Below are 57,118 nucleotides of genomic sequence, written 5' to 3' on the forward strand. Positions count from 1 at the left end.
GTCATCGGACTGGAACTGCGCAGCCGCAACATGGAGACCCAGACAACCGAAGCCCGCATCGCTGTCAAAGCCCTCAACCGCATGACCCGTCTAGGTCGTGCGACCTATGAACGTGTCGCATAACGAACCGGGGAAAGGGGCAAATGCGGCCCAAGCGCTATTCGTGCAACGCGGTCGGCCGGATGCGTCTTTTGATGAAACGATGGTCCTGTTCCACGATGTTGTTCAAGTATTTCCGTCTCACCATCTCAATCGGGATCGGGCAGCCAAAGCCTTTCAGCATTTTGTTGATCGCCTTGATACCAGCTGTGTTGGCGCCACTTTTGTCGATGACAATCTTGCGTGGAAGGCCGTTGATCTCCAGCATTCGAGCAAAGAATTTAGTGGCGGCAGGCCTGTTCCGACGGTGTGAAAGCATGAAATCGAGAGTTTTGCCGTGTTTGTCGACCGCTCGGTAGAGGTAAGCCCATGATCCCTTTACTTTAATATACGTTTCGTCCATTCGCCAGGAGCGGTCGCATGGGCCTTTGCGGCGGCGTGCTGTTTCAGCGATTGCGCAAGAGTACCGTGTCACCCAGCGGTTCAGCGTGGTGTGATCGACCGAAACACCGCGCTCTGCCATGATCTCTTCCAGATCGCGGTAGGAAACGCCGTATCGAACGTAGAAGAATACTGCGAATAAGATCACATCTTTCGGATACTGTGCACCTTTGAAGGAAATCATGAGCTGGCTTTCGACTTGATACGACCGACGAGTCATTCACTCGTTAATTCCGAAAGCGTCAATGGCCGAAAGTTTGCAACGGAACCGCTTCGAGCCGTCCCACCATGGGTTTTATCTCGGACAACAACGGCAGGCAGCCCTAAAAACAAACAAGGGATCTATCACGACCGGCCGCCAGAGCGGCGACCTTGACTGACGCCTTCCGGCACGGCCGCGCGCCAAGCAGAGGTGGCCTTGCAGCGGGAACAGATGCGTTCGCCAAAACCTTTGCTCCAGAAAGAGGATTTGCAGCGCAAGCAGAACCGTTCCTTGGGCGCATCTGCAAGCGCACGCTTTGGCGGGTCCGAGACGATGAATTCCTTCTTCTTTTGCATCAGTTCCTCGCGTTTCGTTGATTCAGGCATTCGCTACTTCAACTTCATTCGGGTATAGGCGAAGTGGACTGTTGGCATGGCATCCCTTCATTTTCGGCGTTCTGAACTTCAGAGCTGTCCTGCGAAAAAACTTGCGGGGTATCGTCTTTGGGACTTTGGTCAACGAGATCGATATTCTCCCGCGTTGTCCGCGATCCCGAGTAAAGATGCCGCAATTGGGCCTCGGATACCCCGTCGGCCTGCATCACAAGCTGCACCATTGGGTCTGCCAGCATTTCTTCCAGAAAAACATCAGACAGCTCTCTTCCTGAAAGCTTGTCCTTCGCGCGGGCATTGTCGAGATCAATCAATGAAACGGTTAGGCTCCGGGCTAATCCCGGATGGGAAATGCGTGGATGCAGGTGGACAACAACCGAGGCCTTCCAAGCTTCAGGGTCTTGGTGATCCGGAGGCGAGGCGAGTTCGGTCTCGATTTCATACTCGCCGGCGGGGAGCGTTTCTGCAAAACCGGGCACTGTGAATGGCCAGTCGAAAACTGCGATGGTCTTGCTGAATTGGTCATCCATTGCGGTGGTCCTTTCGATTAAGGGCCAGGTAGGGCTCGCCAGCCCGCTCCGGCGCGACTCCCGGGGTTTTTCGAGATTGGCTGAACCGGCCTTTGCCGCCATGATTGTCGGTTTCCTTATTCGACGGTTCAGCAGGACGGCAGACCTAATAGCCAGGTCATTGAAAGACTTGATCCCAATCGATTTCGGATTTTCCACTGAGACCTCGGTGCGTCGGTCAGACCCGAAAATTCGCACGTAGCCTATCAGTATATGGGGTTTGAAGGGCCGATTTACTACGGCGCGTTGCCAAGCAAATCAGCACATGACGCTCGGTATCGGACCGCGGAGCGCTAGTTGAGAAGTTACAACAACTTCAAATTTAGGCAGGCTTCGCTATCCCCGTTAGTTTTGGCAAGTTTTCCTTGCATAGTCGAGTTCTCGCGACATCCGGCGCGTTTATTGCCCCCATAAGAGCGTTGTAGTTCATGCCTATTTTCATTTCTCGTCTGACGGGCCCGGTGAGTTTGGCTGAGCCGGTGTGATCGCTTGTTGCGCCGCGGTAGATTGTACCTGAGGGAAATTTCAGACTGCTTCCATCGGTATCCCGCTTTCTAACATCAAGGGTCGAACAGGTTCCATGGTCGCTTTCCAGTTGAAATCTAAACATCCCACTGACCGTAGCAAACCAGTGTGAATTGACGAGGGCGGCCTTGACGCAATCATATTAAGATGCATCAAGGTTCAGCTCTTCTATGCACGCTTTGGCGAGATCGCGGTTCGGAGAATCGGAACCAGGCATGGTTGCCCAACCCGCATCCATCACGCGTCGCGTCGCTTGTACGACGTGGCTGCCTGGATCGTCGCGAGCTTTGCTAAACGCTGATTATCCGTGCGGGACATGTCGTGGCAAATTGGCACGAGCGCCGCGATCACCTGGTCCCGCGCCATTTCGCTTGCCAACTTGTTCGCGCTTCCGCCAGTCATCCAGCCGCCCCAAGAAAATCCAACGACGCCGACAAACACCGCGCCGAGCAGCGCGCCATACATACCAGGTTTCAGCCATTCAGGATTGGTCATATCAAGTCCTCCAGCGGAGAAAGCGCCGCTTCGCTATGTTGAATTGTTTCACAACGGGCCTAGTCGCAGGCAATGGCGTGCTCCAGATCCTTTTGTGTTGTCATGTGCATCGTTGTTTGACCGGCATGACTCCCTCGACCCCTGACCATCAGGTAGGTCGCGGTGCGTCGGTAAGCCTCAAAGCTGACGCCTTGCAGCAACTCCTCCTCGAAGAGAATTTCATACGCACCAGCCGGAAACACGATGTCGCTGTTTCCCAACCTGAAGGCATTGGTGAACGTCACCTTTGACCTGATCGAACGCGTGAGCATCCCATACCTCCGTTGAATTGATCGCTGGATTTCCGGTACCGACCATGGTCGGCCGCATCAGTCCAGATGCCCCGTCAAGTCACAGCACTTAGGGCTATATTATTCCCAACTCACGGGCTTTATGCTGATCGAAGTTAGTACCCATCAGGTTCTTTACTGTCAGGATGTGTGCAACAGCCTCACTCCCGACAATCGGGGCTAGAAGGTGGCGCATCCAGGCAGATGCAAGTCTTTGCGCCTTGCAGCAATCAAGCAATATTGAATGCGGTATCCAACGCGTTGGTCGGTATCTTTGTCCCAACGATTTTTGTCGAGCGCCGCTCCCCCAGCCCGAAAGGAAAAATCATGTCTGTATCAGATGTTCTTCGCCCGGATGGCTCCGACTACGACCCTTTCCTGCTTGCAGAAGTGGGTGAAGACAATACCGGTGCAACAGTCACGGTTTTGTCAGCCCTTGCGCGTCTCGGGCTCGAGCCTTGGACCGAGGCTCGTGAGCTTACACTTCTGGGCCGAGATGCAGCGCATGCCCGGCTGAAAGCGCATCTTTCAACAGTCAGAGATGTACCCACGCTTGATCATGCGAGCGGCAGTGTGGCGACAAAGTTGGTGGCCTTGTTACCTAAGCGCGTGTCGCATCGCGTTTCGAAATTGCCTGAGACAATAAAGTATACCGGCCCCCGGATCCCGATCTATTGGATGCTGATTTCACTCATGGGCGCTCTGATACTTGCGCGGATCTTTTATCTGGCTCAAGCGGGCTAACCTGCGTCAGTACGAAGGCGCTCTCAAACCTGTTAGGTGACATGTGTCAGCTGTGTATTTGGTTGGCATTTTTTTGAGTACCTGAGGAGCGCGGGGAACATGGAACTCCCCAAAAGAGCTGTATGAGTCTCGTGCTTCTTATTCTCGGACCGTCCAGGAAAGGACATTCCAATGAATGATGAAGACCAAAGTCAGGAAAACCACACCGTCAAGCACATGGCCTCCGTCAAGGCCGCTTGGGACAAAGCACCTGATGGGCCCAAAAAGGCGACGGCAATGAAACACTATCAGGCCGCTGAAAGTGCCCACGAAGCAGAAAATGACGAAGAGGCTCACAAGGAACTCAAGGAAGCCAGTCGGGCGCTGATGTAACGTCACGCGTTGGAGATGTAAGCAGGATCGTCCAAAACCAGATTGTAAGACCCAATCAGGCCAGAAGCGGCCGCTTCTGATCCAGATACGCTGGATCGAAATCCGCCAGTTTAACCAGACCCTCATAGTTATTGAACGTCACAAACCCATCCCGAAATGTAACCAACTCGTCCTCCCTGAGTTTGCGCAGGACGCGGTTGACGTGAATGGCACTCAATCCCAGTGCATCGGCAAGATGGTACTGTGTGAGCGGGCAGTCATAGCCTTTCTTGCTGCCCATCCCCACAAGCGACAGCCTGACTCCAAGTTCCAGTAGGAAATGTGCCATGCGCGCATCCGCATCACGCCGCCCAAGCCCGACAAGATGTTCGACAACCATCGCTTCGTCGCGTGACACGGCCCATAAAATTGCAGTGGCAAGCCGAGGTGTCTCTGCGAAGGCTTGCAAAAGATCGCTCACCAGAACCTCGGCGGCTTCGATATTAACAATCGGCTCAATGCCATGGTCTGAAGTGTGCAACAAAACGCTGCGCAGCCCAAGGAAATCCCCTGGAATCTGGAAATCGACGATTTGGCGTGATCCGTCAGGCTGAATCTTATATGAAACAACCCAGCCTGCGGCGAGGATATAGGCAGCCTGTTCCGATTGTCCCTGATGAACAAGATCTCGGCCAGCCTCAAAGGTTCTCCTCCGCTGGTGCAATTGTTCCAGAACGGCCAGTTCCGCCTCGGCCAAGGCAACAAATGCCGAGAGTTTCTGTGTTAGCGGGCTGGTGTTGGTGTTCATCGTTGGATTTCCCCGAGCCTGCAAAGACTCTACGAAGAATTTGGTATTGAGGCTACTTTCGATCAGTCCAAAATACCAAAACTCATGTGACAATAGAAAAACCATCACCACCTCGCCTGGTCACGACTCCAATGACTTTTAAAGGAATGACCCCAATGTCAGACCACCAAGATCCCGCAGGCATGGCTGCACTCTCGATCTGCGAGGCTCTTCTACTTGCCTTAAACGATCTCAATCTTCTTCACGAACGTGAGATCGTCGGGGTTTTGCGCGATGCTGCCGTGACTCACGAGTGTGCCAATGGTTCGGAATTAGAGCTAGAAACCCATTCGGCAGTCGCCAAATTGATCAACGAGATTATTATCAGCGGTAACTTCTCGCTCCAATCTTAGATCACGCGGCCGAAAGTTTGCAACGGAACCTTCAGCAGTTATGCAAGCACTGGTCCTACAAGGGGCAAGTAGAATTTGATGTAACTGTAGGGAAAGTTTCATTTGAAAACGGGTGCGCGGTCGCGATGAAAGCGACGGACGAGGGGCTGGACATAGTTGCTTCAGTCGGCCCACGTGGTGACTTGAACTCGTGGAAAGTTGTCATAGAAGACCACCTGAAACGCTTTGCATTTCGCGAAGAGTTCACGGTTGATTGGAATGCATAACGCTGGAATGCAGGGGCAACCGAGCGACCTCCTGACATTCGGACACCGCCGCAGGCTACGATTTGTAGTCTGCGGATATTCGACAAGACCCTGCACCGGATTCTGACTCGGGTAAGACAAGCCGCAACTGAGGATTTTCCAAACCTAAAGCGGCATCATCCTCGACAAACGTCCTGACAGCGGAAACAGACAGGCTTGCAACGAGTGGTAGATGTCCGGCTTGCCGTCAAAAATAGATGTCACTACAGCCCCTGCCCCATCCACTGCTGGAAACCAGCCGCCATGTCGATGATCCACAAATGTTTCACTCGCATAGGTCCAGAGCTTTCTGTACCACTCCTCGTCTTCTGGCCTTCTGTCTAGCGCGATCAGAGCGGCAACCGCCCCAATGGCTTCGGTGATGGGCCACCAGAACCGCGAAGCATTGGCAACGCGACCATCAAAATCAAGAGTATAGGCCAACCCGCCGCCAGGCAGCCACGCATCTTTCAAAGCCTGCGCAATCAAGCGGCGCGCCGTGTTCGGGGCATTAGGGCTCGTTCGGCCTGACAAATCCCAATGCTGAAGCTGAAGCCGACCCAATTCGAACGAATGCCCCGGCGTTGTTCCGTAAGGTCTGAACATCGGTTCACCCGCATAATCCCGGTTGATCTGCCAATCAGACGAATAGTGTTCGGGAAGCCGCCAGTTTTCACCGGGTGCAATTTTGCCAATGAAAAAGTCCAGAATGCGACCGGCGCGGGACAGGTAGATTTCGTCTCCTGTAGCTTCAAAGGCGGCCAGCATCGCCTCAACGCCGTGCATATTCGCATTCATTCCGCGATATGTGGAAAACGGCGTCCAATCCCTGTTCCATTCATCGCGAAAAAGGCCTGCTTCTTCGTCCCAGAAGTGTTTTTCCAGAACACTTTGGACATCTGTCATTAGCTTGTCTGCATCCGGGTGACCCGCCAGTTTCGCACTTGCCGAGGCAAGAAGGACAAAGACGTGCCCATAGGCAAGCTTGCGGTCATCCTTGATCTGATCCCCATCCAACGCCCAGAGATATCCGCCGTGGTCGCGATCTCGGTGATGGCTATCGAGATATGTCATGCCGTGATCAATGATCCGTTCAGCACCTTGAAAACCGGACAGAAGTCCTAATGCATAAGAATGAACCAACCGGGTCGTCGTGTGCAGCTCCTGCGGCTTGCCGGGCAACGGGCGGCCATCGTGACCAAGTGTATAGAACCCGGGCTCATCCCGGCAGCTCGCGCTGAAGAACGTAAGTTGCCGCATGGCCTGATTCATCAACCAATCGCGATGTTTTGACGTTTCAACCCAAAACCCTGCTTCGGACTGCGACCCCGGCAGCAATAACTGGTTATCGTTCATCTAAAGATCCCGCGCATGGAGTTCTGTCGTGTGCGACGAAGCCCGTTCTTCCAAATTATCCACCATCTCAGCAAGCCCGTCTCAACGCTGTACCATCCGAAGCAAACAGATGTGCATTCTGTGCTTGAATGCGCAAACCGAAGCGATCCCCGGATTTCACCGGGATATTGCCATGCTTGCGCACCATCATGGGGCCGATCCCCTCGGCATTGACGTAGATGTTCGTGTCCGACCCCAGATGTTCCACAACATCCGCCACGGCCGACAGGTCACCGGTGCCGTTGTCCACAACATCGATATGTTCCGGCCTTACACCCAGTTCTTTCGCCTGAGCGGTAAGGGGTTGATCGAGTATCCTGATTTCAACCCCATTCCCGACATTCACACCTGTTTCGGTTCCCAATACAGGCACAACATTCATGGTGGGTGAGCCGATAAACTGGGCAACAAATTTGTTGGCCGGCCTTTCATAAAGCTCGAGCGGGCTGCCGACTTGCTGGATATCCCCTGCGTTGAGAACAACGATCCGATCTGCCAGCGTCAACGCTTCGACCTGATCATGGGTCACATAGATCATGGTCGCACCTAGTTTTTGATGAAGCCGCGCTATCTCCAGCCGCATCTCGACACGCAGAGCCGCGTCAAGGTTTGACAATGGCTCGTCAAACAGAAATGCGCGTGGGTCTCGGATGATGGCCCGCCCCATGGCAACCCGCTGACGTTGACCTCCTGAAAGGGCCTTGGGCAAGCGATCCGTCAATTTGGTCAACCCCAGCGTCTCTGCCGCCTGGGCGACCTTTGATATGCGTTCAGCCACCGGAGCTTTGCGGATTTCCATTGAGAAGCCCATGTTCCGAGCGACATCCATATGCGGATAGAGAGCGTAGGACTGGAACACCATCGCGATGTCCCGATCCCTTGGCCTCACATCATTCATGCGCTCGCCATCGATCAGAAAGTCGCCGCTTGATATCGGTTCAAGACCAGCAACCATACGCAGCAAAGTGGACTTGCCGCAGCCTGATGGGCCGACCAGAACGATGAACTCACCATCCTGAATCTCAAGGTTGATGTTGCGCAGAACCTCGACGGATCCATAGCGTTTTGCAACGTCACGAAGTTCGATACGTGCCATGATTTGGCCTCCTATCCTTTGACCGCGCCGGACGTGAGGCCCTGCACGAGATAGCGTTGAATGAAGATGAAGAAGAGGCAACTTGGGATCAGTGCCAGCACGCCGGCTGCCATCATTTGCCCCCAATCGACCGAGAATTTGGAAACAAATGTCAACAAGCCAACCGGGAATGTCATCGCGTCGTTCTTTGAAATCAGCATCAACGCAAACAACAGCTCGGACCATGCGGCAGTAAAGACAAATCCAAGCGTCGCCCCGAGACCGGGCAATGTCAGCGGGAACACCACTTTGCGCAGCGCCTGAAACCGTGTACAGCCATCCATCATCGCCGCGTCTTCAAGATCTTTGGGAATGCCGTCAAAGAATGACTGCATCAGGAATGTTGCAAAGGGGATGTTGAACGCGGTGTAGACAACAATCAGGCTTGTCAGCGAATTCAGCAGCCCCAGGTCCGCGATGATCTTGTAGATGGGTGCGATGATCATCAGCAGCGGGAACATCTGGGTGACCAGCATCAAGGCAATGATGATCCGTTTGCTCGCGAAAACAAAGCGAGAAAAGGCATAACCCGCCCCAGCCGCGAACAATGTCGTAAAGAACGCCGCCCCCAGCGACACCACAAGAGAGTTCCGGAAATAGGCCACAAAATCGGTCTGAAAAATGACTGTTTTGAAGTTTGAAAAGGTCACTTCGCTTGGAAACAGGCGCGTTCCCTCTGAAAAGATCAGCGCGTCCGGGGTCAACCCGATCTTGAGCAACCAATAAAGCGGGAACAACGCAAAGATCAGATAGAACGCAAGTGCTGCGTATTTACCCAAAACCAGCAGCGGGTTGGGTTTCCTGACAGCTGACATGGTCATCTCCTCAAATCTTGACCAGCTTCTTGCGAAGCCAGAGCAGGATAACGGCGTAAATCAGAAGGATCACCAGCAGCGCCACAGCAATGGTTGACGCGTAGCCGAAGTCCAATTTTCGAAAAGCTGTGGTGAAGATGTAAGTCGACAGGATTTGGGTCGAATTGGCAGGCCCGCCGCCGGTCATCACGTAAATCAGGTCGGCGAAATTGGCGATCCAGATCGTCCGCAGCATCACGGTGATCGCGATCATCGGAGCAAGGAACGGCAAGGTGATCTTGGTGAAGGTCTGCCATGGGGTCGCGCCATCGACTTCTGCAGCCTCATAAAGCTCACCGGGTATCGATTGCAAAGCCGCCAACAGCGTGATCGCAAAGAAAGGAACGCCGAACCAGATATTTGCAGTGATCGGGCCCCATATGGCAAGCTCGGGATCGCCAAGGATATTGTAGGGCTCTGACAGAATGCCAAGGGCGGCCAGCCAATGCGGTAGCGGGCCGATGACAGGGTTAAAAAGCCACGCCCATGTCAGCGCAGAAAGGAAGGTCGGGACAGCCCAGGGTAGGAAAACAAGCGCCTGAAAAAGTTTCTTTCCATAGAACTGCGTATTCAAAAGCATGGCAAGACCAAGGCCAAGCAGAAACTGGAATGTTATCGACCAAAAGGTCCAAAACAGCGTGTTCTCCATCGCGATCCAGAACTTGCGGTCTCCCCACAGATCAACGTAGTTTTCAAACCCGATCCAGCCAGAAGCAAAAGGCTTCAACAGCTCAATGGATTGGAACGAATATGAGATTCCGATGATTAGCGGAACCATGATCACCGCACCGATCAGAAGAATAGCGGGTGACAAATAGAAAAACGGCTCGACCATGTATTGTAGGTAGAGCGAGCGTCGTGCCCGGGTTTCCCCGGGCCTGACAGTTTTCTGAGTGCGCGAAATCACTGTCTTGCCTTCCACTTGGCGTGTTCGTCAGTGAGGAACTCAGCCCACTCATCCGCGACGTCCTGCGCGCTGCGCTGCCCCAACAGGGCTTCCTGACTGGTTTCCAGCAGAAGCGTGCTGCCAAAATAGCCCCACTGTTCCAGGTTGGTTGGCATTGTTGTTGGCACATATTGCTCGCCGTTCAGTTCTTCGAACCAGCCTTTGAATTGCTCGGTCTGGAAATGAGGATCCTGATCGGCACCTTTGTGGATCGGAATGACACCAACACGCTTTGCCCACGCGGCATTGGCTTCGGGCGTCGACAAGGCCGCAACCAGATCAAAGGCTTCGTCCTCGTGTTCTGTCGCGCTGAAAATCGACCAACCTGCGAACCCAATGGTCGGGAAAGCTTTGCCCGAAGGTCCGACAGGCATCGGAATGACCGCAAAATCTTCGGCAGGCATCCGCTCGGCAATAGCGATCAGTGCGTCCGGATCCTGATCGAGGAATGCACATGTACCGGAATAGAAACCGGCCACGATCTCGTTAAAGCCCCAACTGACGGCGTCCTTGGGCGCATATCCGTTCTGATACATGTCGATCATGAACTGGATACCTTCGACCGAGCCGGGCTCGTTGATGCGGCTGACACCGTCTTCTGTGAAGAACTCGTTGGTGCCGTTCATGGCTGCGGCGAACATGATCCAGCCATTTGTTCCACCGGGACCACCGCGCAAACAGTACCCATACTTGCCCTCAAGCTCGGACACTGCGGCAGAGGCAGCCTTGAACTCCTCCATCGTTGTCGGGGGAGTGTCGATACCCGCTTCGGCCAGCAGTTTCTTGTTGTAGAACATCGCCCGCAGATAGAATCCGTACGGGATCATATAGAGATCACCCGCCTGGCTGCCCATAGCGACTGTCTTGTCAGTCAGCGAAGCCCCGTGTTCCCATCCGGCGACATGATCCTTGAGACTGACCAGCTGATCGGACCCAGCATAAAGAGCCTGCCAGGTATCGGGCATTTCCACCACATCAGGGATGTCGCCACCTGCCACCATTGTTGCCAGCTTTTCGAACGCGTTACCCCAAGGTAGCGATACAATTTCGACAGTGACGTCGGGATTATTGGCTTCAAATTCATCCACCAGTCCCTGAAGCACCTCTGTACGCTCAGGGCTTGTAATAACCTCGACCAGTTTCAGTGTGGTCTCGGCGTAAGATGCCGATCCCATGAGCACGGCCGCAGCCGTCATTCCAGTTAGTAGTTTCTTCATGTTTTCCTCCTGTTGATTTTATTGAGCGAACGGTTCTAAGCCGTGCTTTCGGCGAGCGCCGAAGAAAAATCGGCCCATAGATCTTCTGCCGACTCGAGCCCCAGACTCAGGCGCACTAGATTGGGTGAGACCCCAAATTTCTGCATTGAGTTTTGTTCACCGGCCTGAGCAAGCCCGACGCGCGCAGGCAGGATCAGACTTTCGAAGCCACCCCAGCTCACACCGAGGCGGAAAAGGTTCAAGGCATCAGAAAGTTTGGCGATGTCGACACTGTCATCAAACTCAACCGACATAAGTCCGGACCGCCCCGTCAGCCCGGGCACGTCGTTGGCGCCTGGTGAGTTGACCTGCCTGACCTGCGGAACAGTGGCTAGGCGATCAACAAACATGTTGGCCGTCGCTTGATGCTGCATCATGCGTGCGTTCAGCGTGCGCAGGCCGCGCGTCAGCAGGAAGGCCTCAAAAGGTGCCAGTTTGGCCCCAAGCAAAGGAAGTGTCAGATCACGGATGCGGGCGATATGGTCCCGGGAGGCAACCACCACGCCCGCAACCGTGTCCGAGTGCCCCGAAATGTACTTCGAGGCCGAGTGGATGACGATGTCGATGCCCAGTGCGAGGGGGCGTTGGAACACCGGGCTTGCCCATGAATTATCGATTATCGTCAACACATTGTGGCGTCTGGCATGCTCTGCGACACGACGTAGATCCATCGCCTCAAAAACAATCGATCCGGGGCTCTCCAGATAGGCCACCGTTACATCGGCAAGCAGATCGGGGTCGTTCTCGAAACGCTCCGGCGCATGGTAGTCGATATGCACCCCGAACGGGCGCAGGATGCGCTCCATAAACCGGAATGAATCCGGATAGACGTGTTCGACGCAGGCAATCCGGTCACCGGGTTTGACAAATGCCAGCAGCGTTGAGGAAATGGCCGCCATCCCGGAAGCAAATGCAACGGCAGCCTGACCTTGTTCGGCTTCAGCCATGAGCGTTTCAAACGCGGCGACGGTCGGGTTTTCCACGCGCGTGTAGATGGCTGTTTCTGATCTTCCGGCCATCCGGTCTTCAAAACTCTGATAATTGTCAAAGGTGAATAGTGACGTTTGAACAATAGGAGGCGTGACCGAACCTGCCTCTTCCGGGAAGATAGTTGCAAGACGCGTTGCAAGGTCTCTGTAATCAGACATTCTGACTTTCCATGATTTCTAGGACTTCTGCTTCGACCATGTCCATGATCTCGCCGATAATACGCGCGGCTTCATCTGCACGGCCTGCGACAACTGCTTCAGCCAGCTGCGCATGTATTGGAATTGAGGCTTGACCCAAGTGTGGTTGGCCGAATGGGGTGTCATATACTTCGTGAAATGCTTTCTGAATTTGCCGTATCAACTGCCCGAAAAGTGGGTTTCCGCACGCTTCATGCAGTGCCGCGTGAAACCGGTAGTCGGCCGGTCGCCAATCCTCACCCGCAGAATGAACAGCTATGAGCTCGGCAACGCGGGCCGAAATCAAAAGCCGCTGCGCGTCTGAGCAATTCAATGCAGCCAACCTTGCAGCCTCGATTTCCAGTGGCCGGCGCACGGCGTGTGTCCGCAAAAGGCTTTCGGCTTCGAGCTTCAGCGTGAGTGGGAGATGGATCGTGTTGGCAGATACCTCGGCTGCCAAACGCGTCCCGGCTTTCTTGTTCCGCACAACGATGCCCATGTTCTGCCAACTTGTCAGGGCCTCGCGAACCTTCGCCCGTCCGATTCCAAGCTGATTTGCAATTTTGATCTCTGGCGGCAGGCGATCGCCTACTTTCAAACCTTCCGCTTCGATCATTCCAGAGAGAGCTTCCAGAACGTCCCGGCCACTGCTGCCAGCTGGTAGCACCTTCAAGGTGTTGCCGACACTCTCAGCTTTTTCCTTTGGGGGCGTTCTTTTGGCCACGTGCGACTTCTCCGATTCGTGTTTCATTCACTTCTACATTTAATGTAGGACAAAATAAACAATAATGTCCGACAATATAACAACACTTGCCATCCCTACAGATAAAGTCGAAAAAATTTGGTCTCGGTCATTTCGCGGCCGGATCGATACAGCCTTCCTCGCCTGCGGCTTGTTGGCGGGTTGTGGTCTTTGCGTGACCGTCTTTCTTGCTGTATTCCGCCCGAATTGCCGTTATCCTGAAGCGCCCGCCTAACGGTGCCCATAATCGCCGTTAGGTTTTTTTGTCAGCTACGGCTGAATAGTGCTTCTTTACGCCAAGGACCCGCGGTTTCTTGCCCAAAAAAAGATGTGCAAACTTGGCAAGGCTGATCTAACTTTTTAAGTGCGGGGTCGCATCTCCGAATAATATGGATTTAAAACATTGAAACCTGAACACCGCGTATCCGCGGCCCCCCGAAATGAACTGCGCAATGTGCGCAATCAGGGGATCGCGTTCCTTGCTTTGGCGTTCTTGTTCAGCATTTTTGTGAACCTGCTTATGCTGACGGGCCCATTGTTTATGTTGCAGGTGTATGACCGGGTATTGGGCTCGCGTGCGGTGGAAACACTGACAGCGTTGTTTTTGTTGGTGGCGTTGCTTTATGCGCTGATGGCGATGCTGGATTTTGCCCGCGGACGCATCGTTGCCCGGTTCGGCGCACGGTTCCAGTCACAGTTGGATGAGCGCGTCTTCGAAGCAACGCTGCGGCGTTCACTTATGCCGCAAATACGATCTGCCCCGGCGACGGCCTTGCGTGATCTGGAATCCATTCGAAACCTGTGTTCGTCCCCTGTTCTGCTGGCGGTGATGGATATTCCATGGACGCCTGTTTTTCTGAGCGCGATTTTCCTGTTTCATCCCCTGCTGGGTTGGCTGGCCGTGACAAGCGGTGTTCTACTTGTCGTGATTGCACTCCTCAATCAGGCGCTGACCAGCAGGAAAGTCGCCGAGGCACAATCTGCAGCAGCGCGGGCAAACGCCTTTGCGGAACATGCGAGACAAGCGGCAGAGGTTGTGCGCTCTCAAGGTATGCAGGCGGACGTGACAAAGCGGTGGTTGGACCAGCGTTCGAATGCCTTACGCCAAACCATTTCTGCCAGCGATTGGACAGGCAGTTTTACATCTCTGACCAAGTCGCTACGACTGTTTCTTCAATCTGCAATGCTTGCCTTGGGCGCGTGGCTGGTTCTGCAAAATGAAATGACACCGGGCGCGATGATTGCGGGCTCAATCCTTTTGGGTCGGGCCCTCGCCCCGGTCGAACAAGCGGTTGGCCAATGGGGCATGATCGAACGTGCGCGAACAGCCTGGACTTCCCTCAGCCGGTTTTTGGATCAGACCCCACCCGAAGAGCAGCGGATCCGCTTGCCCATCCCGAAGGCGCAGCTGGAAGCAAAATCGCTGACTGTCATTCCCCCTGGGGCAACAACGCCAACGTTGCGGAACGTCAATCTGAAACTGCAACCGGGCAAGGCGCTGGGTGTCATCGGCAAAAGCGGGTCGGGAAAGACGACACTGGCCAAGGCGTTGCTGGGGCTTTGGAATCCGGCAGCCGGGGAAATTCGGCTGGGTGGTGCCACTCTGGATCAATATGACTCCAACGATTTGGGCAGCCATATCGGATATTTGCCGCAGCAGGTTACCCTATTTAACGGAACGGTGGCCGAGAACATCGCCCGGATGTCGGAGAACCCGGATTCCGAAGCGGTGGTGGCCGCGGCCAAAAAAGCCAATGCACACGACCTGATCCTGTCTTTGGAGAAAGGTTATGGCACCTTCCTTGAAGGCAATGACAGTCAGTTGTCAGGTGGACAGAAACAGCGCATCGCTCTGGCCCGCGCCCTCTATGGCGACCCTGTTCTGCTTATTCTGGACGAACCAAACTCGGCACTGGACGCGGATGGCACCGAAGCCTTGAACGCGGCCGTGAGGGGGCTCAAGGCGGCAGGCAAAGCCGCCATCATCATGACACACCGTCCGCAGGCCATTTCGGAATGTGACGATCTGGCCGTTGTCGAAAAAGGACAAGTGGTCAGGTTCGGTAGTCGTGACGAGGTTCTCGGCGCAATGGTGCAGAATGCGGGCGCGATTAAGCGCAAGCTTAGCCCCGTAGGTGAATAATGGCAAAAAACACGACCAAGAAGCAGGCGCAGGCCTGGAGTATGAGAATCCCCGCCCTGGTAGGATTCGCCGCACTTGCCATTTTGGTCGGCGGATTGGGTCTTTGGGCAGTGAAGACACGCCTAGCTGGTGCGATCGTATCCTCAGGCGTGATCGAGGTACAAAGCAACCGTCAGGTGGTCGAACACCCTGATGGCGGCGTTGTTGGCGAAATCTTTGTACGCGATGGTGATGTGGTAGCCTCGGGCGAGATGTTGCTGAGACTGGATGATACTTTCCTATCGTCCGAACAGACGATTGTGGAAGCGCAGCTTTTCGAACTTCTGGTCCGGCGTGCCCGGCTTCAGGCCGAACGCGACGGGCTTTCGTCGCAAGAGCTGTCGGCGCAGTTGCACGAGGTACAGGAGGAATACAGCATTGATCCCGACCTGATAGTAGGGCAACAAAACTTGTTCGACGCGCGGGTGGAAACAATGTCCAAGCAGCACGAACAACTGAAAAAGCAGTTGGTTCAGATCGAAAGTGAGATCGAAGGCACACAAGCCCAACTCGTTTCCCTGCGCCGTCAGGTTGAATTGATCGAGGATGAGCTGGAAGACCAACAAAGCCTGTTGAAACGTGGATTGACGCAAACCAGTCGCGTGCTGGCCCTGCAACGGGAAGAAGCCAGCCTGACAGGTGAAATAGGTCGACTGGAAGCCGCTGTCGCCCGCCTCAAAGGGCAGATCGCATCAACCGAGATCCAGATCGTTGAACTGACTGCAACCCGCCGGGAGGAGGCGATTACCACTTTGCGAGACGTACAGGCGCAAATTGCTGAACTATCGGAACGCCGACTGTCCCTGTCCGAGCGGATGGCACGTTTGGACATCCGCGCACCTGTCAACGGAACCGTTTACGGCAGTCAGGTCTTTGCCCTGCAGTCGGTGATTCAGCCGGGCGAACCCATGATGTATGTGGTCCCACAGGATACGCCATTGCTGGTCGCCGCGCGTGTGGACGCAATCCATGTGGATCAGCTGCACGTGGGTCAACCCGTCGCCCTGCGATTTCCAGCCTTCAATCAGCGCGAAACACCTGAATTGGACGGGCAGGTCAAAAACGTATCTGCCGACACTTTCACGGATGAACAGTCCGGCTTCACTTTCTACCGCGCCGAGGTGATTATGAATGATGGTGAAATGGACCGTCTCAACGGTCAGGAGCTTTTGCCGGGTATGCCTGTTGAGACACTGATCAAAACCGATGAGCGCACTCCGTTGTCCTATCTTGTCAAGCCGATGGCCGATTACTTCAATCGTGCATTTAGGGAATAACGGCAGGGCTATCTCTGGATTACCGCGCTTTCCCATTCGGCCAGAAACCGGCGGCGTTTTAATCTGTCCAAAAACGTCATCAACGCTGGATCCAGCCCGATCGTTTCACGTTCTTCGTCCGTGTCATAAGGCGCCAAAGGCGGGAGGGTATGGCTGCCACCTGCCCGGCTGGATTGACTGGATACAAGGTGACGGACAAATGACGCGGCAAATTCAGGTACGGGTGTACCTTCAAGTACCATCGCCGTGCGCATCATGGTCGTCTGAAAATCCGACGGCAGTATAACCTCAAGCGTATCCTTGTGCCCGGCGCGCGCATCCGCGTAGCTGCCAAGTACATTGTAGGCGACGGCGATCTCGCCTTTGACAAGGTCGTCAATCATGTCGCCCGAACAGCAGTACAGACGCACATCCAAACCGCCCATGACTTCCATCAGACGCCAGAACGTTTCTGACGCACGGGCATCCTGCGTCGCAAACAGATACCCTAGACCGGACTGACGGATGTCATAAGTTCCCACCCGGCCTCGAAAACTGTCCGGTCGCATTCGAAGTGCTTCGATCAGTTGCTGTCGGGTCTCCGGGATAGGCGTGCCGGAAAAGGCGGCACGGTTGATCACGATGGTCGCGGGCTCGAACGTGAAGGCGAAAAGACTGCGATGCCACTGCGCCCAGGACGGCAGAGATATGTCATCGATCACGCGTCCATATCCGTCATTGGCCAGTTTCAGTTGCAGGTCCATAGCGCTGGAAATGACAATATCGAAATCTTCCGGTGCGGCACGCACGATCCGATCGATGTCGGCAGTACCCGTCACCATATACTCGACAGAAATGTCAGGGTTTTCCTTGATAAAACCGGAAATCATAGGCTCAAACAAAAACGTATCCGTGCTTGAGATGACCCGAATATGCGCCTCGTCCGCTTCGGCGTTGAATACTTGCCGATCCTCCCAGATTTGCGCCAGTGTGACAGCAGGAAACCAAAGGAAGACTAAAGCGATAATGTAACGCATGCGCCGCCTCCCTGCCTGTTGGACAAGTCAAGCGTTCCACCATGCGCTGTTGCAACGTCCCGCGCGATGGTCAGGCCCAGACCGGACCCGATAGTGCCACTTGCGTTCTTACCCCGTTCGAAACGGCGCGTGAGAGTGTCAATTTCGTTTATGGGGAACCCCGTGCCACGATCTTTTACCCGGATTTGAACCCGTGGTTCCGAAGTGACTTCGATGCGAACAGAACTGTCGGCCGGAGCATATTTCAGTGCATTGTCAATCATGTTGCGTACGGCGTTTTGAATGAGGATGGGGTCACCTGAATATATGACCTGTGGGTCGCCACAAAGCGACAGTGACAGGTCCTTCATCTCGGCAATTGGTGTTAGGCGCTGCACAAGGTCACGGACCAAGGCGTTCAGGTCTATGTCTTCCCGCTCAAGATGATCAGCCCGGAACGTGATCATTGCGTGATCCAACAGCTGACCAGCTGCACGTGAGCTTTCGTCAATGGCGCGCACCATCGAACGCAGCGCCTCGCGGTTTTCTTCTTTTTCAACCCTTTGCAAAGTGGCATCAGCATATGACCTGACAGTGGCAAGCGGGGTGCGAACGCGGTGAGCCGCTTCGGCGATAAAATCTTCTGACTGGCTCAGTGACTGATCAAGCCGACCCATCAATGAGTTCAGTGAAGCAACCAAAGGGGCCATTTCGCGGGGTACCGGCTTTTTGAACGGGCTCAAGTCCTGTGGGCCACGGCGGGTGACAGAGGTTGTCAACCTGTTCAACTGCCCGATGGTCGAGGACGTCGCCCAAAAGGAAAGAGCGGCGGCAAGGGCAAAGAACCCTACGCCCAGAATCGCCGCATTGCGCGAAATCTGGTCCAGAGTCTCCGCCAACGCATCTTGCGTTTGCCCCAGCGCGACCACGAGCTCGATTTGCTTATCCAATCCCACCAAAGTCCGGCTGGCGCTGACCTGACGAATGGTTTCACCGCGAATCTGGCTGAACCTGAAAAGCGACTTGCCGTCATGCGGTCCTATGGTCGGTGGAAGATCCTCGTATCCGGACAGAAACGACCCGTCCTGAAAGATAGAATAGAAGATTCTGTCGTCCGCAGGGGTGCTTAGCATCGCGAAGGCCGCATACGGGATATCGACCTCCAACACGCCTTCCCGCAAAGCGGCCGCATCGAGGATAGAGGCCACTGATGCGCCAAGTATGTTGTCTTGCCCCTGTAGCGCGACCTGCGCAGCATAGTTTCGTACTGCGACAAACAGCAGGAACGCAAGTATGGCCGCGCCACCGATCAGTGTCAGAACCAGCCTGTTCCGCAGTGATCCTGACACATTGGGATCAGGAGGCATGATCCAACCTGTATCCCAGCCCACGCAACGTGGTGATCTTTAGGTCCGAGGGTTCCAGATGCTTGCGCAAGCGGCCCACATAAACTTCGATCGCGTTATCAGAGACATCATCATCATAAGAAAACAGCCGGTCGGTTAGTTTTTGTTTCGAAAAAACCTGACCAGGTGCGCTAATGAACAATTCCAGCAGGCGCAGTTCACGGTTACGCAGCGACACGGTCTCGTCACCCACCGTCAGATGGCCTGCCAGAGGGTCGAATACGATGCCGCCGACTTCTATCGTTGTCTTCGTATTCCCGGATTTGCGACGCAGAACTGCGCGGCAGCGCGCTTCAAGCTCGGCGTGATCAAACGGTTTGGTGACATAGTCGTCAGCACCCAGATCAAGCGAGCCGATTCGATCCGAAACCTGACTGCGGGCCGTCAAAACGATCACCGGCGTGTCCAAATGGCTCGCGCGATGCCGCTTGAGAAAATCGCGACCGTCCCCATCCGGCAGCATGATATCCAGCAGGATCAGATCGTATTCCTGAGTTTCAACAAAGGCAGTTGCATCGCCTAATGTGGACGCGTTATCAACCACATGCCCGTCCAACCTCATGCGGGAACTGATCGCGTTTGCGAGGTCTAGATTGTCTTCGACAAGCAGAAATTTCATCGGGCTTTTATACTATTCTCGCGCGTGACAGGTTGATGTCAGGTTGGTGTGTTTTTGTTCTTCCCAATCTGAGCCGCCATGCGGCCCGTTGTCAAATGGGAGGACATCATGACAACTTTCGCACTGGGCCGTCGCGCCCTGATCGCAGCTGTTGCTGCTGTAGGTCTTGCAGGACCCGTTCTGGCTGAAGACCAGCTGGTGGACAGCATCCACTTTCTGATCCCCGGCGGCGCCGGTGGTGGCTGGGACGGTACCGCTCGCGGCACCGGCGAAGCGCTTACCAACGCCGGTCTTGTGGGCACCGCGTCTTATGAAAACATGTCAGGCGGTGGTGGCGGCAAAGCCATCGGCTATCTGATTGAAAACGCCGACAGCAACCACGGGACGTTGATGGTAAACTCCACGCCTATCGTGATCCGTTCGTTGACTGGCGTGTTCCCTCACAACTTCCGCGACCTGACGTTGGTGTCGGGCACGATTGGAGATTACGCAGCAATTGTTGTCGGCAAAGACAGCCCCATCAACTCTATGAGTGATCTACTTGCTGCATTCGACGCCGACCCGGGCAACACGGCCATTGGCGGTGGCTCGGTTCCCGGTGGCATGGACCACCTGGTCGCAGCAATGGTGATGGAAGCCGCTGGGAAGGATGCGCTTGGCGTGAAATACATCCCATATGATGCAGGTGGCAAAGCCATGGCTGCCCTTCTGTCCGGTGAGATCGCAGCCCTGTCTACGGGTTTTTCGGAGGCCGTCGATTTGGCCAACGCAGGTGAAGTCAAGATCATTGGCGTTACATCGGCAGATCGTGTTGACGCCGCCCCAGACGCGATGACCATGAAAGAACAGGGCATCGACACCACCTTTGTGAACTGGCGTGGCTTCTTCGCGGCCCCGGGCCTGCCCGAGGACAAGCTTGCAGCTTACCAGGCCGCGATTGCAAAGATGTACGACACCCCGGAATGGGAAGAGGTTCGTGCACGCAACGGTTGGGTGAACATCCACAACTCGGGCGATGATTTCCGGTCATTTCTTGAGCAGCAGGAACAACAGATCGGTGATCTGATGAAAAAGCTGGGCTTCCTCTGAATCCAACTTGGGCAGAGCGGTAACCCGCTCTGCCATCTCTGACGACCAAAAAAGGAGGGGGTCCCATGGCGCTGGATCGCTGGATCGCGCTCATTCTTCTGGGTGTTTGTTTAACATATGGCTACGCCGCTTGGTTCACGATGGACAGTAGTCTGCCTCCTTTCATGCAAAGAAATCCCATCTGGCCAAGCACTTTTCCCAAAGTGCTGTCGATTCTGGGCATCATCACGACCACGATCATTCTGCTGGGCTTTGAAAAGGCTGAACCCAGCGAACCTGAAATCGATTATCGGCGGTTGGGCGATTACCATCTTGGTCAGGCGATCATGCTGCTGGTTCTGATGGTCGTCTACGCATTGTGCCTGCGCCCTGTTGGGTTTCTGATCTCAACCTCGGCCTTCCTGATCTTAGGATCATTTATATTGGGCGAACGCAAATGGCATCTCATGTTTCTCGTCGCCCTGATTGCCACCGGTACAGTCTGGTATCTGGTTCAGGAAGTCCTTGGCATTTACATGCGCCCCTTGCCCGGCATTTTCGGAGGCTGACATGCTTGAAGGACTTCTGATTGGCCTGCAAACGGCATTCTCACTGCAAAACCTGCTGATGGTCGTCGCAGGCTGTCTGATCGGCACATTCATCGGAATGCTTCCGGGTCTGGGCCCGATGTCGATCATCGCCATCATGATCCCGGTGGCAATTTCCATGGGTGACCCGTCGGCCGCGCTGATCCTGCTGGCCGGCGTGTATTATGGCGCCATTTTTGGTGGCTCGACCTCTTCTATTCTGCTGAATGCCCCGGGGGTCGCGGGTACCGTCGCGTCCAGCTTTGACGGCTACCCGATGGCCCGTCAGGGCAAAGCGGGCAAAGCCTTGACCATTGCCGCAATCGCGAGCTTTGCAGGTGGCACGTTCGGTGCGTTGCTGTTGATGGTCTTCGCTCCTGCCCTGTCCTCTGTTGCGTTGCTTTTCCACTCGGCCGAGTATTTCGCGCTGATGGTTGTCGGCTTGTCCGCCATTGCCGCTTTCGCGGGAACAGGTCAGGTTGCCAAGGCTATCATAATGACAATCCTTGGATTGATTATGGCAACCGTCGGCGAAGGCGCGCTGTTCAACATGCCCCGCTTCACCATGGGCATCATGGATTTGCAGTCGGGTTTTGGCTTTATCACACTTGCAATGGCCATGTTCGCGTTACCCGAAGCTCTGTTTCTTGTTCTCAAACCCAAGGACCTTAAGGGCGAAGAAGGCGAAATCAAGGACCTGCGCATAAGCAGGGAGGAAGCCAAAGCCATTGCTCCGGTGATTGGCCGCCAGTCTATCCAAGGGTTTTTCATCGGCGTTCTGCCGGGTGCCGGTGCAACGATTGCCAGTTTTCTGGGCTATGCGGTCGAGCGTAACATCGCCCCAAAGGCCGAGCAGGACGAATTCGGCAAAGGGTCAATCAAAGGGCTGGCCGCGCCTGAAACAGCAAACAACGCCGCCTGTACCGGCTCGTTCGTGCCGCTGCTGACCCTGGGCATTCCCGGATCGGGTACGACGGCGATCTTGCTTGGCGCATTGATTGCGCTGAACGTGACGCCGGGCCCACGCCTTATGCTGGACGAGCCGCAGATCTTTTGGGCGGTCATCATGTCCATGTTCATAGGCAATCTGGTGCTTCTGATCCTGAATCTGCCGCTGATCCCCTACATTGCCAAAGTTCTCTCGGTGCCGCGCAACTATCTGATCCCCTTTATTTTGTTCTTTACTCTGATGGGGGCCTATATCGGGCAGAACAATGCAACCGAACTGCTGATACTGGTAGGTTTTGGGGTATGCGCAACGGCGTTGAAATTTGCCGATTACCCACTGGCACCACTGCTGATCGGTTTCATCCTCGGCGGCATGATGGAAGACAACTTCTCACGGTCCATGCAGTTGTACGATGGCATCGCCTTTATCTGGGAACGCCCGATGACGCTGGGTCTGCTGGTTATCGCGGCGCTTCTGGTGCTCCTGCCCAGCTACCGCGCGCGCCGTGCACAGGCCCGGGCGGAAGGGGTTGCCGAAGGTGACTGACCCGCTGGCGGGAATACGGGTTCTCGATCTGACCAATGTCCTCGCGGGTCCGTATTGCTGCTACCAACTGGCATTGATGGGTGCCGACGTGATCAAGGTCGAACGCCCCGATGGTGGCGACCTTGCTCGCGTTCTGGGAGCCGATCCTGCCAGAAACAAGGCGGGGATGGGGATCAGTTTTCTGGCGCAGAATGCCGGGAAAAAATCTGTCACGCTGGACATGAAATCGGAAAAGGGCAAGGCGCTGCTGAAACGCCTTGTCCAGTCAGCCGATGTTCTGGTGGAAAACTTCCGGCCCGGAGTAATGGATCGTCTTGGTCTTGGTTATGAAGTTCTGCGCAACGTCAATCCCAACCTGATCTATTGCGCCATCAGCGGGTTCGGGCAGGATGGCCCCCGGCGCGGCGATCCGGCTTATGACCAGATTGTGCAGGGTATCAGCGGCGTGATGTCAATCACCGGCGCCCCCGACACGGCACCGTATCGCGTCGGCTATCCGTTGGCAGACACGGTCGGGGGGATGACGGCCGCCTTTGCAGTCGCGGCGGCATTGAACGCCAACCCGCGCGGCACCTACCTGGATGTTGCGATGTCCGAAGCCGTTATTTCGACAATGGGTTGGGTCGTTTCAAATTTTCTGGTCGGTGGCGTAACGCCCGGAGCGCATGGGAATGAGAACACGACCTCGGCCCCCTCAGGTACATTTGCCACGCTGGACAGCCCGATCAACATCGCGGCCAATCGGGACGAGCAATGGCAGGCACTTGCCCGCTGTCTGGGGCGGGATGAACTGCTGGACAACCCCGACTACGCAACGCGTGAAGACCGCAAAAGTAACCGCCACGCCTTACGTACAGAACTGGAACGAACCCTGAAGACGAAGGCCGCGGCCGAGTGGGTGAGTGAATTAAACGCATTGGGGGTACCGACAGGACAAGTTCTGACCGTACCAGAGGCCCTTGCAGACCCGCAACTTTACGATCGCGGTCTGATTGGCTCTTTACAGGTTCACGGCGAACAGATGCAGCTTGCAGGTAGTCCCGTCGTAATGGATGGCACCCGGCGAATGCCGCAAATCGCGCCACCAAAACTTGGGGCCGACAACAAGGCAGTGTGGTCTGAAATCGGATTGACCGACGCGGAAATCGACGCGCTGCGCAGAGAGGGGATCATATGAACGATGTGTCAGATTGGTGGGCAACATCCATCATTGATATGGAACCTGGCCGGATCGACCTGCGCGGAGAGCCGATTCAAAACCTGATCGGACGCCTTGGTTTCGCGGAGATGATCTGGTTCATGGTACGCGGCGACCACCCATCAAAAGCGCAGTCCCGATTGTTCGAAGCCGCGCTGGTCGCGGCAGTCGACCACGGTCCGCAGGCCCCATCGATTGCGACCGCGCGCATGGCCGTGACCTGTGGCCTGCCTCTCAACAACGCGATGGCGAGCGCCGTGAACATGTTGGGCGACATTCATGGAGGGGCTGGCGAGCAAGCCGTGGAACTCTACCACTTTGTGGGCCTTTACCCTGGCACTTTGGAGCAGGCAATCAATGCGAGGATCGAAAGCCACGGAAAGATACTTCCGGGTTTTGGTCACAGGTTTCACACACCCACAGACCCTCGTGCGCCGCGCCTGATGGAACTGGTCGCCGAAGCGGTGAAAACCGGTGCTTGCGATGGGCAGGTCATGCGCATTGCGCAGCAGATCGAGGCAGAGCTTGCGCGGCGTAAGGGTAAACCCGTCCCGATGAACATCGATGGCGCAACCGCAGTTATTTATGCCGAGCTTGGGTTTGCGCCACCATTGGCGCGCGGCCTTTTCTGCCTGTCCCGATCAGTGGGTATTCTGGCACATGCCTGGGAGCAGATGCAGCAAGGTGGTCGCAACAAAGGGCCGACCCCACCCTCGTATCGCTGGACGTACCAGCCGGGCTAAGCACTTTTCCGATGGGATCGATTTGTCAACAGATCTGCGGCAGCACGGGCAATAACCAGCTCTTCGTTTGTCGGAATAACCATGGCCACCACTCGGGACAGATCTGTCGAGATGATCCGATCATTGTCCGCGTTGGCATCGGGATCCAGTTCAATCCCCAGCCACCCCATTCCGGAACATACCCTGTCGCGTACAAGACGCGAGTTTTCTCCGATACCACCAGTGAAGATCAGGGCATCAATACCGCCCAATATTGCGGCCATTGCCCCAAGTTCGCGGCGGATGCGGAAAGTGAAATAGCTGATGGCCTGTCGGCTTTCACGGGTATCTGCTTTTTCAAGAGTGCGCATGTCGCTTGAAAGTCCGGACAGACCCAGCAAACCTGATTTGCGAAATAGAAGGTCGGAAATCTCTGAGGCGCTCAACCCTTCCTGATCCATCAGATACAACAAAACACCTGGATCGAGCTGACCGCAACGTGATCCCATTGGCAGCCCGTCCAACGACGAAAACCCCATGGTCGAACCGACGGATCGCCCCCCGATCATGGCACACATCGACGCACCGTTACCCAGGTGCGCGACCACAACCCGCCCCGCGTGCAAAAGTGGCGCGGTTTTGGCCAAATGGTCCGAGATGTACTCATAACTAAGCCCGTGAAAACCATAGCGGCGGACGCCTTTGTCGTAATACTCGCGCGGCAGGGCGAATACGTCGTTCTCCCAGGGGTGATTGCGATGAAAGGCCGTGTCAAAACAGGCAATCTGGGCGGCATTTGGAAAGCGTTCCATAGCTGCCTTGACGCCAGCCAGGTTGTGCGGCTGGTGCAGAGGTGCATACGGAGAGAGCTTGTCCAACTCCTCCAAAGCAGCGGCGGTCAACGGCAATGGCGTATCGATCTCAGGTCCGCCGTGAACAATACGATGCCCAACCGCGGTGACCTCGCAACTGGGGAAGGCACGTGACAACAGGTTCAGTACCCAGTCCAGGGCGGCGGCATGATCGTGAATATCTCCTGCCGTGCCATTCGCCAGAACTCCGCCGCCAGATGACCGCGCCTTGACGGTTGGCTCAGGCTCGCCGATCCGTTCGACCACACCGGTGCACACCATGATTGGATCGTCTTCTGTCAGTTCGAACAGGCCGAACTTCATCGAAGACGATCCGGCATTCAGTGTCACGACATGTGTCATGCATACCCTCTGGTTTACGAAAAGGTGAAGCTCAGGAAGTTTACAGATCCGCATTGGGCCAAGGTTGTGCTTCAGACGTTATACAAGAGACTACGAACCAGCCCACCGCGACAACCCCGGTCTTTTCGAACTTTCAAGAAAGAAAAGATCAATTAGCACAGCCGTTTCTGTAGCGCCAACATCACCTTCATTCCGGTCGTCCCAGTCGTAATCATGGATTGAACCACGTGCAAGATACTAAGCTGACGCCCCTCAAAACGCGGTTTCAAGAAGGCAGCGCACTTCATCACGCGTCGTTTTGCGATCACGCGCGACGATGTCCGCCGCCACTTTGTTTTCGCATGGTCAACCCAATGCGCTTTCTCGGGACATCAACATCGACAACACGTACTTTAACCACCTGCCCGGTCTTAACCACGTCATGCGGATCTTTGACAAACCGGTCCGCCAGCTGGCTGACATGAACAAGCCCATCCTGATGCACACCGATATCCACAAAAGCGCCAAAAGCCGCGACGTTGGTGACTGTGCCTTCCAAAACCATTCCGGGTTTCAGATCGGTGATTTCTTCGATACCATCGGTGAATGATGCGGTGACGAAACTGGGTCTGGGGTCGCGTCCGGGCTTTTCAAGTTCGGCAAAGATGTCCCGAACCGTCGGCAGGCCGAAATCCTGAGTTACAAATTGTTCCGCCCGCAACCCCTTTAAAGCGCCATTATGGCCCATGATGTTTCGGATATCACGGCCGCAGGCGGCAACAACCCGGCGCGCAACGTCATAGGCTTCGGGGTGTACCGAAGACGCATCCAGCGGCTCGGAACCGTCCCTGATGCGCAGGAAGCCGGCGCATTGTTCGAACGCACGCGGTCCAAGGCGGGCGACGGACAGCAAATCCTTCCGCGATAGGAAGGGCCCATTCAGATCGCGGTGGGTGACAATCGCTTCGGCTTGCGCTGGCCCCAGACCTGATACGCGTGACAGCAAAGGGGCGGACGCTGTGTTCAGATCGACCCCGACAGCATTCACCACATCCTCGATCGCGGAATCCAGCGACTGTGACAGGCGATGCTGATCCACATCATGCTGATACTGGCCGACACCAATGGATTTCGGTTCGATTTTTACAAGCTCGGCCAAAGGGTCCTGCAATCGGCGCGCAATCGAGACCGCACCACGTAGCGAGACATCCAGATCCGGAAACTCGCGCGCAGCCAGTTCAGAGGCGGAATAGACCGAAGCCCCAGCTTCTGACACCACCACTTTTGTTGGTGCTTTCACCTTCTTGGGTAGTAGCGCAAGAGTGTCTGCAACCAATTTTTCGGTTTCACGGCTGGCAGTCCCGTTCCCGATTGCGATCAGTTCGATCTGATGAGCAGATATCAGATTGAGGATACTGGCCTGTGCGCCACGCAAATCATTTTTCGGCTGAAATGGGTACAAGGTGTCAGTGGCAACGACCTTGCCGGTCGCATCAACGACAGCAGCCTTTACGCCCGTACGAATGCCCGGATCCAGACCCAATGTCGCCTTGGCACCTGCCGGCGCGGCAAACAGCAGGTCTTTGAGGTTTCGCGAGAAGACCTGAATGGCTTCGTCCTGCGCCCGGCTGCGCAGATCAGCCATCAGTTCGACCATCATGGACAGCGAAAGCTTTACCCGCCATGTCCAGCCCGCGACTTTGCGCAACCATGCGTCTGCCGGCCCCGTGCCACGTGTCTGTAGATGAGCGGCAACAATCGTCTCGGCCCGCGCGGCACCAAATTCCGGTTCAGGCGCGATATCCAGCGTGACGATGCCCTCTTTGGATGCCCGCAGCATCGCCAATGCCCGATGCGACGGCACGTCTGCCCACAATTCGGCATGGTCAAAGTAGTCGCTGAACTTTGCGCCGTCCTTTTCCTTGCCTTCGATGACCTTTGCGCTGAGCAGAGCCTCGCGCTGCATGAAGCTGCGCAATTCGCCCAGCAGTGCGGCGTTTTCCGTCAGCCGCTCGGTCAAAATGTCCCGCGCGCCGTTCAATGCATCCCTGGTCGTCGTTACCGCCTCGGTGAGGTACGCCGCGGCCAATGTTTCAGGGTCGCAGTTGCGGTCCGCCAGAATAGCGTCAACCAAAGGTTCAAGCCCATTTTCGCGCGCAATCATCGCCTTGGTGCGCCGTTTTGGCTTGTATGGCAGATAAATGTCTTCCAACTGCGCTTTGGTTTCGGCACGTGCTATGGATTGGCTCAGATCTTCTGTCAGTTTGCCCTGATCCTTGATCGAGTTCAGGACGGTCTCACGCCGCGCTTCAAGCTCGCGCAGATAGGTCAGCCGCTCGGACAGCAGACGCAACTGGGTGTCGTCCAATCCTCCGGTTGCTTCTTTTCGATACCGGGCGACAAAAGGCACGGTTGCTCCGTCGTCCAGTAGCTTGATCGCGGCACCGACCTGCTCGGATCGTGCATTAATCTCGGTGGCGATGGTGCGGGCGATACGGTCCAATGGGGCCTCCTGAAACGACGCTGGAAGAACTTCTTAACCAGCTGTTTCGGCAAGGGGAAGACCCTTGGTTCAATCTGAACCGGTCACAGATTGACGCCGCTCAGTTGCGGCGTGCAATCGACGATTCCAGCGTTGAGCGCAGTAGTTGCGCATCTAGCGGTTTGTAGAGCAAAGGCAGATTGGCGCGCTTGCAACGCTCGGCCAGTTCAGGTGATCGGTTGGCCGAGATAATGCAGCCAGGCAGAGGGCCAAACTCGTGCGTCAGGGCATGTATCGCGTCAACACCGGTTCTATCGTGATTTAACTGAAAATCGGCAACTATTGCGTCAGGCAGAATGTCAATTTCACGAAGTAGATTGATTGCTTCGTCTTCGCTTTCGCTCTCCAGAACCTCAACCCCCCAGGATTCGATGGTCATGGTCAGTGCACTACGGAGGTTTTCATCATTCTCAATCAACAATACGACCGTGTTACCAAGGACCTTGGAGCCCGGATCGCGGGCCGCAGGGGCGCTGCTGCAAATGGTCTGCTCTTCCTGCGCCAACGGAACTTCGACCGAGAATCCAGTTCCTTTGCCTACTTCGGAATACAGCTGGATTGGATGTTGCAACAGCCCACAGGCGCGCTCCACGATTGCAAGGCCCAATCCCATACCCTCTGCGGCGCTGGCATCAGAATGCAGGCGCTGAAATTCCTGAAAGACGAGGTCTCTTTGGTCTGACGCGATACCGATACCTGTATCCCAGACCTGCAAGGCAATTGCGCCTTTGCGACGCCGCACTCCGACCAGAACCTTTCCGGCCTCGGTATACCTGATCGCGTTCGAAAGCAGGTTCTGCAAAATCCGACGCAAATAGCTGGCGTCGCTGGTCACGCGCGCGTTCGTGTCAACAAAAGACAGCTCAAGCCCTTTTGCCTGCGCCACCGGGCGAAACGCATCTTCCATCTGCGAAAACAGCGTACTCACTGTTATGGTCGACAAATGCGCGGTGGCCCGCCCTGAATCAAGTTTCGAGATATCCAGCAGCGCTTCCAGAATGTGTTCAACACTGTTCAGCGCACTTTCAGCCTTTCCTGCAACGGTTCTTGCGTCGTCTTTGTCCAGACCGCTGCCCAGCGATGCAACATAAAGCTTTGCCGCTGACAGAGGTTGCAACAGGTCGTGACTGGCCGCTGCCACAAATCGCGACTTGGATGCGTTTGCACGCTCGGCCTCGTTCAAAGCGTCAGCCAGTTCCATCGTGCGCGATGTTACGCGCTGTTCCAGCAATTCTTTGGCCTCATATAAGGCCTGGGCGGATTTTCGTTCTGCGGTTACATCGGTGAAGGATATCACAAAACCGCGGTCGGGCATTTCCTGCGCAAAAACAGAAAGTATCTTCGACCTTCCACGGTGCATCTGAAATTGCAGAGGACGGCGATAGGTTTGCCGCGTCACCCAGTTCAGAAGATCGGCTTCCGTTACCCCCTTCTGGAACCTGATGTTCGCGCCAAGGCGATTGGACAGCGATTCAAACCGGGTTCCCGTCTGAAACTGTGCGATTGGAATGGCCAGCAACTCGCTAGCGCGGTTGTTCCACCCGATCAGACGGTGTTTGTTGTCAAAAATGCAAACGCCCTGTTCAATATGTTCAAGCGTTGCGCGGATCAGCCTGGCCTTGTCATCCAGTATCCGGTCACGCTCCTGCCGTTCGATCCGCATGATATCGGTCACATCGGTTTGCAGAATAACAGTGCCGCCATCCGGCGTGCGGTGTTCGGACACTTGTGACCACCGATTGCCAACAAGCCGGACGTTGAACACCACATGATCGTCCGTGTGCCGATCCAGGCGGCTTTTGGCCCAGTCTGTCGGTGTCATTGTTTCAGGCAGGGACAGAAACCCTGATCGGCTGACCAGTTCGACATATTCGGCAAAGCTCAATCCCGGGCTCAGCCGCTCCTGAATGTCGGGCATATGCAGACCAAAACGGCTGTTACACAGCACCAGTTTTTCGTCGCGATTGAAAAGGGCAAACCCCTCTTGCACCGTTTCGATTGCATTGGCCAGATCCGCGCGTGCGGCTTCGGTGTCCTTGTTCGCCTGTGCCAATCTGGCATTGGAATCGTTCAGCAATTCAAGGGCACGTTCCAGATCATTCGTCCGGGCGCGGACCTCTTGTTCAAGCACGGCCGCACGCTGAAACTGCGCATAAGCTGCGCCTGACGCATCGGTGGATTCTTCTACCCGACGCATCAGCGCTTCGGCGATCTTGCGAAGTTTCTCGTTCTGGCGGTCAACCGAGTCCGACGGGTCAGTAAGATGCTCGATCATGCGTTACTCTTTCTCGGGCGGATAAATCGCAACACCCGTCAGAGTTTGGTTCACATGGATAGAGTTGTACTGCTCTCCGTAAGTTGAAAATCCGACAACGTGATTGCGGGCCAGAATGTCCGAGATTTCGCGTGTCTTTTGCTTTTCCTGCGCTTCCAGTCGGCGGAGAATGCAATCACAGCCCAGAATTGTGTCGGGTTGCCGTTTCTCGGTCAGAAGGCCGATTTCTTCCTCAAGGTGCTCTACCATGTCCCTTGGTTCGGCCAGCGTCAGCACAAGCCCTTCATCAATGGCCGAGAAAAAGACAAGGTCCCCGTTGCCCGCCACCTGCTGAATGGCGCGGACGTGATGCTGCCCACCAATCTGCACAACAACGGGGTGCGCCGCAAAGGTGAATGTCGTCAGTTGTTCCGGATCCTTGCCAAGGATACGGGCGTACTCGCGGGCGGCGGGCTCGGCATTGATCTCCTGAACGATGCGTTTTGCCGGGTCCGCCTTGGTTACGACCATACGCCGGGTCGTTGGAACCAGATGATCCGTTTTGAACACCTTGATCGGGCACCGCGTACGAACCTGAGTCAGTATGGCAGCATTGCTCAGTGCCTTGCCCTGATGCAGCACATAGGTACGCCCGAACCGGGTTCCATCACCGGCCGATCCGCCAAACAATGGCACCGGCCCCAAGCCGACGGCCAACTCGGAGGTCAACGCATCCTCTTTGGTCGACAATCCGTCGATCATCAGGAACGTAAACTCATGGCTCCAGTCGGGCGCCGTGACCATCATGGCATTTCGGTTGTGGATCATCTCGTTGATGATGCTTTCCGCCTCAAAATCGTTCAGATCGGAAACTAGGACCGTACGCGTGTCGAAATGGGATTGCGGGAGGCCGATTGCGACGATCTGGTCTTCGCAATAACCGCTATCCGCAAGTTCTCCGGCGGTGGTGCAGCCAACCACCGGCGTAGGCGCAAACACCTGCTCGGCTTTGGCAATGACCGCAGCGGCGTCCGCGTTCGGACTGACGAACAATATCACCAGCGCAAGTGGCTCAGCCCCGATTTGACGTTCGAGCACCCCAAGCGCCTGCCCGGTGTCGTAACGCACGAAAGCCGTTTTGACGATGCCTGTTGCACCGGTCCGGGCTGTCGCCCACCCGACTGCTTGGTCCATCGAGCCTCCTCCCTAAAGCGCGACGATGTGGTGAGAGTATGACGCTTAGCCTTGGTCTTGCAAGACGCTGGCAAACGAAGCTTTCTTTGCAATCAGAACGGCTTGCGTCCGGCTTTGCACACCCAGTTTCCGCATGATTGCCGTGACATGCGCTTTGACCGTGGGTTCCGCAATGGACAGGTCATAGGCAATCTGCTTGTTCAGTTTACCTTCGCAGATCAGTTGCAGGATGCGGGCTTGCTGATTTGTCAGTGTCGCAAGCCGATTGACCGCGTCGGCGTGTTCATCCTCTTCAACATTGATCAGAACGCATCCTTCGGGCACAAAAACTTTGCCGGAATGCACTGTCTCGAATGCCAGGCGAAACACATCGCGTTGGCTATGCTTGGGTACATAACCCGATGCACCCGCCTGAATCACCTGACTGACAACGCGATTATCCGTCATCGAGGACACCACAATAACCGGGGCATTCGCAGCAGCCTTCAGACGGACAAGGCCGTCCAGCCCTTCCACATCCGGCAGGTTGAGGTCCAGCATGACCGCGTCCGGTTTCAGCCCCCCTGATAGAAGTTCCATCGCGCCTTCCAGTCGGTCTGCGGTATGGATTTCGCCGATCTGCGCCACGCTTTGCAAGGTCATCGACAGCGCGTCGCAAAACAGGGGGTGGTCATCGACGATCAGCACTTTCTCGAAGCCAGACCTTACAACGGAGTCAGCAAGCATTTGGTATTGCCTTTTTTCAATCAGATTGTCCCCAGCTTACCCAATCCTAACAACGAAAGTAATCTGCGCCTACTGGCCCAAAGTCGTACATAAGACCGGCTCGGCGTCACCTACACCCAAGGTCTAATAGGCAGGGCGAAAAACACCACGTAGCGTAAGAAAAAACACCTGGAGAAGAGAAATGGAGCTTAGCGACAGCCGCGTCATCGCCGCGCCGCGATCCAAGGTCTGGGATGCGCTTTTGTCGGTTGAGGTTCTGAAAGAATGCGTTCCGGGATGTCAGGAAATGACGGGCTCGGTCGATGACGGGTTCGAAGCGACGGTGGTGCAGAAAGTTGGCCCCGTCAAAGCGACCTTCAAAGGGGCCGTTACCCTTTCTGATATCGTAACGCTTGAAAGCGTGAAGCTCTCGGGTGAAGGTAAGGGTGGGGCTGCGGGTTTTGCCAAGGGTGCGGCCGATGTCAGTTTGTCTGATGTGCCCGAAGGTACTCTGCTGACCTATACCGTCGACGCACGTGTCGGTGGCAAGCTGGCCCAGCTTGGCAGCCGGGTCATTGATGGAGTCGCCAGAAAAATGGCCGACCGGTTCTTTGAAAACTTTCAGAACGCGGTCGAACCGGAAAAAACGCCCGATCCGGAAACCTCGGATCAGGTTCAAGCCGAACCTTCGGCCGAAGATGAAGAAGGCGAAGCAAAAAAAGGTTGGTTCAAGCGCGTATTGGGCGGTTGAACCGTTGGAATTCAGGGAGGAGAAAGTCATGAAAATTTCCATGACCGTGAACGGCAAGGCCGTAAGCGGCGAGGTCGAGGGCCGGACATTACTGTCCGGCTTTCTGCGCGAGCAACTGTCATTGACGGGCACGCATGTCGGCTGTGATACGGCCCAGTGCGGCGCCTGCGTTGTACATGTGAACGGTCAGGCCGTGAAGTCGTGCAATATGCTGGCGGTCGAAGCAGACGGGGCTGACGTTGGTACAATCGAAGGTCAGGCAAATGCCGATGGTTCGCTGAATGTGATCCAGCAAGCCTTTCAGGATCATCATGGCCTTCAATGCGGGTTCTGTACTCCGGGTATGGTGATGATCGCCGCAGCGCTGCTGAAAGACAACCCGCGCCCATCTGAGGCCGAAATCCGGAAATACCTGGAAGGCAACCTGTGCCGCTGCACAGGGTACCACAATATCGTCAAGGCGATCATGGCCGCCTCTGGCCAGGACGTCGGCAGTATCGCCGCGGAATGATGCCGCTGCGGGCGTAAACGTTGCGCCCGTGGGACAAGTGAAGGGTGCAACAGCATCCGTTTATGGGAGGAGAACAAGCAATGCCCAAAGACAGTGGCATCGGAGCCAGCTCCAAGCGGCGCGAGGACGTCCGCTTTCTGACCGGAGCAGGCAACTACACCGACGACATTAACGTACGTGGCCAGGCTTACGTATATTTCCTGCGGTCCGACATCGCGCATGGGCGGATCAATTCTGTGGATACATCAACGGCCGAGGGTATGCCCGGCGTGGTCAGGATATTCACCGGCAAAGACTTTGAAGGCGTGGGCGGAATGCCCTGTGGCTGGGAAGTGACCGACAAGCACGGCGCACCGATGCAGGAACCGCCACATCCCATTCTAGCACAGGGCAAGGTGCGCCACGTGGGCGATCCCATTGCCGCCGTGGTGGCTGACAGTCTGGAACAGGCCCGTGACGCGGCTGAGGCTATTGATCTGGATATCGAGGAACTGCCCGCCGTGATCGACATGAAATCCGCCGCGCAGGAAGGCGCGACGCTGGTTCATGACGATCTAAAAAACAACATCTGCTACGACTGGCAGCTGGGTGAGGCCGACGACGCAAAGGTGAACGACGTCTTTACCAACGCGGCGCACGTTACCAAGCTGGATCTGGTGAACAACCGGCTGGTCGCCAACCCGATGGAACCGCGCGTGGCCGTGGCGGAATACAGCCGGGGCACGGATGAATATACGCTCTATACCACTTCGCAGAACCCGCATGTCATCCGCTTGTTGATGTGCGCCTTCGTTCTGGGTTTGCCGGAACATAAAGTCCGCGTCGTGGCCCCGGATGTGGGTGGTGGATTTGGCACCAAGATATTCCACTATGCGGAAGAAGCGTTCTGCACCTTTGCCGCCAAAGCCTGCAACCGCCCAGTCAAGTGGACCGCCAGCCGGTCCGAGGCGTTCATGTCGGATGCGCAGGGTCGTGACCATGTCAGCACGATTGAACTGGCTCTGGATGCGGATAACAACTTTATCGGGCTGCGGACCAACACCTACGCCAATCTGGGCGCTTATCTTTCGACCTTCTCCAGCTCGGTGCCGACATGGCTGCACGGGACGCTGATGGCAGGCAACTATAAGACCCCGGTCATTCAGGTAAATGTGAAGGCGATGTTTACAAACACGGTGCCGGTGGACGCCTATCGCGGCGCTGGCCGCCCCGAAGCAACCTTCCAGCTGGAGCGTGTCATCGACAAGGCCGCCCGCGAGTTGGGTGTGGATCCGATCGCCCTGCGTCGCCAGAACTTTGTCACGCAGTTCCCCTATGACACGCCAGTGGCGCTGACTTACGACACCGGGGACTACAACGGGACAATGGACAAGCTTGAGGCTGCTGCCGATCTGGCAGGCTTTGCCGCCCGCCGTGCAAAAAGCGAGGCCAACGGCAAGCTGCGGGGCCTGGGTGTCAACTGCTATATCGAGGCCTGCGGTATCGCGCCGTCGAACATCGTTGGCATGCTGGGGGCCCGGGCGGGTCTTTATGATGCCGCGACCGTTCGGGTTAATGCCACCGGTTCGATCAGCGTCATGGTCGGCGCGCACAGCCATGGTCAGGGGCATGAGACGGCCTTCCCGCAGGTTGTGGCCGACATGATCGGCATCGACGAGTCGATGGTCGAGATCGTGCATGGTGACACCTCGAAGATCCCGTTTGGCATGGGCACCTATGGCTCACGCTCGCTGGCGGTTTGTGGATCGGCGATGGTCAAGGCGACCGAAAAAGTGATCGACAAGGCCAAGAAGATCGCCGCCCACCTGTTGGAAGCGTCCGAGGCGGATATCGAGCTGAAGGACGGTCAGTTCAGTGTTGCGGGGACCGACAAGTCGGTGGCATGGGGAGATGTGACCCTCACGGCTTATGTCCCGCACAACTATCCGCTGGAAGTTGAACCGGGACTGGAAGAAACCGCGTTTTATGACCCGGCCAACTTTACTTTCCCGGCAGGGGCTTATGCATGTGAGGTCGAGGTTGATCCGGACACAGGTCAGGTCACGATTGAGAAGTTTACGGCTGCGGATGACTTTGGCAATATCGTCAATCCGATGATCGTTGATGGACAAGTGCATGGCGGTATTGGTCAGGGCATTGGTCAAGCCTTGCTTGAAAACTGTGCCTATGACGAGAATGGCCAACTGCTGAGCGCGTCCTTCATGGACTACGCGATGCCACGCGCTGATGACGTCCCGTTCTACAGCGTCGATCATTCAAGCCAGACGCCCTGTACACACAATCCGCTTGGTGTGAAGGGTTGCGGCGAGGCCGGAGCGATCGGTTCGCCGCCGGCGGTGGTCAACGCGGTTCTGGACGCACTGAATTCGGGCGGAAAGGCTGTTGATCATATCGACATGCCGATGAGCCCGTCACGCGTTTGGACGGCGATGCATGGTTGAGAGGTTGGGGAGCGAGGGGCCAGCCCCTCGCGCTCCCCGGGATATTTATAGCCAGATGAAGGGCGGATCAGCGCCTTTCGGAAAGGAAGAACGAAATGTACAATTTCGAGTTTGAGAAGCCCTCGACCATTGCTGACGCGGTTGCAGCATTGGCAGCAGAGGATGCGCAAGCGTTGGGAGGTGGGCAAACCCTGATCCCGACATTGAAACAACGATTGGCGGCACCGTCCAAACTGGTGTCGATGGGCGGCATAGCAGAGATGCAAGGCGTCTGCGTTGATGATGACGGCTCGGTCTCAGTTGGGGGTGCAACACCCCACGCTGTCGTTGCTCGCGACGCTGCAGGATCTTATCCCGCGCTGGCGGCATTGGCTGGACAAATTGGCGACCCGGCAGTGCGCAATCGTGGAACCATCGGTGGTTCGGTTGCAAACAATGACCCGGCAGCCTGTTATCCGGCGGGCGTGCTGGGATCGGGCGCAACCGTGGTGACCAACGCGCGTAAAATTGCGGCAGATGACTTTTTTCAAGGCATGTTCACCACAGCCCTGGATGAAGGAGAGATCATCACTTCGATCCGCTTTCCGGTTCCGCAGGCGGCAAGCTATCAGAAGTTCCTGCAGCCAGCGTCGCGGTTTGCACTTGTTGGGGTCTATCTGGCCCGTTTCACGGACGGCGTGCGCGTGGCGGTGACCGGGGCAAGTGAGGACGGCGTCTTCCGTTGGAGCGAAGCCGAGCAGGCGCTGAACAAGGAGTTCCGCCCGGACGCCTTGATGGACCTTCGGATTAACCCTGCCAACATGATCGCTGATTTACATGGCAGCAAGGAATATCGGGCGCATCTTGTGTCGGTCATGACCAAACGCGCCGTTGAAGCCTGCATGTAGGAATTTCACGAAATGATGCTCAAAAGCCCCGGTATTTACCGGGGCTTTTTCGTTGAGATATGGTTTTGGTGTCTCGCCACAGTCGGGCTGGCCAGCACCTTTTCGTTGTTTGAGGGTCGTGGCCAGTGTCTACGCAAAAAATCAGGCCGCCCAATTCCAGACGGCCTGATCACGTCATAAGCTAAGCATTTGCTTATTCGGCGGCTTGTGCACCTGTCGCGGCATGTTTGTCACGCTGACTGTCGCGGAACAAAGCTTTGGCCAATGCAATACACATCAAACCCATTACAGCAGTAAAGGGCAGTGCTCCGATGATCATTGCGTTTCGCAGAGCATCCATCGGGTTGTTTTCGCCCGCTGCGAGGACCAGCGCGCCAATCACAGCCGTCAGGATGACACCCCAGATGATGCGGTGCTTGATGCCCGTCTCCTGGCTGCCGCCCGACATGATGGTGTTCATCACCAGAATGCCCGAGTCTGCCGACGTGACGAGGAATGTCATGATCAGGATCACGCACATCACGTTCAGCAATGACAACAGACCTCCGTCAATCATGTAAGACAGTGTCACGAACAGCTTGTTGGTGTTTGATGCTCCGACGATCGCACCTTCTGCAGCGCCTGCCAGTTCCAGGTCGATCGCGGTGCCGCCCAAAACCGTCATCCAAGCAAAGCACACCAACGCCGGAGCGAACACGCAACCCACGATGAACTCGCGGACAGACCGTCCTTTCGAAATACGGGCAAGGAACAAGCCCACAAAGGGCGAGAACGCGATCCACCAGGCCCAGTAGAACGTGGTCCAGCCCGACTGCCAGCCGAACTGACGCCCCTGCTCACCCGCCGCATAAACGGCCGCCAGGGTTGCTTCATCCAACTCGGCTGCTGCCCCTTCCAGGCCGCTCTTGAAACCGTCAAAGCTGCCCCACGCATTGGTAGCTCCGCCCATCAGATCATTGGCATGGGCTTGTGCTTCGGCGGGCAGAGCCGCAGCGAAGGCTTCAACTGACAGTGGACCATAGGCGTTAAAGCTGAGCGACAGGATATGCAGAATATAGTCGACCATTGCTGTGCCATAAGTGGTCATGGCAAAGACGAACGAGCCGAAGACGATAAATGTGCCCAACAGGATGATCGACAATACGAGGTTCAGGTTCGACAGGTATTTAACACCACGACCAACGCCTGATACGGCCGAAATAATCGACAGACTCATGATGATGACCAGACCGGCGATCAGACCCACTTTGCTTGGGGTTGGAACTTCGCCACCCAGATCCATGACCCATTCCATACCGGTGATGGCATAAAGCCCGTCGATGAATTGGCTGACACCATAGCCGATGGTGACAGAAACACCGAGGATCGTTGCAACAACGCCCAAAACGTCAACCACATGGCCGAAGAAGCCATTGACGAAGCGGCCAAACAGGGGCGTCAGCGCCGAGCGGATGGTGAGAGGCATGTCGCGGGTATAAGCGTAATATGCCAGCGACAACCCGGTAACCACATAGATGGCCCAAGCGTGAAACCCGTAGTGCAAGAAGGTATATCGGTAAGCCGACTGCAGTGCTTCGGGTGTATTTCCCACGACCGCCTCGGACACGACTTCGGGGTTCGAACCCCACAGCCCCAACGGTTCTGCGGTTGCAAAAACCATCAGACCAACACCCAGGCCGGCGCCGAACATCATGGAGAACCATGAGAAGTTCGAAAACTCGGGCTTTTCACCGGGTGTTCCCATCACACGGCGACCCGTGGATGGAATAGCGGCGACAACGGCCAGAAAAACGAGGAACAACCCGACAATGACAATGTAGAAGCTGTTGAAAAGCTCAAGCAACCGCCCGTTCAGGCTGCCAAGCGTACCGTTTGCGTTTGCTGGGAAGATCAGTGCCCACAAAACCAGCGCGACCATGATGGACTTGCTGATCAGGGCAATTGGGACGCTGTAATTTTCGTAAAAACCGGCATCCGCCGTCTTTATCTCAACGTCCGTGAATGGATCGGGTATCGACATATTGCGTTTTCCTCCGTGTGTTCGCCATTTCTTGTTCTTCTGATTTCGGCTTGGGGTGCACCGCGCGGGACGGCGAAAATAACGTGCCCAATGCACCAAACGATCAGCGAGTTGACTGCAACTCAGCTGAGACTTACGGGGAAGACCACACACCATGTGGGATCGCCCACCGCTCTTTTCCTCCCGGATTGTTCTCGCTTGCAAAAGCTGTTGGCTCGAAGTGGCAAGTCTGTCTGCCGTTGAACCTGGTTGCAGCTTCGCAAGAAGTGGTTGCGCCCTTCAATTCGGGGAAACCTATGACAGAGGTTAGGGCGGCTCACCCAAGATTCCGACACATATGCAACTTGAAACGACGCTCACGGTTACTCGAAACAGGTGTTAGCGAGAACAAGTAAAGGGCATGAATGTGGCTCCTTCTACAGTTTCAATACCAGTTTACCCGACTTGGCCCGCGAAACGCATGTGCACAGGAACTCATGCGTTTCCTGCTCTTGCGGGGTAAGTATACCGTCGCGATGATCGACTTCGCCGGAAACGACATCCACGATACATGTTCCGCAAAGCCCTTCGGAGCAGCCGAAATCAACCTGCACACCATTGGATTGCAAAACCTCCAGAATGGATTGGTCCTTGCCAACGGGATAGATCGCACCGGTCGACTGGATCTCGATCTGGAAATCGGCGTTCGGGGCGTGTTCAATGTCCGACGCGGCGGCGAACCGTTCAAAGTGTATCGCGCCGCCGCGCAGCAAGGCACCAGCCTCCAGTACCGCATTCAGCATCGGTTCAGGGCCGCAGGTATAAACGTCTGCGCCCATCGGCATCGATTGCATGACCGATCTCAGGTCGAACACCCCGTCTGTGTTATCACAATGCAAATGATACCATTCATCCAGTCCAAGCGCCCGGAATTGTGCATCCATCGCCGCGTATTCTTTTGATCGAACAAGATAATAGACACGAAAATCCTGCCCTCGGTTCAGCAGCTCACGTGCCATTGCAACCAGTGGAGTGGCCCCGATGCCGCCTGCGATCAAAGTGACGTGCCGATCATGGCTTTCAAGTTTGAAGTGGTTGCGGGGGCCGCCGATTTCCACGGTCGCGCCCTCTTCGAGGTCATGCATCGCCAGTGACCCGCCTCGCCCCTTGTCTTCGCGTTTGACGGCCACGTTGATCAGGCGTCCATCCTGGCTCCAGCTCCACAGCGAGTATTGCCGTATCAGACCGTCTTCAAGATGGATGTCTACATGCGCTCCGGGCTCGAGGCTGGTGAAGCGCCCGCTTTCGATCTCGAAACAGAAGTCAGAGGTGTCGGGGCTGAGCGGTGTTTTTCGCACAAGGCGGGCAACTTGAGTATCCATCACTTGTCCTGTTCGGTCTCACGCGGCGCACATTCCGGGTCGTTCAGCAAACAACAGGAAAAAAGATAGATTTCAATTGCAAAATTTCTAACATTCGGATGAATTGAACTCACCTAGAGTTCAATAGCCAACAAACCTCCATGTCTCGACGCCACTACAACCTTCCCCCTCTTACGACTTTATCGGCCTTTGAAGCCGCCGCTCGGCATCTCAGCTTCAAGGAAGCCGCGAGTGAGCTTTCCGTGACGCCGGGTGCCGTCAGTCATCAGATTAAGGCGCTGGAAGGTGAACTGGGCGCGACCCTTTTTGTCCGGAAACACCGCGGTGTGGAACTGACCGAGGATGGGCAAGACCTGTTTGAGGCACTCGGCGCTTCGTTCAGGCAGATTTCAAAGGTACTTGAAAAGATTCGCAGCAACGATGTCGAGAACCACGTAACCGTTGGGTCAACCACTGCCGTCGCCGCACTTTGGCTGTCGCCGTCTGTCATCCGGTTCTGGCAAGATTATCCGCACGTGAAAGTGAACCAGATGGCGCAGGACAAGGCGTTCACGGACCGGCCGGATATCGACTTGTTCATCCGCTATGGCCGGGACGCGAACGCGCAACTCACGCACACGAAACTGTATCGCGATATCCTGACACCCGTTTGCAGCCCCCAGATGGCCGCGGACCTTAAAGGGGCCAGCCTTGAAGACCTCGTGCAGCGGCGGCTGATCCATCTTGAAACGCAGGACAGTACCTGGACGACCTGGTCATCCTGGTTCCACGACCTCGGGTTTTCTGGGGTTGTTCCCGTGGAATCGCGGGTGAACAGCTATGCGCTTGCCCTTCAGGTGGCGCGTAAAGGGGCGGGTCTTGCGCTGGGGTGGAAACGTCTGGTCCAGCCCATGCTCGCATCAGGGAAACTCGTTGCATTAGAGGAATTCAGCCTGCCCGCCCCGGATAATTTCTATCTTGTCGGTCGTCCGGACGATCAGCTTTCGGAAGGAGCGCTGGCTCTCAAGAATTGGTTGCTTAACGAACTGTCTGAAGGTTCGGTTTAGCCTGCCTCAATTTGCCATTAGGTTTTTTAGTATTGAACGTGGGCGGCCTCGGCCGCCAATGGATGCAGCGATAAACTCATTCAAATCACTCAGGAGTGGCCGATGAACAAGCACGCACCGCTTTCGTCTGTTCTGACACCGGTAAACACCGCAAAGGGTCTGCCGAACGAGCATTATATTGATCCCGCAGTTTTTGCCGAAGAACGGGATGCGGTCTTGTTTGCGAACTGGTCCGGCATCGGCTTTGGCAAAGACATTCCAGAGGCGGGAGATGCGTATCCGATCGATTTCCTGGGTGTGCCGCTGTTGATGGTACGCGATCGCGACGGTCAGATCGGCGTGTTCCAGAACACCTGTCGCCATCGCGGCATGATTTTGGTCGACAAGCCGCAAAAAATCCGCGGCGCGATCCGCTGCCCCTATCACAGCTGGTGCTATGGCCTGAATGGTGAACTGCGGACTGCCCCTCATGTCGGTGGCCCTGGGCAAAACACCCATGAGGATCTAGATTTCGCCGAGTTGGGCCTTATCCGCATCCGCTCGTATGTCTGGCGGGATGTTGTCTTTGTCAATGTCAGCGGCGATGCTCCGGAATTCGAAAATGTCCATGGCGAGTTGATGGAACGCTGGAAAGAATTCGATCAACCAATGTATCACGGTGGCGCTGGCGCATCGGTTTATCTTGAGTTGAACTCGAACTGGAAACTGGCTGTTGAGAACTACTGCGAGAGCTATCACCTGCCTTGGGTTCATCCCGGCCTGAACAGCTATTCGCGTCTGGAAGATCACTACAACATCAACGAACTGGGCAAGTATTCGGGTCAGGGCACCTATGTCTACCGCCAGTTCGAGGGTCACGATGGCGAAAAGCTGGATGATTTCGAGAACCTGAGTGAGCAGTGGACTGACGGCGCGGAATATATCGTCGTTTACCCGAATACCCTGCTGGGTGTTCAGCGTGACCACGGCTTTGCTTTCCTCATCGATCCGATCACACATGAGCGTTCGAACGAACGGATTGAGCTCTACTACGCCAAAAAACCCGAAGACGCGCCCGAACACGAAGCACTGCGTGCCAAGAACGCGCAACTGTGGAAGACGGTGTTCGAGGAAGACGTCTTTGTGGTTGAAGGCATGCAGAAAGGCCGTCACGGCGTGAAATTCGATGGCGGTCGTTTCTCGCCCGCGATGGACGGCCCGACCCATTGTTTTCACCATTGGGTGGCCACGCAGATCGAAAAAGCCCGCGCTGAAGCGTAAGCAATCCTGAAAAGTCGATCTGGTTAGGCCTGACTGACCAGATCGCGGGTCGGTTGCAAACACTATAGACGGGACGGCGTTGCCTTCTTTTCTTTAGTATTGGGCAGCCGGTGTGAATTCGCTGAAAGGATCACAGTGGATCTGAACGAACTCGATAAACAACTCTTGCGAGCCCATGCGGAAAAAGATGTACCCGCATTGATCCGGCTTTATCACGAAGCGGCGATTCTGGCCGAACAACGTCAGGATCATGAAGCCTCGTGTTTTTACCTGACCCACGCATTTGTGTTTGCGTTGGAATATGGCGCGCCGGAAGCAGATGAGTTGAACCTAAAGCTGTTTGAACGTGGCCGCGCACACCGATTGACGTTCTGACGAATTCGTTTGCTTAAGCGTATTGCGCCGTCAGGCATTCTCCAAATTTGAGTTTAGCTGACTTCATTCGATCTCGAATTTTGTCGACATTGTCGATGGGTCAGTCTTCATGAAAGAACAAGCGCGAACGAAAACGCGCGAGATAGCCAAAATGCGAAACGAAGCTCAGGCCGTGGTCATCGGCGGAGGAGTGATCGGGTGCTCGATCCTGTATCATTTGACCAAACTGGGATGGTCCGATGTAGTTCTGTTGGAGCGGAACGAGCTGACCTCGGGGTCAACATGGCACGCAGCCGCCAACATTCACGGATTGCACGACAGTACCAATATCAGCCGCATCCAGCATTACACGATGAGCCTGTATAAAGCGCTGGAAGCTGAAACCGGTCAAAGCTGCGGCGTATTCCAGCCTGGCTCGCTATACCTGGCCCAGACAGAAGAGCGCGAACATCAGCTGAAGCTACAGGCCGCAAAGGCCAGACTGTATGGCATGAACTTCTATGAGATCAGCATCGAAGAAGCTCAAAAGCTGAACCCGCTGGTCAATTACGACGGCATCCGTTGCGTGATGTTCGAACCCGATGGCGGCAATGTGGACCCGTCGGGCGTGACCAACGCCTATGCGGTCGGCGCACGTCAACGCGGGGCGCAGATTCACCGTTTCACGCCGGTCACTGCAACCGAGCAGCAGGAGGATGGCAGCTGGATCGTCAGAACGCCAAAAGGTGACATCAGGACACGCTGGGTGGTGAACGCAGCGGGCCTGTGGGGGCGCGAGGTTGCGGCACTGGCCGGAATCGAACTGCCGCTGCAACCTACAGAGCACCAGTATTTCGTAACCGAATCCATGGCTGATGTGAAAAGCCACGGCACCCGTCTGCCATCTGTGTCAGACCGGGATGGCGAGTATTACCTGCGTCAGGAAGGCAACGGCCTGCTGGTCGGCGCTTATGAGAAAGATATGAGGTTCTGGGCCGAAAAAGGCACGCCGCTGGATTTTGCCCACGATCTGTTCCCTGATGATCTGGAACGGATCGAAGAGAACATGATGAACGCCATCGAACGCCTGCCTGCGGTTGGTGAAGCCGGGATCAAGCGTGTCATCAACGGCCCGATGATCTGGTCGCCGGATTCAAATGTTCTGATGGGGCCGGTGCCTGAGGTCGACGGCTATTTCTGCTGCAACGGGATCATCCCCGGCTTCTCGCAATCGGGCGGCATGGGCCTGATGGCGGCGCAGTGGATCATCGAGGGTGAAATGGAATACGACATGTTCGCCTGGGATCTGGCGCGTTTTGACAGCTGGGCCACCAAGGCGTTCACCAAAGCGCGCGTGGCAGATCAATACAGTCATAGGTTCGCGATCCATTTCCCCAATGAAGAACGCAGCGCCGGTCGTCCCGCACGGGTTCGCCCGATCTATGAGGCGCAGAAAGCCATGGGTGCGGTTTTTGGCCTGAACGCCGGTTGGGAACATCCGCTGTGGTTTGCCGCAACGCCCGGCACCAAAGACACCAACGGCTTTACCCGTCAGAACTGGTGGGGACCGGTAGGTGAAGAATGCAGGATGTTGCGCGACCGTGCCGGGATCATCGATATCTCGAACTTCGCCAAGTATCTCTGCAAGGGTCCGGGTGCGGCAGACTGGTTGAACGCCGTCTTTGCCAATACCATGCCCAAAACCGTCGGCAGATCCTGCCTGACCCCGCTGATCTCGAAACGCGGCGGTATTGCAGGCGACTTTACAGTTACCCGCGTGGCTGATGACGAGTTCTGGGTGATTGGCTCGGGCATGGCAGAGCGGTATCACAAGCGCTTCTTCAAACAGGTTCCGCTGCCTGAGGGCACCACTTTCGAAAGCAAAACCGAAACGATGTGCGGCTTTAACGTGGCCGGCCCCAAGTCCCGCGACATCCTGCAACTTCTGACCAACACATCGCTCGCAACCGAAGATTTCCCGTTCATGCGGTCCGCCAAGATCGAGCTGGCGGGAGTTCAGGTTCTTGCCCTGCGCGTCTCCTTTACTGGCGACCTGGGGTGGGAGCTGCATTGCGCCACCCAAGATCAAGCACGACTGTACAATGCCTTGATTGAGGCAGGCAAAGAGTTCGGGGCTGGCCCTGTTGGCAGCCGGGCACTGATGTCTATGCGGGTCGAAAAGGGCTATGGGTCTTGGAGCCGCGAATACAGCCCGGAGTACTGGCCGCATGAAGTGGGTCTTGATCGCCTCTGCAAATTCGAAAAGGACTTCCTCAACAAAGCGGCTGCGCAGAAAGTGTTGCAGAACCCGGCCCGGGAACACCTGGTAGTTCTACACCTGAACGAAGCGGATGTGACAGCATCTAACGCGGATGCAACAGGTGGCGAGCCGATCTTCAAGAACGGTGAAGGGATCGGCCGGGTGACCTCGGGCACCTATGGCTACACCGTCGGAATGTCGTTGGCCTTGGGATATGTGAAAAATGCCCAGCTAGGTGATGAGGTCGAGGTTATGGTTCTGGGGCGACCGCACAGGGCCACAATCCTGCATGAACCGCCCTTTGATGCCGCGGGAAAAGCGCTTAGGGCTTAAAACCGCAATAGCTCAAGGCCTTGTCCTTCGGGGTATTCCGTCACCTCTGCCGGGATGATCGCCAATCCATCCGCTTGCGCAAGCAAAGCAACACGACCACTGTAGGACGGCTCCATCAGACGCAATCGGGGCTGTCCGTCCGGTGTGTAACCGTCAATCTGAACTGGGCGATATTCCTGTCGGCCTGCGGTACGGTACAAAGGTTCCGACAGAACTGCTTGTACGGCTGCGTGCGGTGTGTGGTGCAGACCGGCGCGGCGCGCCATCATCTGCGATCCGATTATCTGCCAGGTCACAAAAGCAGAAACCGGGTTGCCCGGCAGGCCGATGTAAAGTGCACCGCCACGCCGACCGAACATGATGGGCTTACCCGGTTTCATTGCGACTTTCATCACATCCGTCACGCCACCGATCCCAGTGAACAGACGCGGCATATGATCCTCATCGCCGACAGAAACACCACCGGTCGTGATGATCAGGTCAGAGGTTTCAGTCGCGTCCAGCAAGACCTGTTTCAAAAGCGCGGGGTCATCTTCAACCGGCCCCCGGTCCGTGAGTTCAATCCAGGGCTTCTGCAACAGCGCAAGCAGCATGTAACGGTTCGAGTTATAGATCTGCCCCGGGCCAAGGGGCTCACCCGGTTGGCGCAACTCACTGCCGGTTGAAAAGATCGAAACCTTCAGCTTGCGGAGAACCACGACCTCGCCACACCCGGCGGATGCAAGGGCTGCCACCTCGCGCGGGCCAATCTCGCAGCCGCGCCGCAGGATCGGCGCTCCGGCATGAAGGTCTTCACCGGCGCGCCGGATATGTTGTCCGGGCTTTGGACGGCGGCTGAAGCGAATTTGCCCCTCAACAACATCACAATCTTCCTGCATGACGATGGCGTCGTAATCAGAAGGAACAGGCGCTCCGGTAAAAATCCTCAGTGCACTGCCCGCAGGTGCAGCATGAGACCCGCTGTCCCCCGCCGCGATGCGACCCTCCACCGGCATCTGGAACAGGTCGTCATCGCCAAGATCTGCGGTTCGAACCGCATAACCATCCATTGCCGAATTGTCGAAAGCGGGCATATCGACCTTGCTGAAACAGTCGCGGGCCAATATTCGCCCTATTGCAGCGGCCAAAGGCAGCGTTTCCGTTTCTGTAATCGGATCAGCAGCGGACAGGCCACGGTGCAGGGCCTCATCCACGCTCAGATACATATGCGCGTGTCGATCACAGCCGCATCCATCAGCCATATCCAGCCTCCAACTCTGCGAACATATCTTCCACCCATTCTAAGGTGGGCTAGGTTCGCTCAACCGACACGACATCCGCGGTACTGTCATTGACATAGGTCACGTGTCACCGTGTGGCGCGCTTCGAAACCACGGGTTGGCTGGCTAATCGCGACTTAGTATACAGTGGCTTCTCGGATGGCTCTCAGGCCGGGATCAGCTCTTCCTGATATGCAAACAGCGCCGGTTGCCCACCCGTATGCAACAGCACAACCTTCTGACCCTGTTGAATGGTGCCGTTTTCACGTAATTCCAACAAACCCGCAAATGTTTTGGCCGAGTAGACCGGATCCAGAAAAATACCCTCGGCGCGCGCCATCAGTGCAAGCGCCTTCCGTGTGGACGGGCCAATCCGCCCATATCCAGGAGGTAATGCGCCGTCCCATGTGAGGATGTCTTTCATGACCAGAGCCGGGTCAAACTCCATCATACCCGCCAACCGTTCCAATACCTTTTGCAACCGCGCATGTTGCTGGCGACGGTCGCGGCGAACGCAGATGCCGTAAACAGGTGCCGTGTTGCCAGTCAGACGCAGCCCGGCCAGAAACCCGCCGTGGGTCGAACCGCTGCCGGATGGCACCACTGCGACGTCGAAATCGGCGATCTGATCCAGTAGTTCGGCAGCCCCGGCCACATAACCCAACGCCCCCAAGGGCGGATGATCGATGCCCAAGTGAATTACATATGGCTTTCGGTCTTCAGCGATCAGCTGATCTGCCCGCAAGTGAAGGGCATTGTCGGCCCCGGCCTCGTCTTCTCCGGTATGGTAGTGCATGTGCTCGGCACCCAGAATCCGGGCCAGAAGAACATTCCCCGAGGAATAATAGTGCTCTCCCATATCGGGCACGCGCTCTTCCAATTGAAGCACGGCCTCCATCCCAAGCTTCGACGCAGCCATGGCAGCCGTGCGCACGAAATTGGACTGCACAGCTCCGGTGATCAGAATGGTGTCTGCCCCCTGTTTCTGTGCCTCACCCATATAGAACTCAAGCTGCCGGGTTTTGTTGCCGCCAAAGCTCAACCCTGTCAGATCATCCCGTTTGATCCACAGTTCCAGACCAAGCTGGTCGGACAGACGATCAAGCCGTTCGACCGGCGTGGCAGCTGTCATCAGTCTCGCGCGGGGATAACCGGCTAGTTTCTGTTCAATCGTCATGTCTGCGTTCCATCACCTCACCCATTCAGGATCGCGCCGAATAGGGCATATCCAGCAAGAATAGTAAGGATAGTGGTTGCCGAAAAGATCGCAGACCGGAAATGGCCAGTTTACTGCCCAGAGAAACAGCCACATGGCTCTATTTCTCGCTCGGGTCGCTTTCCGCGTAATTCCGTAATACATCCATGTCTGCAATTTCCGCGTGGTTTCGGTTGATCTTCACCCCGACTGGTTTCAACCTCGAAAACGCTCGGCTCAGGCTTTCGGGTTTCATCCCCAGACGTCCGGCGATCAGCATCTTGTCATACGGCAGTTCAACTTCGCACTGGCCGGCATCGCTATCACACAGATTCAGCAGGAATTCTGCGACACGCTGCGCACCTGTCTGGGCCTTGAGCTGTTCGAGCTGCGCCACAAGGGAATGCAGGTGCGTGAATGTGGCCGCCAGAATCGACACGCAGATTTCCGGATCTTGCTTCATCAGCGACAGCAGCACCGGACTTGGAATGTGCATGATCTCGCAGGGAGATACCGCCTCGGCCGAAACGGGATAGGGCACATTGCGCAGCGCAACGGCTTCACCAAAGCTCTCACCGCGCGTGAAAACACTCACCACGGCTTCGGCACCGGTCGGGGAAATGCGAAACAGCTTGACCCAACCAACCAGTACAACATGTACGGCCCTGGCTTCTTCCTCTTGCAGAAAGATTGTCTCGCCCCGGTCGTATTGCCGCCAGACGGCCTGACGCAGCAGAGTATCGACATGTTGCTCTGGCAGGCTTCGCAAGAGCAGTGACTGCCGTGCAACTATCTTTTGTGCCTCGTGTGACAAGAAGGCAGCCCCTTATTCGTCCGTTCCGGGAACACCCCCGGATGATCAACCCCGTGACATGCTATGCCAAAGCCAGCGCGGGGGTGCCACCCTTTTCTCGGTCTCCAACTTGACTATTGTCATGTAAGGGCGCGAACCACTGGCATAGGTTCAACGAAATTTCAGTTATCCGGGGAGCACGCCAGATGGACTTCGAGCGATTTTTCAGCCACAGCCTCGACACTTTGAAAGACGAAGGCAACTACCGGATTTTCATCGACCTGCAACGCCGCTGTGGCGCGTTTCCGAACGCGCGCCAAACCGACGGACCGGTCCAGCGGGATGTGCGGATCTGGTGCTCCAATGACTATCTGGGCATGGGGCAGCACCCTTCGGTGATCTCTGCCATGCACGACGCTCTGGATCGCTGTGGAGCAGGCGCTGGCGGTACGCGCAATATCTCGGGCACCACGCATGATCACGTTTTGCTTGAGGCTGAGCTGGCCGATCTGCACGGGAAAGAAGCGGCGTTGCTGTTCACCTCAGGATATGTGTCGAACTGGGCTGCTTTGGGGACATTGGCCGCGCGAATTCCCGGGCTGATCGTGTTTTCTGATGCGCTCAACCACGCCTCGATGATCGAAGGTATCCGGCATTCGCGTGCCCAGAAGGTGATTTGGAAACATAACGACCTGGCGGATTTGGACGCCAAACTGGCCGCAGCTGATCCCAACGCACCCAAGATGATCGCCTTTGAATCGGTTTATTCCATGGATGGCGATATCGCCCCCATCAAGGAAATCTGCGATCTGGCGGACAAGTACGGCGCGATGACCTATCTGGACGAGGTTCATGCCGTCGGCCTTTACGGCCCGCACGGGGGCGGAATTGCCGAACGCGAAGGATTGATGGATCGCCTGACGGTCATCGAAGGCACGTTGGGCAAAGCGTTCGGCGTGGTTGGTGGGTATATCGCAGCCTCAGCCGCGCTGTGTGATTTTGTCCGCAGCTTTGCCAGTGGCTTCATCTTCACCACTGCCCTACCCCCATCGATTGCAGCCGGCGCCGCCGCATCGATCCGGCATTTGAAGCATTCAAGTGCCGAGCGTGAATTGCAAAAAACCCGTGTGGCGCAGGTACGCGCCCTTTTGGATGCAGAAGGCATTCCGCATTTGACCAACCCCAGCCATATCATCCCGGTGATGGTTGGCGACCCGGTGAAGTGCAAATTCATTTCGGACACGCTGCTTGAGGAGTTTGGCATCTACATTCAGCCGATCAACTATCCAACAGTTCCAAAAGGAACCGAGCGCCTGCGGATCACACCGTCACCCGTTCATACGGACGAGGATATCGATCATCTGGTGGGCGCATTGTCGGCGCTGTGGCAGCGCTGTCAGATCGCGCGGATGCCAATGGCCGCACAATAACCTAAGCGTCCCTTTGCTTGGTAACCTGCCGCCCCTTTTGGGGCGGCTTTTTTCAGATCAGGTAAAGTGCGAAGATCACGGCAGAGAACCCCGTCAAAACTATGGTGAAACCCCGCAGCCAGCCCGGGCTTTCAGCCAGGTCCAGATATCGGGCCAGGATCACACGGGCTTTGATCAAGGCAAGGAGCAGGATACCACCTGCAATGAGTTCGCCAGGCGTTTTCATCAGGGTTAAAAGCGTTGAGGCCAGACTGAGTGCCAGAAGCACCAGCCATGCGCTGGTGAGTGAGTTCGGACGCCTCCGGAGGGAGTATTTAGCAAAAGATGAAATTGCCGACATCTTGGTTATCCCAGAAGATAAATAACGGGAAACAGCAGGATCCAGACCAGGTCAACCATGTGCCAGAACTGTGCGCCCGCCTCGATGTTACGAGGATCATCGCGCCACGCGACCAGCAGCAGAATGCCCACCCCGGCCAGAACATGCGCCGCGTGAAACCCCGTCAACAGGTAGTAGAACATGAAAAACGGGTGGGTTTCATAGGTAATGCCTTGCCCCGCCTTTCCAGCGTATTCCACGCTTTTGACAACCAGGAATGCAATCCCAAGTACAGCCGCACCTGTCAGGGCCAGCCTGGCCTTGAACCGGAATGCTGCGCGGCGCCAGTTCAGGGCCTGTGCGGCCAGATAACCAGATGTGACCAGTATTGCAGTATTGAAGGCTGCCCCTGTTCGATAAAGATGCGACTGCGCCTCGGCAAAGCCTGCAGGGTCGGTCAGGCGAACGCCCATGAACGCGATCAGCCCGGCACCAAAAACCAGCAGCTCACTGATAATCAGAACCCACATCAGCAATTCGCCCGGAAGCTCGTCGATGAAAGAAGTTTCGCTCATGCTCCGACCAGTTGGCGGTAGATCTGCGGTAGGGCCATGGTCAAGCGGTGTGGGTCAGGAATAACCGCAAACCCACCCTGTCCGAACATGCGCGGGAACCAGCTTTTGCCGGTTTTGTCGATGGTGACGCCAAAAACCGATTGCCCGGCGCGGCGTGCCTCGCGCACGGCCATGCAGGTGTCTTCAATACCGTGGCGCCCTTCGTAATGGTCAAGGTCATTGGGTTTGCCATCGGTGATCACCAGCAACAGGCGGCGTTTGCGGGTCTGGCTTGCCAAATCCTTTGAACAGTGGCGGATCGCGGCCCCAAGCCGTGTGTAATGACCGGGTCGCAGCGATGCGATACGTTGTTCAACTCTGGCGCCCATAGGCTCATCAAACCGTTTGCATCGCTGGATATAGACGCGCTGACGTTTCAGCGAACTGAAGGCATGAATGGCGAAATCGTCGCCGCAGGCGTTCAGGCCCCAGGCCAAAGCGGCCAGAGCTTCACGTTCAATGTCGATCACGGCGCGACCGGTTACGGCACTTTCAGTGGAACGGCTGACATCCAGCAGGATCGAGACTGCCAGGTCGCGCGCCTCGGGGCGGGATTGTTGCCAAATGCGGTCGTTGCTTTCGCCACTGGCCATGCGGTCAGTTTCGGCACGCACGGCGGCTTCGATATCCAGCTGGTCACCGTCCAGATGGCCGCGTGTCATCACACGACCGGGGCGCAGCGCCTCGAACTGGCGTTTGACCGCGCGGATGCGGCGGGCGGTGGCAGGGTCCTTGCCGAAGGCGGCAGCGTCGTCGCGGATATCCGCATCCGACAGCAGGACGTTGACGTGATCTGGCAGATACCGGCCCGAGCGCACGTCCCATTCGGGGTAGAGGATGCGACCGGACAGACGCTCGCGATTCACATCCTCGGGTGCCAGATCAAGGTGCAGCTTCAGCCGCGTTGGGGGGGCTTTTGATATCTGACCAAGGCCAATCTCTTCCTGATCATCGGCCGCTTTCTTGGCGTTGTCGGGATCGTCATCGTCGATGCGGCGGTTGATGTTCAGGAACTCGGCCCAGCTGAGGATGGCTTCGAACTTGTGCAGGATGAAACTGTCGCTGCGCTCGGCTTGATCCGATTTGCGACGGCGGGCGCGGTGGGTTTTCTCACCGGATTCCTCGGGCGGACCTTCGGTTTCGGGGTTTTCCACCTCGTTATGTTCGGAAAAGCCAACCGCGCGCAGTTCGGGCCATAGGGGAACCGGGCGCATAGGCTGATAGCCGCGGGGGGCGATCAGGTCCTCGTCCAGTGTCAGAAGCTGCTCGGCTTTCGCCGACAGCGGTTGAGGGTCACACAGCCTATGTTGGATAAGTTCTTCGACTGCCGCCTCAACCGGTGGCAGGTTGGGGATATCGCGCTGATGCAGCACGCCCTTGCAAAGCTCGGTGTAAAGCGGACGCAGGCCGGGGGCGTCGTCCAGGGTCGCATCAACCATGCTCTGTGCGGCGATCAGTGCGCGCAAGTCGGCGCGCAGCGGATCGTCTTCATCAATTCGCGTTCCGGCATGGGCAGCCGCAGCGGCCAGCCAGACATACAGCGCGCCGTTTGCTTCGCGGGCTGGAAAAACCGCCAGCCGGTCCGGTAGGCGCAGAACTTCACCGTCGAACGAGGCGCGTGGCATCAGTTCTGCCTCTGTCGCCAGACGACGACGCCAACCCAGACGGTGGTGTGAAACCTCGGGCGAGACCGGGCGCAACTCTACGCCCGGACCACCGCCCAGCCCTCGAAAGAGGACGGCCAGCCGCCCCGCGACCTCAGAGAGGTCGACCGCGGCTCCATCGTGCACCAGGGGTGCATCGAGGCGGCTGGCAAGGGTGTGCCACAGTTTCCCGATCGTTTCTTCGGGTTCCCATGGCTCAAAATCGATCTTGACCATCGGCCGGCCTCACCCAAAGACAGCCGTAACAAGATCGAGGAGCCCGCGTTTGATATCCTCGTCATCTGTCAGAGGTTCGATCATGGCGGCAAGGATGGCGCGGTCGGTGGACATGCCTTGTGCGATCAGTGTCGCGGCATAAACAACCAGTCGGGTGGAAACGCCTTCCTCAAGATCCTGACCCTTGAGCCCGCGCAGCTTTCCCGCCAGCCGCACCAGCGGCTTGCAACGTTCCAGCGGCAGACCGCTTTCCTGTGCAACCACTTCGGCTTCCATCTGCGCGGACGGGAAATCGAACTCCAAAGAGATGAAGCGTTGCCGAGTCGAAGGTTTCAGGGTTTTCAGGATATTCTGGTAACCGGGGTTGTACGACGCCACCAGCATGAAGCCAGGTGCGGCCTCAAGCTCTTCGCCGGTGCGGTCGATTGGCAGGATGCGCCGGTCATCGGTCAGCGGGTGCAGAACGACAGTGACGTCTTTACGGGCCTCGACCACCTCGTCGAGGTAGCAAATCGCCCCTTCGCGCACTGCGCGGGTGAGCGGGCCATCGACCCAGACGGTTTCCCCGCCTTTCAGCAGATAACGGCCAATCAGGTCGGCAGCCGCCAGATCATCATGGCAGGCGACGGTATAAAGCGGGCGGCCAAGTTTTGCGGCCATGTGGGCCACAAAGCGGGTCTTTCCGCAGCCCGTCGGACCTTTCAGCAGAACTGGCAAGTCGTTGTTATAAGCCGCGGTGAACACATCGCATTCATCGCCTTGGGGCAGGTAGAAGGGGGCGTTTGCCGCCCCCTCTTTCAGTTTTATGGAGCCATCCATATCCATTACTCCGCGGGGGTTTCAGCGGCGCCGGGTTCAATAACTTCTTTCCGGGGAACCCAGATCGAATAGATGAACAGCAGCGCACCAAGGACCACGACGATACCGGAACCCAGACGCATCCAGTAGAAGATTGCGATCTGGTCTTGTACGTCCATGAAGTAATCTCCGACCACACGTTGCATGTGCGTCTGCACGGTTCCGCCGAAGGTCAGCACGAAGGTCATAAAGACCATACCGCTGGTCATCAGCCAGAACGATCCCATGTTCAGCACCTGATTGTAAGGATCACGGTTCTTGAGGATCGGCATCGCATAGCTGAAGATCGCCAGGTTGAGGCAGACATAGGCACCGTAGAAGGCCAGGTGACCGTGGGCCGCAGTGATCTGTGTGCCGTGGGTATAATAGTTCACCCCGTGCAGCGTATGCAGGAAGCCCCAGACGCCGGCACCAAAGAAGGCAAGCGTTGCACATCCCAGAGACCATAGCAGAGCGGCCTTGTTGGGATGGTCACGACGGCCCTTCCAGACCATGACGAAGGCAAAGGCCATCATTGCGAAGAACGGGATCACCTCGAGGCTTGAGAAGATCGACCCAATCCACTGCCAGTAACCGGGGGTACCGATCCAATAGTAGTGGTGACCTGTTCCAAGAATGCCCGAGAACAGCGCGGCGGCGACAATGACATAGAGCCATTTTTCAACCACCTCACGGTCCACACCAGTCAGCTTCAGCATCAGGTAGGCCAGAATTGAGGCCATGATCAGTTCCCACACACCTTCGACCCACAGGTGGACAACATACCACCAGTATTGCTTGTCCAGGGACAGGTTGCCCGGGTTGTAGAAGGCAAACAGGAACAGCAGCGCCAGACCCCACAGGCCCAACAACAGGATATTGGTGATTGCAGTCTTCTTGCCCTTCAGAACGGTCATCGACACGTTGTAAAGGAACATCAGCGCGGCGACGACGATACCGGCCTTGACCCATTTGGGTTGCTCAAGGAACTCGCGCCCTTCTTTGCCCAGCAGCCAGTTGCCTTCGAACAGGTTGAAGACATAGGTCAGAACCACGCCCAACGTACCGACCACAAGGATGATCAGCTGCAGATACGCCAACTTGGGCGAATGGATTTCACGCTCGGCTTCTTCCGGAATAAGGAAGTAGGCTGCACCGAAGAAGCCCAGTATCAACCAGACGATCAGCGCGTTGGTGTGCAGCATCCGCACGATGTTGAACGGCAGAAGCTCGCTCAGGAAGTTCGGGAATACATAGATGAAGCCGGCCAGCAGGCCGCCGATCACCTGTATCGCGAACAGTGCCATGGCTACCGCAAAGTAGGCATAGGCGATTTTTTGGGATTCGTATTTCATTGCTCCATTCCCCTTCTCAGCCAGCCTCGTTGGGCGGCCAGTCCTGAGCGTCGATATTGTCCGTCCAGATCAGGAAGTTGGTCAGATCCCGGATCTCTTCGTCGCTGAGGTTGAATTGCGGCATCTGCCGACGACCGGGAATGCCGGTGGGTTGTGCCTCCATCCAGCCCTTGAGAGATTCAAAGGCCGATTCCGGGTCGTCCAACACGCCCCAACGTGTCATCACATTGCCGACCTCAGGGGCAAAGTACGCCCCTTCGCCAAGGATCGTGTGGCAGTTGATACAGGCGTGTTTTTCCCAAACATGTTTACCCCGAACCACACTTTCGTCGAGCTTCGCGGCATTTTCAGAATTGACGATATACAGGTGTGAATGGGCTGATAGAGCCAGAAAGATGAGGATGAAGAACAGTGACCCGCCATAGAAAATATTGCGAGCCATGCTCTTTGTCATGACTTCTCGCATCGCGCTCTCCTTTGCGCAGATTAGCTAGTGCAGGCAACATGACGTGCAGGTCACAGGGCTGCCTTAACGAAAGTCAAGACTTCTAAAGTATCCTCAGGAACGAGATCAGACATCCGCAAACAGCGAAAATAACGAAATGACCTTGGGATTGCCTTTAAATCTGAGGCAATTGTGAACACTTTCGCGTCGACTTTTTGACATGAAGGACCTATTCAACCACCTGAGAAAAAGGTGAAAAATTCCGTTTCAATGATTGATGGGTGAAAATGGCGAACTATTCCTATATCGGTTATACCCCTGGTGTAATCACGGTGAATACGATTGGGCCGGACACGGTTACGTTGGATGTCAATTTTGATCCCGACACGGATCGACGTTTGTTTAGTGTGACTGACGCAGCTGGTGGTTTTATTCAAAACGGAGGTGGAGCACCTGTTGTCGATACAGGGGATGTTTTCAACGGTGACCGCTTTGACGACGAAGACGGCGATGACCTGACGCAGACCGGTACTATCACCACCCTCGATGGTTCGACCACCTTTTTGAGTGGCTCAATATACCTGGAAGAATCCTACATTCTGTCCAAACCAGGCGGAGGCACAATTACTGTATATCGCGTCGAAGTTGACGGCGTATTGGGCGGCTATATTACCTCTGAACCTCTTGTGCCCGGTACGACCTACTCGATGAACATCGTGAATGTCACGCCGACCAATGCGCCCGACACAACTGACCCTGCTGCCATTATTGACGTGCCGTGCTTTGCTGCCGGAACACTTATCATGACGCCAGAAGGTCCGATACCCATCGAGGATCTGAAGGTGGGTGACATGGTCGTCACTGCCGACAATGGACCGCAACACATACGTTGGATCGGGACGCGAAACCTATCGCATGAAGAGCTGGTGAAAAAACCCAAGCTGCTACCAATCCTCATCAAGGCCGGGGCCTTGGGGTGTGACTTGCCAAAACGCGACCTGCTTGTTTCGCCACAGCACCGCATACTGGTTCGATCCCGAATCGCCGTCAGAATGTTCGACGCAGAGGAAATCCTGGTCCCCGCTCGTATTCTTGTCGCCAGCCCTGGTATCAGCGTTGCAGATGACACCGTGTCAGTCACATATCTCCATCTTTTGTTCGACCGCCATGAAATCATCTACGCAGAAGGTGCCCCGTCAGAAAGC

At 56.1% G+C, this 57,118-nt stretch carries 52 protein-coding genes and 1 pseudogene (1 of these 53 cut by a window edge); 21 read left to right on the forward strand and 32 right to left on the reverse strand.

The features are described 5' to 3' along the window. Window positions 1–175: 175 nt before the first annotated feature. The 5 genes and pseudogenes from ACR0ID_RS15430 to ACR0ID_RS15450 all read right to left on the reverse strand — a co-directional run. Window positions 176–724: pseudogene (locus ACR0ID_RS15430) on the reverse strand (IS6 family transposase); the annotation flags it as partial. 161 nt (window positions 725–885) lie between these two features. Beyond that, window positions 886–1,128, reverse strand: a complete 243-nt coding sequence (locus ACR0ID_RS15435) for a hypothetical protein (protein ID WP_480606755.1) — start codon at window positions 1,126–1,128, stop codon at window positions 886–888. Window positions 1,129–1,142: 14 nt separating this feature from the next. Further along, window positions 1,143–1,664, reverse strand: coding sequence for a hypothetical protein (locus ACR0ID_RS15440; protein ID WP_480606758.1), 522 nt, complete (start codon window positions 1,662–1,664; stop codon window positions 1,143–1,145). Window positions 1,665–2,465: 801 nt separating this feature from the next. Next, complete coding sequence (locus ACR0ID_RS15445) at window positions 2,466–2,723, reverse strand: hypothetical protein (RefSeq protein ID WP_480606761.1); 258 nt, start codon at window positions 2,721–2,723, stop codon at window positions 2,466–2,468. A 59-nt stretch (window positions 2,724–2,782) separates the two neighbouring features. Then, on the reverse strand, window positions 2,783–3,034 hold the full coding sequence (locus ACR0ID_RS15450; RefSeq protein ID WP_480606764.1) for a hypothetical protein: 252 nt from the start codon (window positions 3,032–3,034) through the stop codon (window positions 2,783–2,785). Window positions 3,035–3,256: 222 nt separating this feature from the next. On the opposite strand from ACR0ID_RS15450, the gene ACR0ID_RS15455 reads away from it, so the two are divergent. Next, window positions 3,257–3,796, forward strand: coding sequence for a hypothetical protein (locus ACR0ID_RS15455; protein WP_480606767.1), 540 nt, complete (start codon window positions 3,257–3,259; stop codon window positions 3,794–3,796). A gap of 171 nt (window positions 3,797–3,967) precedes the next feature. Then, window positions 3,968–4,168 (forward strand): hypothetical protein, encoded by a 201-nt coding sequence (locus tag ACR0ID_RS15460; RefSeq protein ID WP_480606770.1) that lies wholly within the window; start codon window positions 3,968–3,970, stop codon window positions 4,166–4,168. Between the two features lie 55 nt (window positions 4,169–4,223). Here ACR0ID_RS15460 and ACR0ID_RS15465 read toward each other — a convergent pair whose 3' ends face one another. Next, entirely contained in the window at window positions 4,224–4,955 is a 732-nt protein-coding gene (locus tag ACR0ID_RS15465; RefSeq protein WP_480606773.1) for a Crp/Fnr family transcriptional regulator, read from the reverse strand. Window positions 4,956–5,110: 155 nt separating this feature from the next. Here ACR0ID_RS15465 and ACR0ID_RS15470 point away from each other — a divergent pair, with 155 nt between their 5' ends. Beyond that, the gene (locus tag ACR0ID_RS15470) at window positions 5,111–5,347 is read left to right on the forward strand and encodes a hypothetical protein (RefSeq protein ID WP_480606776.1); all 237 of its coding nucleotides are present in this window, start codon (window positions 5,111–5,113) and stop codon (window positions 5,345–5,347) included. 17 nt (window positions 5,348–5,364) lie between these two features. Beyond that, window positions 5,365–5,613 carry a DUF2218 domain-containing protein gene (locus tag ACR0ID_RS15475; protein WP_480606778.1) on the forward strand — a complete coding sequence of 83 codons (249 nt, stop codon included), beginning with the start codon at window positions 5,365–5,367 and terminating at the stop codon, window positions 5,611–5,613. Window positions 5,614–5,757: 144 nt separating this feature from the next. Here ACR0ID_RS15475 and ACR0ID_RS15480 read toward each other — a convergent pair whose 3' ends face one another. The 7 genes from ACR0ID_RS15480 to ACR0ID_RS15510 form a co-directional block, all read right to left on the reverse strand. Beyond that, window positions 5,758–6,987, reverse strand: a complete 1,230-nt coding sequence (locus tag ACR0ID_RS15480; RefSeq protein WP_480606781.1) for an AGE family epimerase/isomerase — start codon at window positions 6,985–6,987, stop codon at window positions 5,758–5,760. Window positions 6,988–7,054: 67 nt separating this feature from the next. Then, the gene (locus tag ACR0ID_RS15485) at window positions 7,055–8,122 is read right to left on the reverse strand and encodes an ABC transporter ATP-binding protein (RefSeq protein ID WP_480606783.1); all 1,068 of its coding nucleotides are present in this window, start codon (window positions 8,120–8,122) and stop codon (window positions 7,055–7,057) included. 11 nt (window positions 8,123–8,133) lie between these two features. Then, window positions 8,134–8,976, reverse strand: a complete 843-nt coding sequence (locus ACR0ID_RS15490) for a carbohydrate ABC transporter permease (RefSeq protein WP_480606785.1) — start codon at window positions 8,974–8,976, stop codon at window positions 8,134–8,136. A 10-nt stretch (window positions 8,977–8,986) separates the two neighbouring features. Then, entirely contained in the window at window positions 8,987–9,937 is a 951-nt protein-coding gene (locus ACR0ID_RS15495; RefSeq protein WP_480520556.1) for a carbohydrate ABC transporter permease, read from the reverse strand. Beyond that, window positions 9,919–11,178 (reverse strand): ABC transporter substrate-binding protein, encoded by a 1,260-nt coding sequence (locus ACR0ID_RS15500; RefSeq protein ID WP_480555349.1) that lies wholly within the window; start codon window positions 11,176–11,178, stop codon window positions 9,919–9,921. The genes ACR0ID_RS15495 and ACR0ID_RS15500 overlap by 19 nt, the downstream gene beginning before the upstream one ends. 35 nt (window positions 11,179–11,213) lie before the next feature. After that, window positions 11,214–12,365, reverse strand: a complete 1,152-nt coding sequence (locus ACR0ID_RS15505; RefSeq protein ID WP_480606788.1) for an aminotransferase class I/II-fold pyridoxal phosphate-dependent enzyme — start codon at window positions 12,363–12,365, stop codon at window positions 11,214–11,216. After that, window positions 12,358–13,134 (reverse strand): FadR/GntR family transcriptional regulator, encoded by a 777-nt coding sequence (locus ACR0ID_RS15510; RefSeq protein WP_480606790.1) that lies wholly within the window; start codon window positions 13,132–13,134, stop codon window positions 12,358–12,360. Before ACR0ID_RS15510 ends, ACR0ID_RS15505 begins: the two co-directional genes overlap by 8 nt. 394 nt (window positions 13,135–13,528) lie before the next feature. Here ACR0ID_RS15510 and ACR0ID_RS15515 point away from each other — a divergent pair, with 394 nt between their 5' ends. Then, window positions 13,529–15,268 carry a type I secretion system permease/ATPase gene (locus ACR0ID_RS15515; RefSeq protein WP_480606792.1) on the forward strand — a complete coding sequence of 580 codons (1,740 nt, stop codon included), beginning with the start codon at window positions 13,529–13,531 and terminating at the stop codon, window positions 15,266–15,268. Between the two features lie 41 nt (window positions 15,269–15,309). Then, window positions 15,310–16,584: an HlyD family type I secretion periplasmic adaptor subunit gene (locus tag ACR0ID_RS15520; protein ID WP_480606795.1), complete on the forward strand. Its 1,275-nt coding sequence runs from the start codon at window positions 15,310–15,312 to the stop codon at window positions 16,582–16,584. Between the two features lie 8 nt (window positions 16,585–16,592). On the opposite strand, the gene ACR0ID_RS15525 is transcribed toward ACR0ID_RS15520, so the two are convergent. The 3 genes from ACR0ID_RS15525 to ACR0ID_RS15535 are packed head-to-tail and all read right to left on the reverse strand — an operon-like array spanning window position 16,593 to window position 19,604. After that, complete coding sequence (locus ACR0ID_RS15525) at window positions 16,593–17,600, reverse strand: ABC transporter substrate-binding protein (protein ID WP_480606797.1); 1,008 nt, start codon at window positions 17,598–17,600, stop codon at window positions 16,593–16,595. Next, window positions 17,579–18,946: a sensor histidine kinase gene (locus ACR0ID_RS15530; protein WP_480606799.1), complete on the reverse strand. Its 1,368-nt coding sequence runs from the start codon at window positions 18,944–18,946 to the stop codon at window positions 17,579–17,581. Before ACR0ID_RS15530 ends, ACR0ID_RS15525 begins: the two co-directional genes overlap by 22 nt. After that, the gene (locus ACR0ID_RS15535) at window positions 18,936–19,604 is read right to left on the reverse strand and encodes a response regulator transcription factor (protein WP_267366073.1); all 669 of its coding nucleotides are present in this window, start codon (window positions 19,602–19,604) and stop codon (window positions 18,936–18,938) included. Before ACR0ID_RS15535 ends, ACR0ID_RS15530 begins: the two co-directional genes overlap by 11 nt. A 108-nt stretch (window positions 19,605–19,712) precedes the next feature. On the opposite strand from ACR0ID_RS15535, the gene ACR0ID_RS15540 reads away from it, so the two are divergent. From ACR0ID_RS15540 to ACR0ID_RS15560, 5 genes are all read left to right on the forward strand, one after another. Then, a complete protein-coding gene (locus ACR0ID_RS15540) occupies window positions 19,713–20,693 on the forward strand; it encodes a tripartite tricarboxylate transporter substrate binding protein (protein ID WP_480477304.1) in 981 nt (326 codons plus the stop codon). Between the two features lie 65 nt (window positions 20,694–20,758). Then, entirely contained in the window at window positions 20,759–21,241 is a 483-nt protein-coding gene (locus tag ACR0ID_RS15545) for a tripartite tricarboxylate transporter TctB family protein (RefSeq protein ID WP_480606802.1), read from the forward strand. A gap of 1 nt (window position 21,242) precedes the next feature. Further along, window positions 21,243–22,754 (forward strand): tripartite tricarboxylate transporter permease, encoded by a 1,512-nt coding sequence (locus ACR0ID_RS15550; protein WP_480477308.1) that lies wholly within the window; start codon window positions 21,243–21,245, stop codon window positions 22,752–22,754. After that, entirely contained in the window at window positions 22,747–23,931 is a 1,185-nt protein-coding gene (locus tag ACR0ID_RS15555; protein WP_480606805.1) for a CaiB/BaiF CoA transferase family protein, read from the forward strand. Before ACR0ID_RS15550 ends, ACR0ID_RS15555 begins: the two co-directional genes overlap by 8 nt. Further along, window positions 23,928–24,695 (forward strand): citryl-CoA lyase, encoded by a 768-nt coding sequence (locus tag ACR0ID_RS15560; protein WP_480477313.1) that lies wholly within the window; start codon window positions 23,928–23,930, stop codon window positions 24,693–24,695. The genes ACR0ID_RS15555 and ACR0ID_RS15560 overlap by 4 nt, the downstream gene beginning before the upstream one ends. Here ACR0ID_RS15560 and ACR0ID_RS15565 read toward each other — a convergent pair. The 5 genes from ACR0ID_RS15565 to ACR0ID_RS15585 all read right to left on the reverse strand — a co-directional run bounded on the left by ACR0ID_RS15565 (window position 24,692) and on the right by ACR0ID_RS15585 (window position 32,583). Next, complete coding sequence (locus ACR0ID_RS15565) at window positions 24,692–25,888, reverse strand: acetate/propionate family kinase (protein WP_480606808.1); 1,197 nt, start codon at window positions 25,886–25,888, stop codon at window positions 24,692–24,694. The genes ACR0ID_RS15560 and ACR0ID_RS15565 overlap by 4 nt on opposite strands. 304 nt (window positions 25,889–26,192) lie before the next feature. Then, window positions 26,193–28,370, reverse strand: a complete 2,178-nt coding sequence (locus tag ACR0ID_RS15570; RefSeq protein ID WP_480606811.1) for a Tex family protein — start codon at window positions 28,368–28,370, stop codon at window positions 26,193–26,195. A gap of 100 nt (window positions 28,371–28,470) precedes the next feature. Further along, window positions 28,471–30,684 (reverse strand): hybrid sensor histidine kinase/response regulator, encoded by a 2,214-nt coding sequence (locus ACR0ID_RS15575; protein WP_480606814.1) that lies wholly within the window; start codon window positions 30,682–30,684, stop codon window positions 28,471–28,473. A 3-nt stretch (window positions 30,685–30,687) separates the two neighbouring features. Next, on the reverse strand, window positions 30,688–31,857 hold the full coding sequence (locus ACR0ID_RS15580; RefSeq protein WP_480520526.1) for an FIST N-terminal domain-containing protein: 1,170 nt from the start codon (window positions 31,855–31,857) through the stop codon (window positions 30,688–30,690). A gap of 45 nt (window positions 31,858–31,902) precedes the next feature. Then, window positions 31,903–32,583 carry a response regulator gene (locus tag ACR0ID_RS15585; protein WP_480484332.1) on the reverse strand — a complete coding sequence of 227 codons (681 nt, stop codon included), beginning with the start codon at window positions 32,581–32,583 and terminating at the stop codon, window positions 31,903–31,905. 181 nt (window positions 32,584–32,764) lie between these two features. On the opposite strand from ACR0ID_RS15585, the gene ACR0ID_RS15590 reads away from it, so the two are divergent. The 4 genes from ACR0ID_RS15590 (at window position 32,765) to ACR0ID_RS15605 (ending at window position 37,152) form a co-directional block, all read left to right on the forward strand. Beyond that, complete coding sequence (locus tag ACR0ID_RS15590) at window positions 32,765–33,313, forward strand: SRPBCC family protein (RefSeq protein WP_480520524.1); 549 nt, start codon at window positions 32,765–32,767, stop codon at window positions 33,311–33,313. Window positions 33,314–33,341: 28 nt separating this feature from the next. After that, complete coding sequence (locus ACR0ID_RS15595; RefSeq protein WP_480606817.1) at window positions 33,342–33,824, forward strand: (2Fe-2S)-binding protein; 483 nt, start codon at window positions 33,342–33,344, stop codon at window positions 33,822–33,824. An 80-nt stretch (window positions 33,825–33,904) separates the two neighbouring features. Beyond that, the gene (locus ACR0ID_RS15600; protein WP_480606819.1) at window positions 33,905–36,265 is read left to right on the forward strand and encodes a xanthine dehydrogenase family protein molybdopterin-binding subunit; all 2,361 of its coding nucleotides are present in this window, start codon (window positions 33,905–33,907) and stop codon (window positions 36,263–36,265) included. Between the two features lie 95 nt (window positions 36,266–36,360). Then, window positions 36,361–37,152 (forward strand): FAD binding domain-containing protein, encoded by a 792-nt coding sequence (locus tag ACR0ID_RS15605; RefSeq protein WP_480606821.1) that lies wholly within the window; start codon window positions 36,361–36,363, stop codon window positions 37,150–37,152. A 193-nt stretch (window positions 37,153–37,345) separates the two neighbouring features. Here the strand turns inward: ACR0ID_RS15605 and ACR0ID_RS15610 are convergent, their stop codons facing one another. Further along, window positions 37,346–39,172: a BCCT family transporter gene (locus ACR0ID_RS15610; protein WP_480606824.1), complete on the reverse strand. Its 1,827-nt coding sequence runs from the start codon at window positions 39,170–39,172 to the stop codon at window positions 37,346–37,348. 416 nt (window positions 39,173–39,588) lie between these two features. After that, on the reverse strand, window positions 39,589–40,533 hold the full coding sequence (locus ACR0ID_RS15615; protein WP_480606826.1) for a PDR/VanB family oxidoreductase: 945 nt from the start codon (window positions 40,531–40,533) through the stop codon (window positions 39,589–39,591). Window positions 40,534–40,673: 140 nt separating this feature from the next. On the opposite strand from ACR0ID_RS15615, the gene ACR0ID_RS15620 reads away from it, so the two are divergent. From ACR0ID_RS15620 to ACR0ID_RS15635, 4 genes are all read left to right on the forward strand, one after another. Continuing rightward, entirely contained in the window at window positions 40,674–41,579 is a 906-nt protein-coding gene (locus ACR0ID_RS15620; RefSeq protein ID WP_480520514.1) for a LysR substrate-binding domain-containing protein, read from the forward strand. Window positions 41,580–41,681: 102 nt separating this feature from the next. Beyond that, on the forward strand, window positions 41,682–42,839 hold the full coding sequence (locus ACR0ID_RS15625; protein WP_480477339.1) for an aromatic ring-hydroxylating oxygenase subunit alpha: 1,158 nt from the start codon (window positions 41,682–41,684) through the stop codon (window positions 42,837–42,839). A 135-nt stretch (window positions 42,840–42,974) separates the two neighbouring features. Beyond that, window positions 42,975–43,214, forward strand: coding sequence for a hypothetical protein (locus ACR0ID_RS15630; protein ID WP_480520512.1), 240 nt, complete (start codon window positions 42,975–42,977; stop codon window positions 43,212–43,214). Window positions 43,215–43,365: 151 nt separating this feature from the next. Beyond that, complete coding sequence (locus ACR0ID_RS15635; RefSeq protein WP_480606828.1) at window positions 43,366–45,786, forward strand: GcvT family protein; 2,421 nt, start codon at window positions 43,366–43,368, stop codon at window positions 45,784–45,786. Here ACR0ID_RS15635 and ACR0ID_RS15640 read toward each other — a convergent pair. From ACR0ID_RS15640 to ACR0ID_RS15650, 3 genes are all read right to left on the reverse strand, one after another. Beyond that, window positions 45,783–47,027 (reverse strand): molybdopterin molybdotransferase MoeA, encoded by a 1,245-nt coding sequence (locus ACR0ID_RS15640; RefSeq protein ID WP_480606831.1) that lies wholly within the window; start codon window positions 47,025–47,027, stop codon window positions 45,783–45,785. The genes ACR0ID_RS15635 and ACR0ID_RS15640 overlap by 4 nt on opposite strands. A gap of 184 nt (window positions 47,028–47,211) precedes the next feature. Next, entirely contained in the window at window positions 47,212–48,222 is a 1,011-nt protein-coding gene (locus ACR0ID_RS15645; protein ID WP_480606834.1) for a D-cysteine desulfhydrase family protein, read from the reverse strand. 139 nt (window positions 48,223–48,361) lie between these two features. Beyond that, window positions 48,362–49,054, reverse strand: a complete 693-nt coding sequence (locus tag ACR0ID_RS15650) for a Crp/Fnr family transcriptional regulator (protein ID WP_480606836.1) — start codon at window positions 49,052–49,054, stop codon at window positions 48,362–48,364. 185 nt (window positions 49,055–49,239) lie between these two features. Between ACR0ID_RS15650 and hemA the strand changes: the two genes are divergently transcribed. After that, entirely contained in the window at window positions 49,240–50,463 is a 1,224-nt protein-coding gene (hemA, locus tag ACR0ID_RS15655; RefSeq protein ID WP_480555367.1) for a 5-aminolevulinate synthase, read from the forward strand. Between the two features lie 52 nt (window positions 50,464–50,515). On the opposite strand, the gene ACR0ID_RS15660 is transcribed toward hemA, so the two are convergent. Genes ACR0ID_RS15660 through ACR0ID_RS15685 form a run of 6 tightly spaced genes read right to left on the reverse strand, consistent with a single transcriptional unit; the run spans window position 50,516 to window position 55,934 of the window. Continuing rightward, window positions 50,516–50,803 carry a cytochrome C oxidase subunit IV family protein gene (locus tag ACR0ID_RS15660; protein ID WP_480606839.1) on the reverse strand — a complete coding sequence of 96 codons (288 nt, stop codon included), beginning with the start codon at window positions 50,801–50,803 and terminating at the stop codon, window positions 50,516–50,518. Window positions 50,804–50,808: 5 nt separating this feature from the next. Then, complete coding sequence (locus ACR0ID_RS15665) at window positions 50,809–51,357, reverse strand: cytochrome c oxidase subunit 3 (RefSeq protein WP_480477355.1); 549 nt, start codon at window positions 51,355–51,357, stop codon at window positions 50,809–50,811. Further along, window positions 51,354–53,276 carry a nitric oxide reductase activation protein NorD gene (locus tag ACR0ID_RS15670; RefSeq protein WP_480606841.1) on the reverse strand — a complete coding sequence of 641 codons (1,923 nt, stop codon included), beginning with the start codon at window positions 53,274–53,276 and terminating at the stop codon, window positions 51,354–51,356. Before ACR0ID_RS15670 ends, ACR0ID_RS15665 begins: the two co-directional genes overlap by 4 nt. Window positions 53,277–53,285: 9 nt before the next feature. Further along, complete coding sequence (locus ACR0ID_RS15675; RefSeq protein WP_480477359.1) at window positions 53,286–54,095, reverse strand: AAA family ATPase; 810 nt, start codon at window positions 54,093–54,095, stop codon at window positions 53,286–53,288. Window positions 54,096–54,100: 5 nt separating this feature from the next. Then, on the reverse strand, window positions 54,101–55,468 hold the full coding sequence (locus ACR0ID_RS15680) for a cbb3-type cytochrome c oxidase subunit I (RefSeq protein WP_480477361.1): 1,368 nt from the start codon (window positions 55,466–55,468) through the stop codon (window positions 54,101–54,103). Window positions 55,469–55,484: 16 nt separating this feature from the next. Continuing rightward, window positions 55,485–55,934 (reverse strand): c-type cytochrome, encoded by a 450-nt coding sequence (locus ACR0ID_RS15685; RefSeq protein WP_209597154.1) that lies wholly within the window; start codon window positions 55,932–55,934, stop codon window positions 55,485–55,487. A gap of 266 nt (window positions 55,935–56,200) precedes the next feature. Here ACR0ID_RS15685 and ACR0ID_RS15690 point away from each other — a divergent pair, with 266 nt between their 5' ends. Beyond that, on the forward strand, window positions 56,201–57,118 hold the 5' portion of the coding sequence (locus ACR0ID_RS15690) for a Hint domain-containing protein (protein ID WP_480606844.1). 189 nt of this gene lie beyond the right edge of the window; the window shows 918 of its 1,107 coding nt (coding positions 1–918); the start codon lies at window positions 56,201–56,203; its stop codon lies beyond the right edge, outside the window.

Source organism: Ruegeria sp. AL2, assembly GCF_056540845.1.

Bases quoted from the DNA above. Each gene is read 5' to 3' on its own strand.
- ACR0ID_RS15435 (WP_480606755.1), bottom strand. From the start codon at position 1,128: ATGCCTGAATCAACGAAACGCGAGGAACTGATGCAAAAGAAGAAGGAA.
- ACR0ID_RS15440 (WP_480606758.1), bottom strand. From the start codon at position 1,664: ATGGATGACCAATTCAGCAAGACCATCGCAGTTTTCGACTGGCCATTC.
- ACR0ID_RS15445 (WP_480606761.1), bottom strand. From the start codon at position 2,723: ATGACCAATCCTGAATGGCTGAAACCTGGTATGTATGGCGCGCTGCTC.
- ACR0ID_RS15450 (WP_480606764.1), bottom strand. From the start codon at position 3,034: ATGCTCACGCGTTCGATCAGGTCAAAGGTGACGTTCACCAATGCCTTC.
- ACR0ID_RS15455 (WP_480606767.1), top strand. From the start codon at position 3,257: ATGCAAGTCTTTGCGCCTTGCAGCAATCAAGCAATATTGAATGCGGTA.
- ACR0ID_RS15460 (WP_480606770.1), top strand. From the start codon at position 3,968: ATGAATGATGAAGACCAAAGTCAGGAAAACCACACCGTCAAGCACATG.
- ACR0ID_RS15465 (WP_480606773.1), bottom strand. From the start codon at position 4,955: ATGAACACCAACACCAGCCCGCTAACACAGAAACTCTCGGCATTTGTT.
- ACR0ID_RS15470 (WP_480606776.1), top strand. From the start codon at position 5,111: ATGTCAGACCACCAAGATCCCGCAGGCATGGCTGCACTCTCGATCTGC.
- ACR0ID_RS15480 (WP_480606781.1), bottom strand. From the start codon at position 6,987: ATGAACGATAACCAGTTATTGCTGCCGGGGTCGCAGTCCGAAGCAGGG.
- ACR0ID_RS15485 (WP_480606783.1), bottom strand. From the start codon at position 8,122: ATGGCACGTATCGAACTTCGTGACGTTGCAAAACGCTATGGATCCGTC.
- ACR0ID_RS15490 (WP_480606785.1), bottom strand. From the start codon at position 8,976: ATGTCAGCTGTCAGGAAACCCAACCCGCTGCTGGTTTTGGGTAAATAC.
- ACR0ID_RS15500 (WP_480555349.1), bottom strand. From the start codon at position 11,178: ATGAAGAAACTACTAACTGGAATGACGGCTGCGGCCGTGCTCATGGGA.
- ACR0ID_RS15505 (WP_480606788.1), bottom strand. From the start codon at position 12,365: ATGTCTGATTACAGAGACCTTGCAACGCGTCTTGCAACTATCTTCCCG.
- ACR0ID_RS15510 (WP_480606790.1), bottom strand. From the start codon at position 13,134: ATGAAACACGAATCGGAGAAGTCGCACGTGGCCAAAAGAACGCCCCCA.
- ACR0ID_RS15520 (WP_480606795.1), top strand. From the start codon at position 15,310: ATGAGAATCCCCGCCCTGGTAGGATTCGCCGCACTTGCCATTTTGGTC.
- ACR0ID_RS15525 (WP_480606797.1), bottom strand. From the start codon at position 17,600: ATGCGTTACATTATCGCTTTAGTCTTCCTTTGGTTTCCTGCTGTCACA.
- ACR0ID_RS15530 (WP_480606799.1), bottom strand. From the start codon at position 18,946: ATGCCTCCTGATCCCAATGTGTCAGGATCACTGCGGAACAGGCTGGTT.
- ACR0ID_RS15535 (WP_267366073.1), bottom strand. From the start codon at position 19,604: ATGAAATTTCTGCTTGTCGAAGACAATCTAGACCTCGCAAACGCGATC.
- ACR0ID_RS15540 (WP_480477304.1), top strand. From the start codon at position 19,713: ATGACAACTTTCGCACTGGGCCGTCGCGCCCTGATCGCAGCTGTTGCT.
- ACR0ID_RS15545 (WP_480606802.1), top strand. From the start codon at position 20,759: ATGGCGCTGGATCGCTGGATCGCGCTCATTCTTCTGGGTGTTTGTTTA.
- ACR0ID_RS15550 (WP_480477308.1), top strand. From the start codon at position 21,243: ATGCTTGAAGGACTTCTGATTGGCCTGCAAACGGCATTCTCACTGCAA.
- ACR0ID_RS15560 (WP_480477313.1), top strand. From the start codon at position 23,928: ATGAACGATGTGTCAGATTGGTGGGCAACATCCATCATTGATATGGAA.
- ACR0ID_RS15565 (WP_480606808.1), bottom strand. From the start codon at position 25,888: ATGACACATGTCGTGACACTGAATGCCGGATCGTCTTCGATGAAGTTC.
- ACR0ID_RS15575 (WP_480606814.1), bottom strand. From the start codon at position 30,684: ATGATCGAGCATCTTACTGACCCGTCGGACTCGGTTGACCGCCAGAAC.
- ACR0ID_RS15580 (WP_480520526.1), bottom strand. From the start codon at position 31,857: ATGGACCAAGCAGTCGGGTGGGCGACAGCCCGGACCGGTGCAACAGGC.
- ACR0ID_RS15585 (WP_480484332.1), bottom strand. From the start codon at position 32,583: ATGCTTGCTGACTCCGTTGTAAGGTCTGGCTTCGAGAAAGTGCTGATC.
- ACR0ID_RS15590 (WP_480520524.1), top strand. From the start codon at position 32,765: ATGGAGCTTAGCGACAGCCGCGTCATCGCCGCGCCGCGATCCAAGGTC.
- ACR0ID_RS15595 (WP_480606817.1), top strand. From the start codon at position 33,342: ATGAAAATTTCCATGACCGTGAACGGCAAGGCCGTAAGCGGCGAGGTC.
- ACR0ID_RS15600 (WP_480606819.1), top strand. From the start codon at position 33,905: ATGCCCAAAGACAGTGGCATCGGAGCCAGCTCCAAGCGGCGCGAGGAC.
- ACR0ID_RS15605 (WP_480606821.1), top strand. From the start codon at position 36,361: ATGTACAATTTCGAGTTTGAGAAGCCCTCGACCATTGCTGACGCGGTT.
- ACR0ID_RS15610 (WP_480606824.1), bottom strand. From the start codon at position 39,172: ATGTCGATACCCGATCCATTCACGGACGTTGAGATAAAGACGGCGGAT.
- ACR0ID_RS15615 (WP_480606826.1), bottom strand. From the start codon at position 40,533: ATGGATACTCAAGTTGCCCGCCTTGTGCGAAAAACACCGCTCAGCCCC.
- ACR0ID_RS15620 (WP_480520514.1), top strand. From the start codon at position 40,674: ATGTCTCGACGCCACTACAACCTTCCCCCTCTTACGACTTTATCGGCC.
- ACR0ID_RS15625 (WP_480477339.1), top strand. From the start codon at position 41,682: ATGAACAAGCACGCACCGCTTTCGTCTGTTCTGACACCGGTAAACACC.
- ACR0ID_RS15635 (WP_480606828.1), top strand. From the start codon at position 43,366: ATGCGAAACGAAGCTCAGGCCGTGGTCATCGGCGGAGGAGTGATCGGG.
- ACR0ID_RS15640 (WP_480606831.1), bottom strand. From the start codon at position 47,027: ATGGCTGATGGATGCGGCTGTGATCGACACGCGCATATGTATCTGAGC.
- ACR0ID_RS15645 (WP_480606834.1), bottom strand. From the start codon at position 48,222: ATGACGATTGAACAGAAACTAGCCGGTTATCCCCGCGCGAGACTGATG.
- hemA (WP_480555367.1), top strand. From the start codon at position 49,240: ATGGACTTCGAGCGATTTTTCAGCCACAGCCTCGACACTTTGAAAGAC.
- ACR0ID_RS15660 (WP_480606839.1), bottom strand. From the start codon at position 50,803: ATGTCGGCAATTTCATCTTTTGCTAAATACTCCCTCCGGAGGCGTCCG.
- ACR0ID_RS15665 (WP_480477355.1), bottom strand. From the start codon at position 51,357: ATGAGCGAAACTTCTTTCATCGACGAGCTTCCGGGCGAATTGCTGATG.
- ACR0ID_RS15670 (WP_480606841.1), bottom strand. From the start codon at position 53,276: ATGGTCAAGATCGATTTTGAGCCATGGGAACCCGAAGAAACGATCGGG.
- ACR0ID_RS15675 (WP_480477359.1), bottom strand. From the start codon at position 54,095: ATGGATGGCTCCATAAAACTGAAAGAGGGGGCGGCAAACGCCCCCTTC.
- ACR0ID_RS15680 (WP_480477361.1), bottom strand. From the start codon at position 55,468: ATGAAATACGAATCCCAAAAAATCGCCTATGCCTACTTTGCGGTAGCC.
- ACR0ID_RS15685 (WP_209597154.1), bottom strand. From the start codon at position 55,934: ATGCGAGAAGTCATGACAAAGAGCATGGCTCGCAATATTTTCTATGGC.